53 protein-coding genes and 3 tRNA genes (2 of these 56 cut by a window edge) are annotated in these 56,102 nt (G+C 70.1%); 28 read left to right on the top strand and 28 right to left on the bottom strand.

The features are described from left to right. The 4 genes from paaC to ACZ7L0_RS15590 form a co-directional block, all read left to right on the top strand. Positions 1-580, top strand: partial view of a 1,2-phenylacetyl-CoA epoxidase subunit PaaC gene (gene paaC, locus ACZ7L0_RS15605; RefSeq protein WP_471242980.1) — the 3' portion only. Its footprint begins 143 nt before the window's first position; only the last 580 of its 723 coding nucleotides appear in the window; its start codon lies beyond the left edge, outside the window; it ends in the stop codon at positions 578-580. Then, positions 574-1,110 (top strand): 1,2-phenylacetyl-CoA epoxidase subunit PaaD, encoded by a 537-nt coding sequence (paaD, locus tag ACZ7L0_RS15600; RefSeq protein ID WP_471242979.1) that lies wholly within the window; start codon positions 574-576, stop codon positions 1,108-1,110. Before paaC ends, paaD begins: the two co-directional genes overlap by 7 nt. After that, positions 1,110-2,174 carry a 2Fe-2S iron-sulfur cluster-binding protein gene (locus tag ACZ7L0_RS15595; RefSeq protein ID WP_471242978.1) on the top strand — a complete coding sequence of 355 codons (1,065 nt, stop codon included), beginning with the start codon at positions 1,110-1,112 and terminating at the stop codon, positions 2,172-2,174. The genes paaD and ACZ7L0_RS15595 overlap by 1 nt, the downstream gene beginning before the upstream one ends. Positions 2,175-2,293: 119 nt before the next feature. Next, positions 2,294-3,427: an acyl-CoA dehydrogenase family protein gene (locus ACZ7L0_RS15590; RefSeq protein ID WP_471242977.1), complete on the top strand. Its 1,134-nt coding sequence runs from the start codon at positions 2,294-2,296 to the stop codon at positions 3,425-3,427. A 30-nt stretch (positions 3,428-3,457) separates the two neighbouring features. Here the strand turns inward: ACZ7L0_RS15590 and ACZ7L0_RS15585 are convergent, their stop codons facing one another. From ACZ7L0_RS15585 to ACZ7L0_RS15560, 6 genes are all read right to left on the bottom strand, one after another. Next, complete coding sequence (locus ACZ7L0_RS15585; protein ID WP_471243221.1) at positions 3,458-3,787, bottom strand: rhodanese-like domain-containing protein; 330 nt, start codon at positions 3,785-3,787, stop codon at positions 3,458-3,460. Positions 3,788-3,846: 59 nt separating this feature from the next. Then, on the bottom strand, positions 3,847-4,659 hold the full coding sequence (locus ACZ7L0_RS15580) for a hypothetical protein (RefSeq protein WP_471242976.1): 813 nt from the start codon (positions 4,657-4,659) through the stop codon (positions 3,847-3,849). Positions 4,660-4,705: 46 nt separating this feature from the next. Next, entirely contained in the window at positions 4,706-5,236 is a 531-nt protein-coding gene (locus tag ACZ7L0_RS15575; RefSeq protein WP_471242975.1) for a hypothetical protein, read from the bottom strand. Further along, a complete protein-coding gene (locus ACZ7L0_RS15570) occupies positions 5,233-6,663 on the bottom strand; it encodes a DUF2252 domain-containing protein (protein ID WP_471242974.1) in 1,431 nt (476 codons plus the stop codon). Before ACZ7L0_RS15570 ends, ACZ7L0_RS15575 begins: the two co-directional genes overlap by 4 nt. A gap of 139 nt (positions 6,664-6,802) precedes the next feature. Next, complete coding sequence (locus tag ACZ7L0_RS15565; protein WP_471242973.1) at positions 6,803-7,435, bottom strand: response regulator; 633 nt, start codon at positions 7,433-7,435, stop codon at positions 6,803-6,805. After that, positions 7,435-8,712, bottom strand: a complete 1,278-nt coding sequence (locus ACZ7L0_RS15560; protein WP_471243220.1) for a sensor histidine kinase — start codon at positions 8,710-8,712, stop codon at positions 7,435-7,437. Before ACZ7L0_RS15560 ends, ACZ7L0_RS15565 begins: the two co-directional genes overlap by 1 nt. 204 nt (positions 8,713-8,916) lie before the next feature. Between ACZ7L0_RS15560 and ACZ7L0_RS15555 the strand changes: the two genes are divergently transcribed. Further along, on the top strand, positions 8,917-9,654 hold the full coding sequence (locus ACZ7L0_RS15555) for an ABC transporter ATP-binding protein (RefSeq protein WP_471242972.1): 738 nt from the start codon (positions 8,917-8,919) through the stop codon (positions 9,652-9,654). Beyond that, complete coding sequence (locus ACZ7L0_RS15550) at positions 9,648-12,080, top strand: FtsX-like permease family protein (protein WP_471242971.1); 2,433 nt, start codon at positions 9,648-9,650, stop codon at positions 12,078-12,080. The genes ACZ7L0_RS15555 and ACZ7L0_RS15550 overlap by 7 nt, the downstream gene beginning before the upstream one ends. Positions 12,081-12,156: 76 nt before the next feature. Here the strand turns inward: ACZ7L0_RS15550 and ACZ7L0_RS15545 are convergent. Further along, positions 12,157-12,240, bottom strand: a tRNA-Leu gene (locus ACZ7L0_RS15545). A gap of 383 nt (positions 12,241-12,623) precedes the next feature. On the opposite strand from ACZ7L0_RS15545, the gene ACZ7L0_RS15540 reads away from it, so the two are divergent. The 7 genes from ACZ7L0_RS15540 (at position 12,624) to ACZ7L0_RS15510 (ending at position 22,021) form a co-directional block, all read left to right on the top strand. Continuing rightward, positions 12,624-13,484 carry an FhaA domain-containing protein gene (locus tag ACZ7L0_RS15540; protein WP_471242970.1) on the top strand — a complete coding sequence of 287 codons (861 nt, stop codon included), beginning with the start codon at positions 12,624-12,626 and terminating at the stop codon, positions 13,482-13,484. Positions 13,485-13,494: 10 nt separating this feature from the next. Next, on the top strand, positions 13,495-14,016 hold the full coding sequence (locus ACZ7L0_RS15535; protein WP_471242969.1) for an FHA domain-containing protein FhaB/FipA: 522 nt from the start codon (positions 13,495-13,497) through the stop codon (positions 14,014-14,016). Between the two features lie 132 nt (positions 14,017-14,148). After that, a complete protein-coding gene (locus ACZ7L0_RS15530) occupies positions 14,149-15,687 on the top strand; it encodes a Stp1/IreP family PP2C-type Ser/Thr phosphatase (RefSeq protein WP_471242968.1) in 1,539 nt (512 codons plus the stop codon). Between the two features lie 27 nt (positions 15,688-15,714). After that, positions 15,715-17,157, top strand: coding sequence for an FtsW/RodA/SpoVE family cell cycle protein (locus ACZ7L0_RS15525; protein ID WP_471242967.1), 1,443 nt, complete (start codon positions 15,715-15,717; stop codon positions 17,155-17,157). Continuing rightward, complete coding sequence (locus ACZ7L0_RS15520) at positions 17,154-18,629, top strand: peptidoglycan D,D-transpeptidase FtsI family protein (RefSeq protein WP_471242966.1); 1,476 nt, start codon at positions 17,154-17,156, stop codon at positions 18,627-18,629. The genes ACZ7L0_RS15525 and ACZ7L0_RS15520 overlap by 4 nt, the downstream gene beginning before the upstream one ends. Before the next feature lie 171 nt (positions 18,630-18,800). Next, a complete protein-coding gene (gene pknB, locus ACZ7L0_RS15515) occupies positions 18,801-20,798 on the top strand; it encodes a Stk1 family PASTA domain-containing Ser/Thr kinase (protein WP_471242965.1) in 1,998 nt (665 codons plus the stop codon). Positions 20,799-20,989: 191 nt separating this feature from the next. After that, positions 20,990-22,021, top strand: coding sequence for a restriction endonuclease (locus tag ACZ7L0_RS15510; protein ID WP_471242964.1), 1,032 nt, complete (start codon positions 20,990-20,992; stop codon positions 22,019-22,021). A gap of 3 nt (positions 22,022-22,024) precedes the next feature. Here the strand turns inward: ACZ7L0_RS15510 and ACZ7L0_RS15505 are convergent, their stop codons facing one another. From ACZ7L0_RS15505 to ACZ7L0_RS15480, 6 genes are read right to left on the bottom strand one after another with little or no spacing between them, the layout of a single operon-like run. Then, positions 22,025-22,774 (bottom strand): class E sortase, encoded by a 750-nt coding sequence (locus ACZ7L0_RS15505; RefSeq protein WP_471242963.1) that lies wholly within the window; start codon positions 22,772-22,774, stop codon positions 22,025-22,027. 13 nt (positions 22,775-22,787) lie between these two features. Continuing rightward, positions 22,788-23,798, bottom strand: coding sequence for a class E sortase (locus ACZ7L0_RS15500; RefSeq protein WP_471242962.1), 1,011 nt, complete (start codon positions 23,796-23,798; stop codon positions 22,788-22,790). After that, positions 23,795-24,433 carry an aminodeoxychorismate/anthranilate synthase component II gene (locus ACZ7L0_RS15495; protein ID WP_471242961.1) on the bottom strand — a complete coding sequence of 213 codons (639 nt, stop codon included), beginning with the start codon at positions 24,431-24,433 and terminating at the stop codon, positions 23,795-23,797. Before ACZ7L0_RS15495 ends, ACZ7L0_RS15500 begins: the two co-directional genes overlap by 4 nt. Further along, positions 24,430-24,627, bottom strand: a complete 198-nt coding sequence (locus tag ACZ7L0_RS15490; RefSeq protein WP_471243234.1) for a hypothetical protein — start codon at positions 24,625-24,627, stop codon at positions 24,430-24,432. Before ACZ7L0_RS15490 ends, ACZ7L0_RS15495 begins: the two co-directional genes overlap by 4 nt. A 16-nt stretch (positions 24,628-24,643) precedes the next feature. Next, positions 24,644-25,324 (bottom strand): class E sortase, encoded by a 681-nt coding sequence (locus ACZ7L0_RS15485; RefSeq protein ID WP_471242960.1) that lies wholly within the window; start codon positions 25,322-25,324, stop codon positions 24,644-24,646. 22 nt (positions 25,325-25,346) lie between these two features. Beyond that, on the bottom strand, positions 25,347-26,135 hold the full coding sequence (locus ACZ7L0_RS15480; RefSeq protein ID WP_471242959.1) for a DUF881 domain-containing protein: 789 nt from the start codon (positions 26,133-26,135) through the stop codon (positions 25,347-25,349). 141 nt (positions 26,136-26,276) lie between these two features. Between ACZ7L0_RS15480 and crgA the strand changes: the two genes are divergently transcribed. Beyond that, positions 26,277-26,531 carry a cell division protein CrgA gene (gene crgA / locus ACZ7L0_RS15475; protein ID WP_471242958.1) on the top strand — a complete coding sequence of 85 codons (255 nt, stop codon included), beginning with the start codon at positions 26,277-26,279 and terminating at the stop codon, positions 26,529-26,531. A gap of 263 nt (positions 26,532-26,794) precedes the next feature. Here the strand turns inward: crgA and ACZ7L0_RS15470 are convergent, their stop codons facing one another. Together ACZ7L0_RS15470 and ACZ7L0_RS15465 are read right to left on the bottom strand one after the other, a co-directional pair. Beyond that, positions 26,795-27,685: a rhomboid family intramembrane serine protease gene (locus tag ACZ7L0_RS15470; RefSeq protein ID WP_471242957.1), complete on the bottom strand. Its 891-nt coding sequence runs from the start codon at positions 27,683-27,685 to the stop codon at positions 26,795-26,797. A 106-nt stretch (positions 27,686-27,791) separates the two neighbouring features. Beyond that, entirely contained in the window at positions 27,792-28,325 is a 534-nt protein-coding gene (locus ACZ7L0_RS15465; protein ID WP_471242956.1) for a peptidylprolyl isomerase, read from the bottom strand. Between the two features lie 312 nt (positions 28,326-28,637). Here ACZ7L0_RS15465 and ACZ7L0_RS15460 point away from each other — a divergent pair, with 312 nt between their 5' ends. After that, positions 28,638-29,351 (top strand): DUF5324 family protein, encoded by a 714-nt coding sequence (locus ACZ7L0_RS15460; RefSeq protein ID WP_471242955.1) that lies wholly within the window; start codon positions 28,638-28,640, stop codon positions 29,349-29,351. A 104-nt stretch (positions 29,352-29,455) separates the two neighbouring features. Here the strand turns inward: ACZ7L0_RS15460 and ACZ7L0_RS15455 are convergent. Next, a tRNA-Ala gene (locus tag ACZ7L0_RS15455) sits at positions 29,456-29,528 on the bottom strand. A gap of 182 nt (positions 29,529-29,710) precedes the next feature. Between ACZ7L0_RS15455 and ACZ7L0_RS15450 the strand changes: the two genes are divergently transcribed. After that, positions 29,711-30,259 carry a helix-turn-helix domain-containing protein gene (locus ACZ7L0_RS15450; protein WP_471242954.1) on the top strand — a complete coding sequence of 183 codons (549 nt, stop codon included), beginning with the start codon at positions 29,711-29,713 and terminating at the stop codon, positions 30,257-30,259. Positions 30,260-30,361: 102 nt separating this feature from the next. Further along, on the top strand, positions 30,362-31,747 hold the full coding sequence (locus ACZ7L0_RS15445) for a serine/threonine-protein kinase (RefSeq protein WP_471242953.1): 1,386 nt from the start codon (positions 30,362-30,364) through the stop codon (positions 31,745-31,747). Here the strand turns inward: ACZ7L0_RS15445 and ACZ7L0_RS15440 are convergent. Further along, the gene (locus ACZ7L0_RS15440; RefSeq protein ID WP_471242952.1) at positions 31,711-33,045 is read right to left on the bottom strand and encodes a hypothetical protein; all 1,335 of its coding nucleotides are present in this window, start codon (positions 33,043-33,045) and stop codon (positions 31,711-31,713) included. The two genes, ACZ7L0_RS15445 and ACZ7L0_RS15440, sit on opposite strands and share 37 nt — an antisense overlap. A gap of 112 nt (positions 33,046-33,157) precedes the next feature. Next, positions 33,158-33,286: a DLW-39 family protein gene (locus ACZ7L0_RS15435; RefSeq protein ID WP_003999697.1), complete on the bottom strand. Its 129-nt coding sequence runs from the start codon at positions 33,284-33,286 to the stop codon at positions 33,158-33,160. 311 nt (positions 33,287-33,597) lie between these two features. On the opposite strand from ACZ7L0_RS15435, the gene ACZ7L0_RS15430 reads away from it, so the two are divergent. Both ACZ7L0_RS15430 and ACZ7L0_RS15425 read left to right on the top strand, forming a co-directional pair. Beyond that, entirely contained in the window at positions 33,598-33,921 is a 324-nt protein-coding gene (locus ACZ7L0_RS15430; protein WP_471242951.1) for a DUF6344 domain-containing protein, read from the top strand. Between the two features lie 624 nt (positions 33,922-34,545). Then, positions 34,546-34,956 carry a DUF5959 family protein gene (locus ACZ7L0_RS15425; protein WP_471242950.1) on the top strand — a complete coding sequence of 137 codons (411 nt, stop codon included), beginning with the start codon at positions 34,546-34,548 and terminating at the stop codon, positions 34,954-34,956. A gap of 148 nt (positions 34,957-35,104) precedes the next feature. On the opposite strand, the gene ACZ7L0_RS15420 is transcribed toward ACZ7L0_RS15425, so the two are convergent. The 9 genes from ACZ7L0_RS15420 to dnaA form a co-directional block, all read right to left on the bottom strand. Next, positions 35,105-35,178 (bottom strand) — tRNA-Ile (locus tag ACZ7L0_RS15420). 90 nt (positions 35,179-35,268) lie between these two features. Continuing rightward, on the bottom strand, positions 35,269-36,003 hold the full coding sequence (locus ACZ7L0_RS15415) for a DUF3566 domain-containing protein (protein ID WP_471242949.1): 735 nt from the start codon (positions 36,001-36,003) through the stop codon (positions 35,269-35,271). Positions 36,004-36,021: 18 nt separating this feature from the next. Further along, the gene (gene gyrA / locus ACZ7L0_RS15410; RefSeq protein ID WP_471242948.1) at positions 36,022-38,616 is read right to left on the bottom strand and encodes a DNA gyrase subunit A; all 2,595 of its coding nucleotides are present in this window, start codon (positions 38,614-38,616) and stop codon (positions 36,022-36,024) included. Positions 38,617-38,658: 42 nt separating this feature from the next. Further along, a complete protein-coding gene (gene gyrB, locus ACZ7L0_RS15405; protein WP_471242947.1) occupies positions 38,659-40,743 on the bottom strand; it encodes a DNA topoisomerase (ATP-hydrolyzing) subunit B in 2,085 nt (694 codons plus the stop codon). A gap of 374 nt (positions 40,744-41,117) precedes the next feature. Continuing rightward, on the bottom strand, positions 41,118-41,645 hold the full coding sequence (locus ACZ7L0_RS15400) for a DciA family protein (RefSeq protein ID WP_471242946.1): 528 nt from the start codon (positions 41,643-41,645) through the stop codon (positions 41,118-41,120). Next, positions 41,642-42,763, bottom strand: coding sequence for a DNA replication/repair protein RecF (gene recF / locus ACZ7L0_RS15395; protein WP_471242945.1), 1,122 nt, complete (start codon positions 42,761-42,763; stop codon positions 41,642-41,644). Before recF ends, ACZ7L0_RS15400 begins: the two co-directional genes overlap by 4 nt. 52 nt (positions 42,764-42,815) lie before the next feature. Beyond that, complete coding sequence (gene gnd / locus ACZ7L0_RS15390; protein WP_471242944.1) at positions 42,816-43,691, bottom strand: phosphogluconate dehydrogenase (NAD(+)-dependent, decarboxylating); 876 nt, start codon at positions 43,689-43,691, stop codon at positions 42,816-42,818. Between the two features lie 140 nt (positions 43,692-43,831). Next, positions 43,832-44,962 (bottom strand): DNA polymerase III subunit beta, encoded by a 1,131-nt coding sequence (gene dnaN, locus ACZ7L0_RS15385; protein WP_471242943.1) that lies wholly within the window; start codon positions 44,960-44,962, stop codon positions 43,832-43,834. A gap of 1,631 nt (positions 44,963-46,593) precedes the next feature. Further along, entirely contained in the window at positions 46,594-48,507 is a 1,914-nt protein-coding gene (gene dnaA / locus ACZ7L0_RS15380; protein ID WP_471242942.1) for a chromosomal replication initiator protein DnaA, read from the bottom strand. 374 nt (positions 48,508-48,881) lie between these two features. Between dnaA and rpmH the strand changes: the two genes are divergently transcribed. The 9 genes from rpmH (at position 48,882) to ACZ7L0_RS15335 (ending at position 55,812) form a co-directional block, all read left to right on the top strand. After that, entirely contained in the window at positions 48,882-49,019 is a 138-nt protein-coding gene (gene rpmH, locus ACZ7L0_RS15375; protein WP_005482975.1) for a 50S ribosomal protein L34, read from the top strand. 20 nt (positions 49,020-49,039) lie between these two features. Continuing rightward, entirely contained in the window at positions 49,040-49,411 is a 372-nt protein-coding gene (rnpA, locus tag ACZ7L0_RS15370; RefSeq protein ID WP_471242941.1) for a ribonuclease P protein component, read from the top strand. Further along, positions 49,408-49,773, top strand: a complete 366-nt coding sequence (gene yidD, locus ACZ7L0_RS15365; RefSeq protein WP_471242940.1) for a membrane protein insertion efficiency factor YidD — start codon at positions 49,408-49,410, stop codon at positions 49,771-49,773. The genes rnpA and yidD overlap by 4 nt, the downstream gene beginning before the upstream one ends. A 3-nt stretch (positions 49,774-49,776) precedes the next feature. Then, the gene (gene yidC / locus ACZ7L0_RS15360) at positions 49,777-51,054 is read left to right on the top strand and encodes a membrane protein insertase YidC (RefSeq protein WP_471242939.1); all 1,278 of its coding nucleotides are present in this window, start codon (positions 49,777-49,779) and stop codon (positions 51,052-51,054) included. A 15-nt stretch (positions 51,055-51,069) separates the two neighbouring features. Then, on the top strand, positions 51,070-51,582 hold the full coding sequence (locus tag ACZ7L0_RS15355; protein ID WP_471242938.1) for a Jag family protein: 513 nt from the start codon (positions 51,070-51,072) through the stop codon (positions 51,580-51,582). A 118-nt stretch (positions 51,583-51,700) separates the two neighbouring features. Next, complete coding sequence (gene rsmG, locus ACZ7L0_RS15350; protein ID WP_471242937.1) at positions 51,701-52,417, top strand: 16S rRNA (guanine(527)-N(7))-methyltransferase RsmG; 717 nt, start codon at positions 51,701-51,703, stop codon at positions 52,415-52,417. Between the two features lie 302 nt (positions 52,418-52,719). After that, entirely contained in the window at positions 52,720-53,793 is a 1,074-nt protein-coding gene (locus ACZ7L0_RS15345; protein ID WP_471243219.1) for a ParA family protein, read from the top strand. Further along, positions 53,790-54,890: a ParB/RepB/Spo0J family partition protein gene (locus ACZ7L0_RS15340; RefSeq protein ID WP_471242936.1), complete on the top strand. Its 1,101-nt coding sequence runs from the start codon at positions 53,790-53,792 to the stop codon at positions 54,888-54,890. The genes ACZ7L0_RS15345 and ACZ7L0_RS15340 overlap by 4 nt, the downstream gene beginning before the upstream one ends. A 304-nt stretch (positions 54,891-55,194) precedes the next feature. After that, positions 55,195-55,812, top strand: coding sequence for a GNAT family N-acetyltransferase (locus ACZ7L0_RS15335; protein ID WP_471242935.1), 618 nt, complete (start codon positions 55,195-55,197; stop codon positions 55,810-55,812). Between the two features lie 75 nt (positions 55,813-55,887). On the opposite strand, the gene trxA is transcribed toward ACZ7L0_RS15335, so the two are convergent. Then, on the bottom strand, positions 55,888-56,102 hold the 3' portion of the coding sequence (trxA, locus tag ACZ7L0_RS15330) for a thioredoxin (RefSeq protein WP_471242934.1). Its footprint extends 115 nt past the window's final position; the window shows 215 of its 330 coding nt (coding positions 116-330); its start codon lies off the right edge, out of view; the stop codon is at positions 55,888-55,890.

The raw sequence follows: 56,102 nt of genomic DNA, 5'->3' as shown, positions 1-56,102 counted from the left end.
GCTCGGACAGGCCCGGGTCCTGCTGTCGATGGCCGGCGACGAGGACGAACTGGCGTATCTGCGCGAGGAGCGCGCCTTCACCAACCTCCAGCTCGTGGAACAGCCCAACGGCGACTTCGCGCACACCATCGCCCGCCAGCTGTACTTCTCCACCTACCAGCACCTGCTCTACGCCGAACTGGCCGCCGGTCAGGGCTCGTTCGCCCCGCTCGCGGCCAAGGCCGTCAAGGAGGTCGCCTACCACCGCGACCACGCCGAGCAGTGGACCCTGCGGCTCGGCGACGGCACGGAGGCCAGCCACGAGCGGATGGAGCGGGCCTGCGCGGCGCTGTGGCGGTTCACCGGGGAGATGTTCCAGCCGGTGGAGGGCCTGGACACCGAGTGGGCGGCCCTGGAGACGGCCTGGCTGGAGTCCGTCGGGGACGTGCTGCGCCGGGCCACCCTGACGGTCCCCGAGGGATCGCGGACCGGGGCGTGGTCGGCGGGCGCCGGCCGCCAGGGCCTGCACACCGAGCCGTTCGGGCGGATGCTCGCCGAGATGCAGCACCTGCACCGCAGCCATCCGGGGGCGTCATGGTGACGACCACCGCGGTGGAGGCGGAACTCCTCGAACTCGCCGGTTCGGTGCCCGACCCCGAACTGCCCGTGCTCACCCTGCGCGAACTGGGCGTACTGCGCGCCGTGCACGTCCGGGGCACGGACGCCGTCGAGGTGGAGCTGACCCCGACGTACACCGGGTGCCCGGCGATCGAGGCGATGTCCCTGGACATAGAGCGGGTGCTGCGCGGGCACGGCATGCGGGAGGTCACCGTCCGCACGGTGCTCGCGCCCGCCTGGTCGACCGACGACATCACCGACGAAGGGCGGCGCAAGCTGCGGGAGTTCGGGATCGCGCCGCCGCGGGTGCGACGGGACGGCGGCCCGGTGGCCCTGGAGCTGGGGCGGACCCGCACCCTCGCCGACGAGACCGGCGGAGCCGAGCCCGTCGGCTGCCCGCACTGCGGATCCGCCGACACCGAGCTGCTGAGCCGGTTCTCCTCCACCGCCTGCAAGGCGCTGCGGCGCTGCCTCGCCTGCCGGGAACCGTTCGACCACTTCAAGGAGTTGTGATGGCCCGCTTCCACCCGCTCCCGGTGGCCGCGGTCGACCGGCTCACCGACGACTCCGTGGCCCTCACCCTCGCCGTCCCACCGGAGCTGCGCGAGGAGTACCGGCACGCGCCGGGCCAGCACCTCGCGCTGCGGCGCCGGGCCGACGGGGTGGAGATACGGCGGACGTACTCGATCTGCTCCCCGGCGCCCGAGCCCGGCGGCGAGGGACCGCACACGCTGCGGGTCGGGGTGCGGCTGGTCGACGGCGGGGCGTTCTCGACGTACGCGCTGAAGGAGATCGGCGTCGGGGACGAGCTGGAGGTGATGACCCCGGCCGGGCGCTTCACCCTGGAGCCCGCGCCCGGGATGTACGCCGCGATCGTCGGCGGCAGTGGGATCACCCCGGTGCTGTCGATCGTCTCCACGCTGCTGGCGCGCGAGCCCGGCGCCCGGTTCTGCCTGATACGCAGTGACCGTACGGCCGCCTCGACGATGTTCCTGGAGGAGGTCGCCGACCTGAAGGACCGCTATCCGCAGCGGCTGCAGCTGGTGACCGTGCTGTCCCGGGAGGAGCAGCAGGCGGGACTTCCGTCCGGGCGGCTGGACCGGGAGCGGCTGACGGGACTGCTGCCCGCGCTGCTGCCGGTGGGCGACGTGGCGGGATGGTTCCTGTGCGGGCCCTACGGCCTGGTGCAGGGCGCGGAGCGGGCGCTGCGGGAACTCGGGGTGGACCGGGGCCGGATCCATGAGGAGATCTTCCACGTGGACGCCGGTGCGACGCCGGCGACGGTCGTCGTGTCCCCCGCGCACAGCACCGTGACCGCACGGCTCGACGGACGCGGCGGGACCTGGCCGGTCCAGGACGGCGAGTCTTTGCTGGAGACGGTGCTGCGCAACCGGCCCGACGCGCCCTACGCCTGCAAGGGCGGGGTGTGCGGGACCTGCCGGGCCTTCCTGGTGTCGGGCGAGGTGCGGATGGACCGCAACTTCGCGCTGGAGGCGGAGGAGACGGAGGCCGGGTATGTGCTGGCCTGCCAGTCCCATCCGGTGACGGAGAGGGTGGAGCTGGACTTCGACCGCTGAGGGCATGTGCCGGCACCCCGGTGGTGCCACCCCGTTCCCTTCTTCTAGAACCTGTTCTATCTTGACGGACCGTCAGATCAGCACCGCCGGACGGGCGGATCCGCCGGGAGGACGGGATCGTGGACTTCACCTTCACCGAGGAGCAGCTGGCGGCGGCCGAGGCGGCCGAAGGGGTGTTCGCCGGGGTGGCGCCGGACTCGGTGCCGAGCCCCGCGCTCACCACGGGCGCCGTGGCCGACGACTTCGACCGGCCGCTGTGGTCCAGGCTCGCCGAAGCGGACCTGCTGAGCCTGCTGCTCGACGAGGAGTACGGCGGCGCGGGCCTGGACGCCATCGCCCTGTGCCTGGTGCTGCGGGAGTCCGCGAAGGTCCTGGCGCGGGTGCCGCTGCTGGAGAGCAGCGCGGCCCTGGCGGTCGTACAGGCCTACGGCGGCAAGGAGTTGCGGGACGGCCTGCTGGCACGTGCCGGGCGGGGCGAGCTGGTGCTCACCGTCGCCGCGCACGGCCGCACCGGCCACGACCCGGCCGAACTCGCCGTGACCGCACGGCGGGACGGCGAGAGCTGGGTACTGGACGGGGTGCAGACGGGGGTGCCGTGGGCATACGGCGCCGATCTCATCGTCGTACCGGCGCACACCGAAGCCGACCGGAGCGTCCTCGCCCTGGTGCCCCGGGTCCACGACGGCGTCGTGCTCGCCGAGCAGATCTCCACCACCGGGGAACGGCTGGGCGAGCTGCGCATGGAGTCCGCGCGGATCGCGGCCGGGGACGTCATCGACACCGACGGCGCCTGGGAGTGGCTGCGCGCGCTGCTGACCACCGGGACGTGCGCTCTCGCGCTCGGGCTGGGCGAGCGTGTGCTCAGGATGACCAGCGACTACACCGCCAAGCGGGAGCAGTTCGGCCACCCGGTCGCGACCTTCCAGGCCGTCGCCGTGCAGGCCGCCGACCGGTACATCGACCTGCGGGCCATGGAGGCCACGCTGTGGCAGGCGGCATGGCGGATCGCCTCGGGGGCGCCGGGCGCGCTGCCCGCCGCCGGGGATGTCGCCGTGGCGAAGATCTGGGCCGCGGACGGGGTACGGCGGGTCGTGCAGACCGCCCAGCACCTGCACGGCGGGTTCGGCGCCGACACCGACTACCCCCTGCACCGGTACCACGCCTGGGCCAAGCAGCTGGAACTGTCGCTCGGCCCGGCGGCGGCGTACGAGGAGGCGCTGGGGGACCTGCTGGCCGCCCATCCCCTGGGCTGACCGGCCCGGCCCCACCAGGCCGGACAGGCCCTAGAGGACGTGCCCCGGCTGTCCCGCGTCGGTGACCACGGGACGGCCCGCGGCCGACCAGCTCTGCATGCCGCCGTCCACGTTGACCGCTTCGATGCCCTGCTGGACCAGGTACATCGTGACCTGGGCCGAACGGCCGCCGGAGCGGCAGATCACGTGGACCCGGCCGTCCTGTGGGGCCGCCTCGGTCAGCTCGCCGTAGCGCGCCACGAAGTCGCTGAGGGGAATGTGCAGCGCCCCTTCGGCATGGCCCGCCTGCCATTCGTCGTCCTCGCGGACGTCCAGCAGGAAGTCGCCGTCCTTGAGGTCCGTGACCTCGACCGTGGGCACACCAGCTCCGAAACTCATGCGTCCGACGCTACCCGAAGGGATCCGGGAGACCAGCCGGGCTACCCCTGCTCCAGCAGCGCCGCCAGCTCCGCCTCGCGCTCCACCACGTCCCTGGCCAGCCTCTCGGCGATCTCGTCCAGAAGGGCGTCGGGGTCGTCGGGGGCCAGGCGCAGCATCGAGGCGATCGCGCTGTCCTCCAGTTCGCGGGCGACCAGGGTGAGCAGTTCCTTGCGCTGGGCGAGCCACTCCAGGCGGGCGTAGAGCTCCTCGGCGCGGCTCGGAAGCCGCTCGGCGAGGACCGGGCCCGCGGCCCACTCCTCGGCCAGCTCCCGCAGCAGCGTCTCGTCGCCACGGGCGTAGGCGGCGTTGACGCGGGTGATGAACTCCTCGCGCCGCGCCCGCTCGGCCTCCTCCTGCGCCAGGTCCGGGTGGGCCTTGCGGGCGAGCTCGCGGTACAGCTTGCGGGCCTCCTCGCTGGGCCGGACCCGCTGCGGGGGCCGTACCTCCTGCCCGGTGAGCATCGCGGCGGCCTCCGGGAACAGGCCCTGGCCGTCCATCCAGCCGTGCAGCAGTTCCTCGACGCCGGGGAGGGGCAGCCCCCGGGCCCGGGCCTCCTCGGCCCGGCGGATGTCCTCGGGATCGCCGGTGCGGGCGGCTCTGGCCTCGGCGATCCGTACGTCCAGCTCCTCGAGGCGGGCGTACACGGGGCCGAGCCGCTGTTCGTGCAGCCGGGAGAAGTTCTCGACCTCGACGCGGAAGGTCTCCACCGCGATCTCGTACTCGATCAGGGCCTGCTCGGCGGCCCGCACGGCCCGCTCCAGCCGCTCCTCGGGCCGGGGCGGCTGGGACTGCTCAGCTTCCGGGGTCGTCACCCGACCAGCGTAGGCCACGCCGGGAACGGCCACGGCGACTCGGCGCTCAGCTCGCCCCGGAGGGGTTCGCGGCCCGCGGGCAGTCCGCCGCCACCCATCGGGCCTCCAGGTCCCGGCAGGCGACCACGAGGGTGCCGGGGCGGCAGGACAGCTCGTGGGTGCAGCCGTCGGGGTGCGGGAGGATCTCGTCGATGACCACCTCGCCGAGGGAGGCGGGGTCGCAGGAGTCCAGGACGTCCGACTGGAAGCGCGAGACGCCCGCGTAGCGGATGACCAGGTCCTCGTCACACCCCGCGCGGTTGAGCGGGAGGCGGTTGTGCGCGAGGCGGTTGTGCCGGTAGCAGTCGTGCCGGAAGCGGATCTCCAGGGTGCCGTCGGCCGTGCGGCGCACCCGCGACGGCTGGAGGCCCCGCACGCAGCGTCCGCCGTCGAAGGCGTAGTGCCCGGGGTCGGTGGCGAACGCCCGTGCCCCCGGCGGCAGGCTCTCCGCGAGGCCGGGCAGCCGCTCCAGATAGGGGCCGGGGTCGATGGACACCACGCCCCCGCCCTCGCCGCCGCTCAGGTGTACGTACCTCACACGCCCAGCTCCGCCGCGATCCGCCCCGACCGCACCGCCGCCACCAGGTCCGCGTGGTCCGCCTCCGTGCGGTCGGCGTAGGCGACGGCGAACTCGGCCATCGCCTCGTCCAGTTCCTCGTTCTTGCCGCAGTAGCCGGCGATTCTGCGCGGATCGGTGCTGTGGGAGTGGGCGCGGGCCAGCAGGGCGCCGGTCATACGGCCGTAGTCGTCGACCTGGTCGGCGGCGAGCGCGGCGGGGTCGACGCTGCCCTTGCGGTTGCGGAACTGCCGTACCTGGAAGGGACGTCCGTCGACCGTCGTCCAGCCCAGCAGGATGTCGCTGACGACCTGCATGCGCTTCTGGCCCAGGACCACCCGGCGGCCCTCGTGGTCGACGGCGGACGGCTCGAACCCGGCGGTCGCCAGGTGCGGGACCAGGGCCGAGGGGCGGGCCTCCTTCACTTGCAGGACCAGCGGCTCACCGCGGTGGTCCAGGAGCAGCACGACGTACGACCGGGTGCCCACGCTGCCCGTGCCGACGACCCGGAACGCCACGTCGTGCACCGCGTGCCGGGAAAGCAGCGGGAGGCGGTCCTCGGAGAGGGTGGAGACATAGTCCTCCAGGGACGCGGCCACCGCCGCGGCCTCCGCGTCGGGGACCCGGCGCAGCACCGGCGGGGCGGCGACGAAACGGCGTCCGCCGCCCTCGACGGCTTCGGTCGACTTGGCCGCGAACCGCCCGCTGGTGTTCGCCCGCGCCTTCTCCGAGACCCGCTCCAGCGTGCCGAGCAGGTCGTGCGCGTCGGTGTGCGAGACCAGTTCCTCGTCCGCGATGGCGTTCCAGGCGTCCAGCACCGGGAGCTTGGCGAGCAGCCGCATGGTGCGCCGGTAGGCGCCCACCGCGCCGTGCGCCGCCTGGCGGCAGAGGTCCTCGTCGGCGCCCGCCTCCCGTCCTGCCAGCACCAGCGAGGTGGCGAGCCGCTTGAGGTCCCACTCCCAGGGGCCGTGCACCGTCTCGTCGAAGTCGTTGAGGTCGATCACCAGGCCGCCGCGCGCGTCGCCGTACAGACCGAAATTGGCCGCGTGCGCGTCACCGCAGATCTGGGTGCCTATGCGGGTCATGGGCGTGCGGGCGAGGTCGTACGCCATGAGGCCCGCCGAGCCGCGCAGGAAGGCGAACGGCGTCGCCGCCATCCGGCCCACCCGGATCGGCGTGAGCGCCGGAATGCGGCCCCGGTTGGACTCCTCGACGGCGCTCACCGCGTCCGGGCGGGAGCCGTCGAGGTCGAGGGAGCTGTGCGCGCTGCGCGGTACCCCCTCCCGCAGCGCCTTGCCCTCCGCCTTGGGCGAACCCTGCGCCGGCCAGTCGGCGAACCCGCGCACCCGGGGCAGCCGACGCGCCCCGCCGGTCTCCGTCCCCGCCGCTCCAGCCACGATCCCGGTCATCGCGACCGCCTCCCCCGCACCCACTCGTACGAACATCAATGCGTGCCGACCGTACAGCCAGTGGCCGAAACGCGTCAGACCCTGTGGACAACTCCCCGGCTGTGGAAAACCGCGGGGCGCGCCCGCGTGAGCTCCGAGGTCATCCCCGCAGGTACGCCAGCACCGCCAGCACCCTCCGGTGCGTCTCCTCGGCGGGCGGTAGGTCCAGCTTGGTGAGGATGCCGCCGATGTGCTTGCCGACGGCCGCCTCGGAGACCACCAGGTGCCGGGCGATCGAGCTGTTGGACCTGCCCTCGGCGATCAGGGCGAGCACCTCCCGCTCGCGCGGGGTGAGGCGGCGCAGCGGATCGCGGCGCCGGCGCAGCAGCTGTCGTACGACCTCGGGGTCGACGACCGTGCCGCCGGACGCGACGTCCTCCAGCGCGGCCACGAACTCCTCGACGTGTCCGACGCGGTCCTTGAGCAGGTAGCCGACACCGGTTCCGTCGCCGGAGTCGAGCAGTTCGGAGGCGTACGCCCGCTGCACGTACTGGCTGAGCACCAGGACGGGCAGCGCGGGCCGCCGCTCGCGCAGCCGCACCGCCGCCCGCAGCCCCTCGTCCTGGAAGCCGGGCGGCATGCGGACGTCCGTGACGACGATGTCCGGGGTGTGCTCCGCCTCGGCGGCGAGAAGCGCCTCCGCGTCGCCGACGGCCGCGGCGACCTCGTGGCCGAAGCGGGCGAGCAGCCCGGTCAGTCCCTCCCGCAGCAGCACACTGTCCTCGGCCAGCACTACGCGCAGCGCTCGGCCTGATCCCGGGGGCGGGGCAGGCAGGGTTCGCAAGGGATCTCCACATGCAGCAGGGTCGGCCCGCCCACGGGGCTGGACAGGGAGAGTGTGCCATCCAGGACCGACACCCGGTCCGCGAGTCCGGTGAGCCCGCTGCCCTGCCCGGCCTCGGCGCCGCCCCGGCCGTCGTCGCGCACCCGCAGGACCAGCCGTCCGGCGCGGTGGCCGCCGCTCACGCGCGCGTGGGTGGCCCCGCTGTGCCGGTCGACGTTGGCGAGGGCCTCGCAGACCACGAAGTAGGCGGCGGCCTCGACCGATTGGGGCAGCCGTCCGGGCAGCTCCAGGTCGACGTCCACGGAGATCGCGCACCGGTCCGCCGCGTCGGCGACGGCGGCTTCGAGGCCGTAGTCCGCGAGGACCTTGGGGTGGATGCCGTGGATCAGGTCGCGGAGTTCGGCCAGTGCGGTGCCCGCCTCCTCGTGGGCCTTGGCGAGTTGGTCGGCGAGCGGCCCGGGCGGGGCGTCCAGACGGGCCAGGCCGAGGGTCATCGTCAGGGCCACCAGGCGCTGTTGGGCGCCGTCGTGCAGATCGCGCTCGATGCGCCGCCGTTCGGCCTCGAAGGCGTCCACCAACCGCGCGCGTGAGCGGGTGAGTTCGGTCACCGTCTCGCCCTGCTCCGGCGCCAGCAGCAGCCGGGCCAGCGCGGCCCGGGCGCCCGCCGTCGCGCCCAGCAGGTAGGCGCCGGCGGCCAGCAGGACGAGCCCGAGCAGGGCCACCGCGAACGCCTCCGGACGGCCGGTCACCGTCCACTCCTTGAGCACCTTCGCCTCGCGGCCCTCACCCACTGTGGCCATCAGCAGCGGGGTGGCGACCAGGGAGAGCGGGGCGCCCAGGGCGAGGGTGACCGCGAGCGCGTCGACCGGCCACAGCAGTCCCGCGAACAGCAGGGCGTAGCCGAGCTCCCGCCAGGTGGCCCGCTCCCGCAGCCGGGTCGCGAGCCAGGCCCGCAACCCGGTCGCGGCGGGCGGCCGGTGCGGATCCGCGGCGGGGGCGAGGCCGACCAGCCGCAGCCGGCGCCGTTCCACCGCCGCCACCGGGATCCCGGCGAGCGCGGCGGCGAGCAGCAGCGGCAGCCCCACGAGGACGACGGCCAGGACACCGCCGGACACCACCGTGACCGTGAGCACCACGAGGGTGACGGCGCCGGTCAGCGCGCCGGAGAGCAGATATCCGGCCGAGCGCCACGGCCACGCCGACAGCGGGAAGCCGGGGCGGGACATGGCCTGCCACACGTTCCGAGGGGGCTGCATGCGGATCACCGTAGGGGCCGCTGCGGGCCCGGACCATCCGGCCAGGGAGGGGGGCCGGGGTATGCCTGGCCCTACCCCGGGTCTCGGTCCTGCCGCACTGCGCCGAGGGGTCCGCCGACGGTTTCGTTGGACCACCGCTCAGTGACCGAGCGGCCATGACCAGCAGGGGGAGCGATGAGCACCGACGCGATCAGGATGCGCGCAGTCAGCAGGCGTTACGGGACGGGCGAGGGGGCGGTGACCGCGCTCGACCGGGTCTCCCTCGGCTTCCCGCGCGGCAGCTTCACGGCCGTCATGGGCCCCTCCGGCTCGGGCAAGTCCACGCTGCTGCAGTGCGCGGCGGGCCTGGACCGGCCCACCTCCGGGTCGGTGACGGTGGGCGGGACCGAGCTGACGGGTCTGAGCGAGAGACGGCTGACCCTGCTGCGGCGCGACCGTATCGGGTTCGTCTTCCAGGCGTTCAACCTGCTGCCGTCCCTGACCGCCGAGCAGAACGTGGCCCTCCCCCTGCGCCTGGCCGGCCGCCGCCCCTCCCGCGCGCGGGTGCGTGAGGTCCTCGGCCAGGTGGGCCTCGCCGACCGCGCCCGGCACCGGCCGGCGGAGCTGTCCGGCGGCCAGCAGCAGAGGGTGGCCCTGGCCCGTGCGCTGATCACCCGCCCCGAGGTGCTCTTCGGTGACGAACCGACCGGCGCCCTCGACACCCGCACCGGCCGCGAGGTGCTGGAGCTGCTGCGCGGCATGGCCGACCGGGAGGGCCAGACCGTGATCATGGTCACTCACGACCCGGTGGCCGCCTCCCGCGCGGACCGCGTGGTCTTCCTGGTCGACGGCCGCCTCACCGGGGAGCTGGCCGGGGCGGACGCGGGCCGGATCGCCGCGCACATGACCGGACTGGAGGGCGTCGCGTGCTGATCCTCGCCCTGAACGCCCTGCGCGCCCGCTGGACCGCCTTCACCGGCAGCTTCGTCGCGCTCTTCCTCGGCGTCGCCCTGCTCACCGTGACGGGCCTGGCCCTCGCCGCGTCCCTGGACGCGCCGCACCGCGCCCCCGAACGGTTCGCCGCCGCGCCGGTCGTGGTCAGGGGAGCCGACACCCTCCGCGTGGCCACCCCGGCCGGCGAGCGGACCCGGAAGCTCGACCGGCCGCGCCCGGTCCCCGCGCCGGTCGTCGCCGGACTCCGCGAGCTGGGAACCGTCGTCGAGGACCGCTCGTTCCCCCTGCGAGCGGCCGGCGGACCCGGCGACCTGGTCGGCCACCCCTGGTCCATCACCGCGTTCGCTCCGTACGCCCTCGACGCGGGCCGCCCGCCCCGTACCGCGGACGAGGTCGTCATCAGCGGCGCCTGGGCGCGGCCGGGCGAGCGCGTCCACACCGACCACGGCACCGTCCGGATCGTCGGCACCGTCACCGCGCGCCACGACTTCGAGCACGCCGTCTTCTACACCGACGACCGAGCCGCCCGGCTCTCCCCGACCAGCACCCAGCTGACCGTCGACGCCGACCCGGCAGCCGTACGGGCGGTGGTACGAAACACAGAGGCGACCGGCGTCCAGGTCCTCACCGGCGACGCCCGCCGCCTCGCCGACCCCGGCCTCGACCGGGACCGTGAGGCCCTCACCGCGCTGAACGCCCTGTTCGGCACGGCAGGCGGGGTCACCGCCTTCGTGTCGGTGTTCGTCGTGGCGTCCACCTTCGCCTTCTCCGTCGCCCAGCGGCGGCGGGAGTTCGGGCTGCTGCGTGCCGCCGGGGCGACCCCCGGGCAGATCCGCCGGACGGTGCTCGCCGAGGCCCTGGCGGTCGGCGTGCTCGCCTCGGCGACCGGCTGCGCGGCGGGCGCGTACGGGGCACCGCGGCTCGCCGGACGGGTCGTCGACGAGGGCCTCGCCCCCCGCTGGTTCACCATCGGCGACAGCGTCTGGCCGTACCACCTGGCCTTCTGGACGGGTCTGCTGGTCGCGGTGTGCGGGGCGCTGGCCGCGTCCCTGCGGGCCGGGCGCACCGGGCCGCTCCAGGCGCTGCGCGAGGCGTCCGTGGACGGCCGGGCGATGACCCCGGGCCGATGGCTGAGCGCCGCGGCGCTATTGCTGACGGCCGCCGTCACGCTGGGGATGACCCTGGCCGGGGACCCGGGCGACCTGCTGCACCGCAAGTCGTACGTGAGCCGCCCCATGCTCCTGATCACCGCGGTCGCGCTGCTCGCGCCGGCCGTGGTGCGGCCCCTGGTCCGCGCCCTGGTCCGGCTGCCCGGCGTCACCGGCCTGCTGGTGCGCGAGAGCGCGGCGGCCGGTGTGCGGCGCACCGCCGCCGTCGCCGCGCCCGTGCTGGTCACCGTCGCCCTCGCGGGCTCACTGCTGGGCGCCACCGCGACGCTGAACGAGGCCAGGGCCGCCGAGACCCGCGCCCGGACCACCGCCGAGTTCGTGGTCACCCCGGCCGACGACACGGGCTTCGACGCGGCGACCCTGCGCCGGCTGCGCGCGGTGCCCGGCGCCCTGGTGTCGCCGACCGCCTCGAGCGCGGTGTACGTCGTCGAGGACGGCACGGCCCTGATCAGGTCCGAGGCCCGAGCCGCCGAACCGGCGCCGCTGGCGGCCACCACCCGGCTCCCGCTGGCCGCCGGACGCCTCGCCGGGCTCGACGACGGCTCGATCATCGTCAACCGGGAGTGGCAACGGCACACCGTCGGGCAGTACGTACGGATCCGGCTCGGCGACGGCACGCCGAGGACCCTGCGGATCGCCGCCGTCATGACCACCGGCACCGGCGACAACGGCGTCTACGTCACCCCGCGCAACGCGCCCGGCGCGGCGGTCGACCGGGTCGACGTCGCCCTCGCGCGGGGCGCCGACGCGCGCGCCGTGGCCGCGGAGCTGCGCGCGGCCGTACACGGGTCGGGCGGGCGGGTGCTGACCAGGGAGCAGTGGCTGCGGGCGACGTACCCGGGCACCGACCGCACCACCCGCCTCGGGCTTCTGCTGGTCCTGGGCATCGCCCTGCTCTACACCGGCGTCTCGGTGGCCAACACCGCCGTGATGGCGACCTCGGACCGGCTGCGTGACCTGGCCGTCCTGCGCCTGACCGGGGCGACCCGGGCCCAGGCGCTGCGGCTGGTGGCGGCGGAAGCGCTGACGGTGGTCGCGGTCGGCGGTCTGCTCGGTCTGCTGGTCACGGCCGTCAACCTGCTCGGCCTCGGCACCGCCCTGCACCTGCTGTCGGCACCGGCCGCCGTCCGCCTGCCCTGGACCGCCCTCGGCACCACCGTGGGCGCCTGCGCGCTGCTCGCGGTGACGGCCTCCGTCGTACCGGCCACACGCGCACTGCGCCGCCCGGCGACCTGAGAGACTCGTCACACCAGGTGGTGTTCCCCAGAAAACGCCAACGGGCCCATCGATCACGATGGGCCCGTTGCCTCTGTGCGCGAGGGGGGAGTTGAACCCCCACGCCCTTGCGGGCACTGGAACCTGAATCCAGCGCGTCTGCCTATTCCGCCACCCGCGCATTGGGTGTGTCTTCCGGTTCCGGCCCTGCTGGGCTGGCCCCTTCCGACACCCAGAACATTAGCACGGCCGCCAGGGTGGATTCACCTCGCTTATCCGGGGCCCGGGCCCCGGCGGCCCGCACGTATCAAGGAGTACTTGTTCACGTATCAACCTCGTACCGGTCCCGGTCATCTCTCCAGGAGGCGGACCGGGTCCACAGTCAGGTGCGGGACACTGGTCTTCAAGCCCCTCTACGATCCTTGACAAGAGGAGTTCGAAGGGGAGCCGCTGGGGGAACCGGCTGTTTGCCGGGCGCGTGGATACGATCAGTAAGCAGTACCAGGCAAGGCAGCACGGCAAGACAGCGGCAAGGCAGGACGACAGCGAAGGAGGAGGTGCCCCATGGGAGTCCTGAAGAAGTTCGAGCAGCGTCTCGAAGGTCTGGTCAACGGCACCTTCGCCAAGGTGTTCAAGTCCGAGGTCCAGCCCGTGGAGATCGCCGGAGCGCTCCAGCGGGAGTGCGACAACAACGCCACCATCTGGAACCGCGACCGGACCGTCGTACCCAACGACTTCATCGTGGAGCTGAGCGCGCCGGACTACGAGCGCCTCAGCCCCTACTCCGGCCAGCTCGGCGACGAGCTCGCCGGCATGGTGCGCGACTACGCCAAGCAGCAGCGCTACACCTTCATGGGCCCGATCAAGGTCAACCTGGAGAAGGCCGACGACCTCGACACCGGCCTGTACCGGGTGCGCAGCCGCACACTCGCCTCCACCGGCAACCAGCAGGCGCCCTCGGCGCCCTCCTCGGCGCCGCCCAGCGGGCGGCCCGCCCCCGGCGGATACGGCTACCCGCCGCCCGCCTCGCCCGCCGGAGCCCCGCCCATGCCGGCCGCGCCGCCTCCCGGCGCCCGCCCGGGCGGATACGGCTACCCGCAGCCCGCCACCCAGCGGCCCGCGGCCGCCCCGATGAGCGGCGGGCGCACCCGCTACTGGATCGAGATCAACGGCACCCGCCATCAGATCTCCCGCCCGACGCTGGTGCTGGGCCGCAGCACCGAAGCCGACGTGCGGATCGACGACCCCGGCGTCTCGCGCCGGCACTGTGAGATCCGGACCGGAACGCCCTCGACGATCCAGGATCTCGGGTCCACCAACGGCATCGTGGTGGACGGGCAGCACACCACCCGCGCTACGCTCCGCGACGGCTCGCGGATCGTCGTGGGCAGTACCACCATCATTTACCGGCAAGCCGAAGGGTGAAGCGGGGGCAATGTCAGAGCTGACCCTCACGGTCATGCGGCTGGGTTTCCTGGCCGTACTGTGGCTGTTCGTGATCGTGGCCGTGCAGGTCATCCGCAGCGACCTGTTCGGTACGCGCGTCACCCAGCGCGGATCGCGTAGGGAGGCCGCGCGCCCGCAGCAGGCGGCCGCCCGGCAGCAGCAGGCCGCGCCCCCGCCCCAGCGCGGCCAGCAGGGCGGCGGCCGGCAGCGCCGCAACGCCCCCACCAAGCTGGTCGTGACCGAAGGCACCCTGACCGGCACCACCGTCGCGCTCCAGGGCCAGACCATCACCCTGGGCCGCGCCCACGACTCCACGATCGTGCTGGACGACGACTACGCCTCCAGCCGCCATGCCAGGATCTACCCGGACCGCGACGGCCAGTGGATCGTCGAGGACCTCGGCTCCACCAACGGCACGTACCTGGACCGGTCCCGGCTGACGACACCCACACCGATCGCACCGGGCGCGCCGATCCGCATCGGCAAGACCGTCATCGAGCTGCGGAAGTAGTACGACAATGAGCGAGCGGAGCGAGCACGCAACGGCGGACCGCACCCCGGACCCCGGCGCGCTCCCGACCGGAGGGTGGGCAGTGTGGCTCGACACGACCGGCTGTACCCGGAGCCGACTGGCGAGGTGCGCATGAGTCTGTCACTGCGCTTCGCCGCCGGATCGCACAAGGGCATGATCCGGGAGGGCAACGAGGACTCCGGTTACGCCGGTCCGCGCCTGCTCGCCATCGCCGACGGCATGGGCGGCCAGGCGGCCGGCGAGGTCGCCTCCTCCGAGGTCATCTCCACGCTGGTCACGCTCGACGACGACGTGCCCGGCTCCGACATCCTCACCTCCCTCGGCCACGCCGTGCAGCGCGCCAACGACCAGCTGCGCTCCATGGTCGAGGAGGACCCGCAGCTGGAGGGCATGGGCACCACCCTCACCGCCCTGCTGTGGACCGGACAGCGGCTCGGCCTCGTCCACGTCGGCGACTCCCGCGCCTACCTGCTGCGCGACGGCGTCCTCACCCAGATCACCCAGGACCACACCTGGGTCCAGCGGCTCGTCGACGAGGGCCGGATCACCGAGGAAGAGGCGACCACCCACCCGCAGCGGTCGCTGCTCATGCGCGCCCTCGGCAGCGGCGACCACGTCGAACCCGACCTGTCGATCCGCGAGGTCCGGGCCGGCGACCGCTACCTGATCTGCTCCGACGGCCTCTCCGGCGTCGTCTCCCACCAGACGATGGAGGAGACCCTCGCCAGCTACCAGGGCCCGCAGGAGACCGTGCAGGAACTCATCCAGCTCGCGCTGCGCGGCGGCGGCCCCGACAACATCACCGTGATCGTCGCCGACGTCCTCGACCTCGACACCGGCGACACCCTCGCCGGGCAGCTGTCCGACACCCCCGTCGTGGTCGGCGCCGTCGCCGAGAACCAGCACCACCTGCACGACAACGGCATCATGCAGACCCCGGCCGGCCGCGCCTCCGGGCTCGGCCGCCAGGGCCACGGCCAGGGCGGCGGCGAGTTCGGCCCGCCCGGCAGCGGCGACACCACCGGCTACGTCCCCGGCGGCAGCTTCGGCGACTACAGCGACGACGACTTCGACAAACCGCGCTCGGGCCGCAAGTGGCTGAAGCGCTCCCTCTACGGCACCCTCGCCCTCGCCGTCATCGGCGGCGGTCTGTACGGCGGCTACCGCTGGACCCAGACCCAGTACTACGTCGGCACCAAGGGCGAGCACGTGGCGCTGTACCGGGGCATCAGCCAGGACCTGGCCTGGGTGTCGCTGTCGAACGTGGAGAAGGACCACCCCGAGATCGAACTCAAGTACCTGCCGCCCTACCAGCAGAAGCAGGTCAAGAACACGATCGCGGAGGGCGGCCTGAAGGACGCCCAGACGAAGATCGACGAACTGGCCGTGCAGGCCTCCGCCTGCAAGAAGGAGTCCGAGCGCCAGACCGCCGGCAGCAAGAACGACTCCAAGGGCCAGGGCGGGGCGAAGAACGCCACGGGAACCACGAGCACCTCCCTCACGTCCAAGGCCTCGCCGACCCCGAACCCGTCGGACTCGGCGACTTCACCCCCGAAGTCCCCGTCCCCCACAGCGACCGCGACTCCCAGCGCCGGCCCCACTCTCTCGGAGGATGAGCAGAAGGTCGTCTCGCAGTGCAGTAAGCAGTAGGCAAGCCGTGAGAGGCCCCGTCACACGATGAGCAGTACAACCAACCCGTCGACGCACCACACGTCCACGATCGGCGCGATCGGCGCGCCGAGCCGGCGCAACACCGAGCTCGCGCTGCTGGTGTTCGCCGTCGCCATCCCGGTGTTCGCCTACGCCAACGTGGGCCTGGCCATCAACGACCAGGTACCGGCCGGTTTGCTCAGCTACGGCCTGGGCCTCGGTCTACTGGCCGGCGTCGCCCATCTCGGCGTACGGAAGTTCGCTCCGTACGCCGACCCGCTGCTGCTGCCGCTGGCCACGCTGCTCAACGGCCTCGGGCTCGTCGTCATCTGGCGGCTGGACCAGTCGAAACTGCTCCAGTCGCTGCCCAACTTCGTCACCGCGGCGCCCCGCCAGCTGCTGTACACGGCGATGGGCATCGCCCTCTTCGTCGTCGTACTGATCTTCCTGAAGGACCACCGCGTCCTGCAGCGCTACACCTACATCTCCATGTTCGGCGCCCTGGTCCTGCTCGTGCTGCCGCTGGTGCCCGGCCTCGGGGCCAACATCTACGGCGCCAAGATCTGGATCAGGGTCCCCGGCCTGGGCTCCCTCCAGCCCGGCGAGTTCGCGAAGATCGCCCTCGCCGTCTTCTTCGCCGGATACCTGATGGTGAAGCGTGACGCCCTGGCCCTCGCCAGCCGCCGCTTCATGGGGCTGTACCTGCCGCGCGGCCGCGACCTCGGCCCGATCCTGGTCGTCTGGGCGATCTCGATCCTCATCCTGGTCTTCGAGACCGACCTCGGCACCTCGCTGCTGTTCTTCGGAATGTTCGTCATCATGCTGTACGTCGCCACCGAGCGGACCAGCTGGATCGTCTTCGGTCTGCTGATGTCCGCGGCCGGCGCCGTCGGCGTGGCCAGCTTCGAAACGCACGTCCAGCAGCGTGTCCAGGCCTGGCTCGACCCGATGAAGGAGTACACGCTCAGCCAGAAGGGCTTGATCGGCCACTCCGAGCAGTCGATGCAGGCCCTGTGGGCGTTCGGCTCCGGCGGCACCCTCGGCAGCGGCCTCGGCCAGGGCCACTCCGACCTCATCCGGTTCGCCGCCAACTCCGACTTCATCCTCGCCACCTTCGGTGAGGAACTGGGCCTGGCCGGCATCATGGCGATCCTGCTGATCTACGGCCTGATCGTGGAACGCGGCGTCCGCACCGCCCTCGCCGCCCGCGACCCCTTCGGCAAGCTGCTCGCCATCGGCCTCTCCGGCGCCTTCGCCCTCCAGGTCTTCGTCGTGGCCGGCGGTGTCATGGGGCTCATCCCGCTGACCGGCATGACCATGCCGTTCTTGGCGTACGGCGGTTCCTCCGTGCTGGCCAACTGGGCGCTGATCGGCATCCTCATCCGCATCAGCGACACCGCGCGCCGGCCGGCGCCCACTCCCGCCAGCAACCCCGACGCCGAGATGACCCAGGTGGTCCGCCCGTCATGAACAAGCCCCTGCGCCGAATCGCGATCTTCTGCGGCCTCCTTGTCCTGACCCTGCTCCTGCGGGACAACTGGCTCCAGTACGTCAAGGCCGACACCCTGAAGGAAGACCCCAAGAACCGCCGGGTCACCATCGCCCGCTACGCCACCCCGCGCGGCGACATAATCGTCGACGGCGACCCGATCACCGGGTCCGTGGAGACGAAGAACAACGACCTGAAGTACAAGCGCACCTACAAGAACGGCCCCATGTGGGCACCGGTCACCGGCTACGCCTCGCAGGCCTTCGGCGCCAACCAGCTGGAGTCCCTCGAGGACGGCATCCTCACCGGCAACGACGACCGGCTCTTCTTCCGCAAGACCCTCGACATGATCACGGGGAAGCCGCAGCAGGGCGGCAACGTCGTCACCACCCTCAACGCCGCCGCGCAGAAGGCCGCGTACGACGGCCTGGCGAAGCGCGGCAAGGGCGCCGTGGTGGCCCTGGAGCCGTCCACCGGCAAGATCCTGGCGCTGGCGTCCTACCCGTCGTACGACCCCTCGTCCTTCGCCGGCAACTCCACCTCCACGGACGCCAAGGCCTGGAAGAAGCTGCAGAAGAAGTACAACCCCGACGACCCGATGCTCAACCGCGCGCTGCGCGAGGTGTACCCGCCCGGCTCCACCTTCAAGGTGGTCACCGCCGCGGCCGCGCTGGAGAACGGCAAGTACACCTCGGCCGACCAGCCGACCGACTCGCCGCTGCCGTGGGTCATGCCGGGCACCCGGACCGAGCTGAAGAACGAGGGCAGCATCCCCTGCAAGAACGCGACCATGCGGATCGCGCTGCGCTACTCCTGCAACACCGTCTTCGGCAAGATCGGCTCGGACCTCGGCAACGACAAGATGCTGGCCGAGGCGAAGAAGTTCGGCTTCGACGCCGAGCAGTTCACGCCCATCCGCTCCAGCGCCTCGGTGTTCTCCGACGACATGAACCAGTCGCAGACCGCGCTGTCCTCCATCGGCCAGTACAACACCGCCGCCACCCCGCTCCAGATGGCCATGGTCGCCTCGGCCGTCGCCAACGACGGCAAGCTGATGAAGCCGTACATGGTCGACGAGCTGCAGTCCTCCAACCTCGACCCGGTCACCAAGACCGACCCGGAGGAGATGAGCCGGCCGCTGTCCGCGGAGAACGCCCAGATCCTCCAGGAGATGATGGAGACGGTCGTCAAGGACGGCACCGGTAAGAACGCCCAGATCAACGGCGTGACCGTGGGCGGCAAGACCGGTACCGCCCAGCACGGTGTCGCCAACAGCAAGAACCCGTACGCCTGGTTCATCTCGTACGCCAAGCTCAGCGACAACAGCTCGCCGGTCGCCGTCGCCGTGGTGGTCGAGGACGACAACGCCAACCGCGACGACATCTCCGGTGGCGGTCTCGCGGCGCCCATCGCCAAGAGCGTGATGGAGGCGGTCATCAACTCCAAGAAGTGACCCCGATCACGTCCCCTTCACATCGGTGCACGTTGCGATACCGGTCCTGTATCGGGTGACGGGCTTGGCCAGGTCACACAAAGCGATCCGGGTACGGTAGGCCCGGACGGCAGCCTCCGGCCGCACACACCTGTGACGGCCGGGACCGACGGAGAGGGCTGGTAGGGAACTATGGAAGAGCCGCGTCGCCTCGGCGGCCGGTACGAGCTGGGCCAGGTGCTCGGCCGTGGTGGCATGGCGGAGGTCTACCTCGCGCATGACACCCGCCTCGGCCGCACCGTGGCGGTGAAGACGCTGCGCGCGGACCTCGCACGCGACCCTTCATTCCAGGCCCGGTTCCGCCGGGAGGCCCAGTCGGCCGCCTCGCTCAACCATCCCGCGATCGTCGCGGTCTACGACACGGGCGAGGACTACATCGACGGGGTCTCGATCCCGTACATCGTGATGGAGTACGTCGACGGCTCCACGCTCCGTGAGCTTCTTCACAGCGGCCGCAAGCTCCTCCCGGAGCGCTCGATGGAGATGACCATCGGCATCCTCCAGGGCCTGGAGTACGCCCACCGCAACGGCATCGTCCACCGCGACATCAAGCCGGCCAACGTCATGCTGACCCGCAACGGCCAGGTCAAGGTGATGGACTTCGGCATCGCCCGCGCCATGGGCGACTCCGGCATGACGATGACGCAGACGGCGGCGGTCATCGGCACCGCGCAGTACCTGTCGCCGGAGCAGGCGAAGGGCGAGCAGGTCGACGCCCGCTCGGACCTGTACTCGACCGGGTGCCTGCTCTACGAGCTGCTGACCGTACGGCCCCCCTTCGTCGGCGACTCCCCCGTCGCGGTCGCGTACCAGCACGTCCGCGAGGAGCCGCAGCCGCCGAGCGTCTTCGACCCCGAGATCACGCCCGAGATGGACGCCATCGTCCTCAAGGCACTGGTCAAGGACCCCGACTACCGCTACCAGTCCGCCGACGAGATGCGCGCCGACATCGAGGCGTGCCTCGACGGCCAGCCGGTCGCGGCGACGGCGGCCATGGGCTCGGTCGGCTACGGCGGCTACCCGGACGACGCCCCGACGACCGCGCTCCGCTCGGACGCGGGCGCCGGCGCGACGACGATGCTGCCGCCCATGAACCCGGACGACGGCGGCTACGGCTACGACGACCGCCCCGACCGGCGCCGCCAGCCGAAGAAGTCCAACACCTCCACGATCCTGCTCATCGTGGCCGGGCTTTTGGTGCTGGTGGGCGCGATCCTGATCGGGAAGTGGGCGTTCCCCGGGGACGACAAGGCGGACGAACCCTTCGCCGCGCCGAACTTCGTCAACCACACACAGGCCGAGGCCGAGCAGATGGCCGAGAACGTCGATCTGTCCGTCAAGATCACCAAGAAGGCCTGCGACAAGCCGAAGAAAACGGTCTGCGACCAGGACCCGGCCGAGGGTACGGACATGAAGAAGGGTGACACCGTCACCCTGACCGTCTCGACGGGTGCGCCCAAGGTGTCCGTCCCGGACGTCACGGGCCTGACCTACGACAAGGCGGAGTCCCAGCTCGAGGAAAAGGGCTTCAAGGTCGAGCAGAAGACCGAGGTGTCCGACCGGACTCCGGGCGTCGTCATCAGCCAGGACCCGACCGGCGACAAGGAGGTCGCTAAGGGCTCGGTGATCACCCTGACCGTCGCCAAGGCCGCCGAGAAGGCCACCGTCCCCGACGTCCTCGGCAAATCCTGCGACGAGGCCAAGGCCCAGATGACGGCCAACGACCTGGTCGGCACCTGCACCGAGGTGGAGACCGACGACGCCTCCCAGGTCGGCAAGGTCATCTCGACCTCCCCGCAGGCCAACAGCCAGCTGGACAAGAACTCCACGGTGACGATCAACATCGGCAAGGCCAAGCAGCAGACCCAGGTCCCGAGCGTCGTCGGCCAGACCCTGAAGCAGGCCAGGGAGTCCCTGCAGAAGGCCGGGTTCACCAACATCCAGTTCGCCAACGGCAGTGACCAGAGCGACACCGCGATCGTCACCGGCCAGGACCCCCAGCCGAACACCGGGGTCGACGACCCCGGCAGCACGACGATCACCCTGACGACCGTCGGCTTCGGCAACGGCAACAACAACGGCGGCAACAACAACGGCGGCACCAACATCTTCGGTGGCGTCGGCGGCTGACCAACCGTCCGTGACGACAGATCCCCGGCACCCTTCCACCAAGGGTGCCGGGGATCTGTCGTGCGGGCATCCCCACCCGCTCACTCGTGCGCACATCGTTCGTGTCTTCATATGTCAGGACGCGTTGTACGAATGAATCGGGGAGGACTGTCTCGGCCTCTATGGCCATGACAAGAACAGAAGGGCAGCACGTGATCAACGAATCGGCGCTCTTGGAATCGAGGACCCTGCGCGACGGCGTGCTGGACCGAACCGACGTGCTCGACAGGGTGAAGGCCCTGTCGCTGCTGCCGGACGGGATGCATGTGACGACGGCGATGGTGGCGGCGTACTTCGGTGTCGGCCTCGAAGCCATCAAGTCACTCGTCAAGGACCACCGAGCGGAACTGGAAGCAAACGGCTACCGACTGCTGTCGGGCGAAGAACTGAGGTCCTTCAAGAACCTCAGTGGCATCCAGTCACGCACACGGTCCCTGGCCCTCTTCTCCCGTCGAGCCGTCCTCAACGTGGCCATGCTCCTCCGCGACAGCGAAGTCGCACGTCAGGTGCGTGTGTATCTCCTGGACATGGAGCACCTGGCCCGCACACAGCCTGTGGACAACCCGGTCCGCACAGACACCACCAGCCTCGACGACCGCATCGACCAGCGCATCACCCACATCCTCGACAAGACGGTCGTACCGATGTTCAACGCCCTGATCGAGACCTCCGGCGAACACCGCAGGGAGCTGATCGCTCTGCGAACGGGTGTCCAGCACATCGAGCGGCGGCTGCGGCAGCACAACGCCCGACTGCAGAGGCTGGAAAGCCCACGGGAGGACCGCCCCCTCGCCGGCGTCATGGCATCGATGGACGCCATGAACGGCCGGGAATTCGAGCAGCACATCGCCGGACTGCTGCGCCGCGACGGTTGCACCCGCGTCACCGTACAAGGAGGCCACGGAGACCGAGGCGTCGACATCACCGCGCTCACACGCGACGGAAGGCGTCTCGTCGCCCAATGCAAGAGGTTCGCGCCCTACCTCTCCGTCACCAGCCCCGAGGTCCAGAAATTCGTCGGCGCCGCCAAGGTTCTCCACACCTCGGACGTGGCGCTTTTCGTGGCGACGTGCCCCTTCACCGCTGACGCGCTGAGCATCGCCGCCGACGGCGGAATCACCGCCGTGCAGCGGGGGCTGTTGGAAGAATGGAGCGCGGGGGAAACGCTCAAGATCCTGGAGTAGCAGTCACCGCAGTTCCTTCGGCGGTGTCCGCTCGCTGTCCACCTTGTCCACGCGGACCAGCTCGCCCCACACCACATAGCGGTAGCGGGAGGTGAAGACCGGGGTGCAGGTCGTCAGGGTGATGTAGTGGCCCGGCTTCTTCTTGCCGGACTCCTTGGGGACCTGGGTCAGGACCTTCACGTTGAACTTCGAGGTCTCCGGCAGGACGGCGTAGGCCTTGTAGACGTACCACTTGTCCTTCGTCTCGAAGACGATCGCGTCGCCCTTCTTCACCTTGTCGATGTTGTGGAACTTCGCGCCGTGGCCGTCGCGGTGCGCGGCGAGGGTGAAGTTGCCCTTCTTGCCGGAGGTCGGGAGGGCGGCCTTGACGGGGTCGGTGTAGTAGCCGGCCACACCGTCGTTCAGGACCTTCGTGGACGTGCCCTTCTCGACCAGGACCTCGCCGTTCTTCATCGCGGGGACGTGCAGGAAGCCGATGCCGTCCTTGGTGTCCAGCGCGCCGGGGCCGCCGGCGCCGTGCGCCCAGCTGTCGCGGACCTTGTCCGCCTGTTTGTGCGCCGTACGGTCGGCGATGACGTTCGTCCACCACAGGGAGTACACGACGAAGAGGCCGAGCACTAGGCCCGCCGTGATCAGGAGTTCACCGAAGACGCTGACCGCCATGGCGATCCGGCCGGCGCCCCGGCGCCGCGGTGGGGGCGCCGCCTCGGGCGCACCCGTGTGCTCTTCGGTGTCGTCGGCGGTCGCTGCCACTGTTCATCTGCCCTTACTCGACGAGCGCATCCGGCTTGCCCTTGCTGCGCGGGCGTTCCTCGACCATCTTGCCCCAGACGATCAGCCGGTACTTGCTGGTGAACTCCGGAGTGCACGTGGTGAGGGTGATGTAGCGGCCCGGCTTGGTGAATCCGGACCCCTTCGGTATGGGGTCCAGCACGCTCGTGTTCGAGGGCGCCGTCACCGGCAGGATGGAGGTCATCTTGTAGACGTAGTACGTGTCCTGCGTCTCCACGACGACCGCGTCACCCGGCTTGAGCCGGTTGATGTACCGGAAGGGCTCGCCGTGCGTGTTGCGGTGTGCGGCCAGGCCGAAGTTGCCCGTCTTCGCACTGGGCATCGCGGTCTTCAGCGCGCCCTCGCCGTAGTGGCCGATCATCCCCTTGTCGAGCACCTTCTTGTTGCTGACGCCCTCCGCGATCGGCGCCACCACGTCCAGCTCGGGGATGTGCAGGATGGCGAAGCCCTGCCCCGGCTGGAAGGTCCCCGGGGCGCGCTTGCCGCTGGCCCAGTCCTGCTGCAGGGTGTCGGTCTCCTTGCCGGCCTGCGCGTGCGCCCGGACGTTCGTCCACCACAGCTGGTAGGTGACGAACAGCAGCATCAGCACGCCGGTGGTGATGAACACCTCGCCGATCGCCCGGCTCACGACGACCCCCGGGCCCGGCTTGCGCGCCCGTTCCTGACGGCGGGCCTCGACACGGGACAGCGGCGCCCTGGGTCCCGGACCCTCCGACGACTCCCGCGGCGGCTCCTGCGCGGTGTCCCGGGAGCCGCCATGACGGCCGTGACGGCGCTTGGCGGCCTTTCTGCGGGCCGCCCGGCCGCCGGGTGTGGAAGATGTGGCGGAGGAGCCTGAAGAGGCCTCAGAGGCCGGTATCGGCGGCTCCGGTATCCGCAGCGCCACCGTCTCCTCGTCGATGGGCGGATCGTACGGCGGCACGCCGTAGGACTCGTACGACGCGCCGCCGTACGAGTCCTCGCGCTCGGGGCGCAGCGCGGTCACGCCGTGGCCCTGCCCACCACCGGGGCGAGCCCCGCCGACCTCGCCACGGCACCCTGGTCGCCGCACTCCACCAGCCAGTTGGCCAGCATCCGGTGCCCGTGCTCGGTCAGCACCGACTCCGGGTGGAACTGCACGCCCTCCACGGGGAGTTCACGGTGGCGCAGGCCCATGATGATGCCGTCGTGCGTGCGGGCGGTCACCTCGAGCTCGGCCGGCACCGTCGCCGGCTCGGCCGCCAGCGAGTGGTAGCGGGTCGCCGTGAAGGGGGAGGGCAGGCCCGCGAAGACCCCCTTGCCCTCGTGCTCCACCAGCGAGGTCTTGCCGTGCAGCAGCTCCGGCGCGCGGTCCACCACACCGCCGTACGCCACCTGCATCGACTGCATGCCCAGGCAGACGCCGAAGACGGGGACCCCGGTCGACGCGCAGTGCCGGACCATGTCCACGCACACGCCAGCCTCCTCCGGAGTGCCCGGACCGGGCGAGAGCAGCACCCCGTCGAAACCGTCCTGGGCGTGCGCCGTCGAGACCTCGTCGTTGCGCAGCACCTCGCACTCGGCGCCCAGCTGGTACAGGTACTGGACCAGGTTGAAGACGAAGCTGTCGTAGTTGTCGACGACGAGAATCCGCGCGCTCACTGGTTGTCCACCGTCACATCGTTGAAGGGCAGCAGTGGTTCGGCCCAGGGGAAGATGTACTGGAAGAGGACGTAGACCACGGCCAGCACCAGCAGGAGTGAGATCAGCGCCTTCACCCACACGTTTCCCGGCAGATGCCGCCAGATCCAGCCGTACATGCCGTCCCTTCCGTTCCACCACGGCACCAGACTCACGCCGTACGTCACCAGACTAACGGCGCAGAGCCTTCGGTTCGCCTGCCTCCACGGGCTGTGTGGAGTCCAGGTGCGCCCAGACGATCAGGCGGTGACTGTGCCCCCATTCGGGATCGCACGTGGTCAGCGTCAGATAACGGCCCGGACGTGTGTACCCCGACTTACGTGGCACAGCGTCGATCACTTCAACGTCACCCGGAACCGTTTTGTAAGGCCCTTTGTCGATCCGATACGTGAACCAGGTGGTCCCGTCCGTCAGCACCACCGCGTCACCCGGCCGCAGCTCGGGGAAGTCCTTGAAGGGGTCGCCGTACGTGCGCCGGTGACCGGCGACGGCGAAGTTGCCCTCCTGGCCCAGCCGGGCGGTGCGGGCGTAGTGGGCGAGTCCCTTCTTCAGCACGTCGGTGCCGGTGCCCTCCAGCACGGGCTTGTTCCACGTGAAACCGAGCCGCGGGATGTACATGATCGCGAAGGGCTTGCCGTACCTGTACGGCGCTGGCTTCGCGGAAGCCCGGGAGGCGGCCGACGTGGTGTGCGCGGCCCCCTTCGACCACTGCTGGTGCAGCTGGTCGATCTGGTGGTTCATCTCACTGTCGGCCTTGACCCCGGTCCAGAACAGCACATAGACGACGAACAGCACGATCAGGGTGCCGACGGTGATGCAGAGCTCGCTGACGGTCCTGACGATCACGCGCACCGGCGGCTCCTGGTGAGGGCACCTACTTCACGGGCTTCGCGTACTGCAGGTCCACTGTGCCGGAGTAGCCCGGCAGAGTCACCGTCCCGTCCTCGGTGACTTTCCAGCCGAGGCCGTAGACGTTGACGTACACCATGTAGGTCTGGATCGCCTGGGAGTCCGCGAGTGCCTGCTGCATCTTCGCCGGGTCCCCGACCGCCGTGATCTTGTACGGCGGCGAGTAGACGCGGCCCTGGAGGATCAGGGTGTTGCCCACGCAGCGCACGGCGCTGGTGGAGATCAGCCGCTGGTCCATGACCTTGATGCCCTTGGCGCCGCCCTGCCACAGGGCGTTCACCACGGCTTGCAGGTCCTGCTGGTGGATGACCAGGTAGTCGGGCTGCGGGTCGGGGTAGCCGGGGAGCTTGGCGGTGGCGTTGGGCGGGGCGTCGTTGAGCGTGACGGTGATCGCCTTGCCCTTGAGCTTCTGCGTCCCCGCGTTCTTCTCCAGCCCGGAGATCTTCCGGTCCTGGGCCTCGGTGCTGCCGTCGTCGCGCTCGGCCAGCCCCTCGACGTCGTCGCGCAGGGACGCGTTGGACTCGTCGAGCTCCTTGTTCTTGCGGCTGCGCTCCTGGATGAGGTCGGACAGCTTCAGCAGCGAGGAGTCCGTACGGATGTCCGTGCCCTTGGCCGTGTCGAAACTGGTGAAGAAGATCAGCCCGGCGAGGGCGAAGACGGCCGCCGTGAGGACCCGCACCGGCCTGAAACGCGGTCCGCGGTCCGGGCCGGAGCCCATTGCTCCCGTCCCGGGGGAGTCGGCAGAATTGCTCAACGTACCCTTATCTCCTTCGGCGCCGCGGAAGCACTACGCTAACGGACGCCCGGGGGAGCGCTCAGTGTCCCCTTGTACGCTGCCCGGAGCCCGACCCAGTTACCTGCGCGGCCACGCAGCGCATCGACAGGAGAGACCCTCGTGCCGAAGTCACGTATCCGCAAGAAGGCCGACTACACGCCGCCGCCGTCGAAGCAGGCCGCGGCCATCAAGCTGAACAATCGCGCCTGGGTCGCGCCGGTGATGCTGGCCATGTTCCTCATCGGCCTGGCCTGGATCGTCGTCTTCTACGTGACCGACGGTTCGCTGCCGATCGACAAGCTCGACAACTGGAACATCGTGGTGGGCTTCGGCTTCATCGCCGCGGGCTTCGGCGTCTCCACCCAGTGGAAGTAGGGCAGGGCGAGCAGCTCTGCCCGGCAGCTCTGCCCAGGGCTATCCACTGAGTTATCCACAGAGGTTTTCCACACGTGGGGAAAAGAAAGACGATCTGTGGATAACTCATCGAGCGTTGACGCCGGTGTGACTGGCCTACCGGTTCCCGCAAGTACGTTCGCCCCCTGTCTGACCAGGTAAAACACACCTGAGCGACGGGGGGCGCAGCTGTTGGCGCACAGTGTGCACAAGATCGGGCACCCTCTGTGGACAACGGTTCGGTATCAGGTGAGCTGAGCGGTCCTGACCAGCGTCATGACCACGACCACGGCCAGTACCAGGGCACAGCTGCCGTACTGGATCAGGACGCGCCGCCGACGCGGGGCGTGGACCATCGCGTAGCCGACGGCGCCACCGGCGACGAGGCCGCCGATGTGCGCCTGCCAGGCGATGTTCATCCCCGGGTTGAAGGTGAAGATGAGGTTGATCACCAGGAGGGCGATGATCGGCCGCATGTCGTAGTTGCGCTCGCGCATCAGTACGGCGGTCGCGCCGAAGAGGCCGAAGATCGCGCCGGAGGCGCCGAGCGAGGGCGCGTTGGGGGCGGCGATCAGATAGCTGAGCGCGCTGCCGGCCAGACCGGAGGCGAAGTAGAGCGCGAGGTAGCGGGCGCGGCCGAGGGCGGCTTCCAGGGGGGCGCCGATCCACCACAGGCTGAGCATGTTGAACAGGATGTGGACATAGCCGCCGTGCAGGAACATCGCGGTGACCAGCCGGTAGTACTGGCCCTCGGCGATGCCCTCGACCCCGAGCGAGGGCACGTAGGCCTGCCCGATGAGTTCGAAGCGGACGTCGAAACGGTTGCCGAGGGCCAGCTGCACCAGGAAGACGGCCAGGTTGATGCCGATCAGCAGCTTGGTGACCAGCCGTTGGTCCTCGGCGACCGTGCCTCCCGTGACCGTACGCGGCCGGGTGGCGGCCGGTGCGGGTCCGCTGCCGGAGGTGCCCCGTACGCACTCGGGGCACTGGAAGCCCACCGAGGCGCTGACCATGCACTCGGGGCAGATGGGGCGTTCGCAGCGGGTGCAGCGGACACCGGTCTCGCGGTCCGGGTGCCGATAGCACACGGGCACGCTTCCGGCGTCCTGCGCGCTGCCTGCGGCCTCCTGGTCCATGCGGGCTCACCTCGGTCGTCTCGTGGGGCACTACGCCACCCCGCTCATCCTTACGGGCGAGCGGGGCGATTGGTTCCCTCCGGGAGATACCGGGAAACCGCCGGGTTCAGCTCTTGCGGTGCTCGATGACGACCGACTCGATGACCACGTCGTTGACCGGCCGGTCGTTGGGCTTGGTGGTCGGCACGGCGGCGATGGCGTCCACGACCTTCTGGCCGGCCGGGTCGGTGACCTCGCCGAAGATGGTGTGCTTGCGGTTGAGCCAGGTCGTCGGGGAGACGGTGATGAAGAACTGCGAGCCGTTGGTGCCGGGGCCGGCGTTGGCCATGGCGAGCAGGTAGGGCTTGTTGAAGGACAGGTCGGGGTGGAACTCGTCCTCGAACTCGTATCCCGGGCCGCCGATGCCGCTGCCGAGCGGGTCGCCGCCCTGGATCATGAAGCCGCTGATCACCCGGTGGAAGACCGTGCCGTCGTAGAGCTTGTCCGTGCTCGTCACGCCGGTGGCCGGGTGCTTCCACTCACGCTCGCCCTGAGCGAGCTCGACGAAGTTCCGGACCGTCTTCGGCGCGTGGTTCGGGAAGAGCCGGACCTCGATGTCGCCGTGGTTGGTCTTCAGGGTGGCGTAGAGCTGCTCGGCCACGATCTGCCTTCCGTTGTCTTCCTGTGATCCCTCGATCCTCGCACGCTCCGGGCCGCCCGTCGCCCGTCGGCCACTAGTGGCGCGAATCCCCCGGGACGGGCGCGCGTGGCGGCGATCCGTGGCATTGTCGGCATTGTCGACGACAAGCTCCCGTTGCCCCGTATTCACCCGCTATCGAAGTGCATGGCGAGGCTGACGGGACCGGTCGGCACCCGTATGCCCGTCCTCGCATGCCCCATGTCCCGTTGACAGGCATGATCCGTAAAAGGGTGGAAAGTCGAAATACCGTACGCCACCGAGGAGGAGGAACCCGTGACCCGCATCGACAGCGTGCGCGCCGCGACTGGCTCGGCGAAGGACAGCGTGCTGCACGCCGCGGAAGTGGTGGCGCCCTACGCCGACACGGCCAAGGAGCGTGCCGCGCACTACGCGCAGGAGGCACGCGTACGGCTCGCGCCCAAGGTGTCGCTGGCCGCCGAACAGGCCCGCGTCCAGTACGACGCCCGTCTCGCGCCTCGTCTGGACCAGGCCCGTACTCAGGCGCTGGCCCATGTGCCGCCGAAGGTCGACCAGGCCGCCCACGAGGCCGCCGTCCGTACCCGCAAGGCCGCCCGGCAGGCCGCCGACTACTCCCGGCCGAGGATCGAGCAGGCGGTGGCCGCCGCCGGGCCGGTACGTGACGAGGCCGCGGCGCGGGGTGCCGCCGCACTGGCCGCACTGCGCGGCCAGGTCTCGCCCAAGGAGATCCAGAAGCTGGCCCGCAAGCACCGGCGCCGGGCCAGGGCCGGCCGTCTCGCCAAGGCACTGGCCGTGCTGAGCCTGGCGGCGGGCGGCGCCTTCGCCGCCTGGAAGTGGTGGGACAAGCAGGCCAATCCCGACTGGCTGGTGGAACCGCCCGCCGCGACGGAGGTCCCCGAGTCCGGCCGTCTGGCCTCGGTCGACGGCACGGCCCCGTCCCCGCTCGACCCCGAGGTCCAGGCCAAGGAGGCCGAGGAGGAGGCGGCGGACCGGGACGACCGTCAGTGAGCCGGTGACCCTCCGGCACGGCTGAACCGGCGGGCGGCACACGAGAAGAGCACACGAAAAAGCCCCTCTGATCTGCGTTTACGCAGGCCAGAGGGGCTTTGCCGTGGAGCCTAGGGGAGTCGAACCCCTGACATCTGCCATGCAAAGACAGCGCTCTACCAACTGAGCTAAGGCCCCGGGGCGCACGTATCCGCCGGAAGAGTCACACACACCGGAGGGCGCCGCAGACCAGAGTACCGGGTCACCCCCGGGATCTCGCAAAAAAGTTGGGGTCCCCGCGGGCGACCACGCTCCGTAAGATGCCCCTCGTGGTTCGCTACAGCGAACCCACGTTTTAGGGGAAGCGATGGGGAGACGCAATGGACGCCGCACAGCAGGAAGCCACCGCAAGAGCGCGGGAGCTGCAGCGGAACTGGTACGGGGAGCCGTTGGGGGCGCTCTTCCGTAAGCTCATCGACGATCTTGGGCTCAACCAGGCTCGTCTCGCGGCGGTCCTGGGACTGTCCGCGCCGATGCTGTCGCAGCTGATGAGCGGTCAGCGCGCGAAGATCGGCAATCCCGCGGTCGTCCAGCGGGTACAGCTGCTGCAGGACCTGGCGGGGCAGGTCGCGGACGGCAGCGTCAGCGCGGCCGAGGCGACCGAGCGGATGGACGAGATCAAGAAGTCGCAGGGGGGCTCGGTGCTCAGCAACACCACGCATACGACGAACAGTTCGGGGGCGCCCACGGTCAAGCGGGTGGTCCGCGAGATCCAGTCGCTGCTGCGCTCGGTGGCCGCCGCCGGCGACATCATCGAGGCCGCCGAAACCCTCGCCCCGACCCACCCGGAACTGGCGGAGTTCCTGCGCGTGTACGGCGCCGGCCGCACCTCCGACGCGGTCGCGCACTACCAGTCCCACCAGAGCTGAGCCCGCGGCCCGGGGAGGGGTCGTAACTCTCATCACGGGGGAAGCAACAAAAGGGGTACGGGGGTATCCGCAGGTCCGCAGGGGGAGGAGCGACGGACAGTCATGGGTGAGGTCTTCGCCGGGCGGTACGAACTGGTCGATCCGATCGGCCGGGGCGGGGTGGGCGCGGTGTGGCGCGCCTGGGACCACCGCCGACGCCGTTACGTGGCCGCCAAGGTGCTGCAGCAGCGCGACGCCCACTCCCTCCTGCGCTTCGTACGGGAACAGGCCCTGCGGATCGACCATCCCCACGTACTCGCACCGGCCAGCTGGGCCGCCGACGACGACAAGGTCCTGTTCACCATGGACCTGGTCGCCGGCGGCTCACTGGTCCACCTGATAGGGGACTACGGCCCCCTGCCGCCCACGTTCGTCTGCACGCTCCTCGACCAACTCCTGGCCGGGCTCGCGGCGGTGCACGCCGAAGGGGTCGTCCACCGGGACATCAAGCCCGCCAACATCCTGCTGGAGGCCACCGGTACCGGTCGCCCCCGGCTGCGCCTGTCCGACTTCGGTATCGCGATGCGGCTGGGCGAGCCGCGCCTGACGGAGACCAACCTCGTGGTGGGGACGCCCGGTTACCTGGCGCCGGAACAGATGCTGGGCGCCGAACCGGACTTCCCCGCCGACCTGTTCGCGGTGGGCCTGGTCGCGCTGTACCTGCTCCAGGGCGCCAAGCCGGACGCCAAGGCGCTCGTCCAGTACTTCGCCGAACACGGGACGCCCGGTGCGCCCAAGGGTGTCCCCGAGCCGCTGTGGCAGGTCGTGGCCGCCCTGCTGCAACCGGACCCGCAGGCCCGCTTCCGCACCGCCACGGGGGCGCGCAAGGCACTCGCCGCGGCCGTCGAACTCCTGCCGGAGCCCGGCCCGGACGAGGAACTGGTCGAGATCTTCGACCAACTCGGCCCGCTGCCCCCGGGGTTCGGGCCCGAGGGACCGCTGACGCCCGGCTCCGGGGCTGAGGCGGGGGCGGGGGCGAGGACGGATGAGGGCTCGTACAACGCCTCGTACGACGGCTCGTACGAGAGCTCGTACGACGGCCCGTACGACGGCTCGTCCGTGCCGGACAGCGGTTCGGGTACGAGCACGGGGACGGGCCCGGGGCCGGCCACCGGAGCCGCTCCGGCGCGGGCCGACTCCGAGCGCTCCCCGTCGGAGACCGGGAGCTTCCGCCTGCCGCCCCCGCAGCACCCCCCGACGCCCACGACGCAGAGCCATGGCCACAGCCCCGTGTACGCCTCCCCGTACGCCGTCGCGTCCGCCCCCTACGCCCCGCCGCACCCCCACACCCCCACCGCCCCGTACACCGCGCAGGCCCCCAGGGCCACGCACGCGGCGCATGCCGCGCCCCCGCGCCGCACCGGTCCCCCGCGCAAGGTGGTGATCCCGGTGCTGCTGCTGGCGCTGGCCTGCTACGCGGTCGGGTTCTGGGCGCTGGCCCGGGTCTGAGCCGCGGTCCTGCGCCGGGCCGTCAGCGTCCACAGGCCGAGCGCCAGGAGCAGGGCGCTGCCCGTGCCGATCCCGCCGACGGCGAGGGCCCTCATCGCGGTGTCGCCGCCGGGGGCGGCGCCCGTCACCGCCGCCTCCCGGTCGCCGTCGGTGACCTCGAAGAGGCCGCCGGGGACGGACTGCCCGGTGTACCCGGGGCCGGTGTGCGGGGTGCCCTTGATACGGACGCGCAGCGTCAGCCCGAACGGCCCGTCGCCGAAGGTGTCGGCCACCTTCCGGCCGAGGTGGACGGCGAGGTAGTAGCCGCCGGCGAAGCGCATGGCGCTCACCTGCCGGCTCACGGCGTACCGGTTGGTGTACTCGACGGGCGGCAGCGGGGCGAGGGTGGCCGTCGTCTGGTCGCCGCTGTAGCCGCGGGCCGTGTCGGTCACCTCGCCGCGGACGGGGTTGTACAGCGACAGGTCGAGGGCGCCCGTCACATAGCCGCGAGCGCCGGTGGAGTTGGCCAGTTCGGCGGTGGCGTACAGCTGCTGGCCCCAGTCGACCGGGACCCGGTAGAAGAGGGTCTGGCCGGGCCGGACGCGGGTCTGCCAGACGCCCTGTCCCAGGGTCCGCTCGGTGGCGAAGCCGGCGCCGCCGGTGCGGTGGCCTGGCTCTCCGCCGAGCGGCTCGGGGGAGGAGGAGTCCCAGGCCTCCGGCGCGGTGGTACCGGCGGCCCTGCTCCGGGGCGGCTCGGTGACCGGGGCGAGCTCGAGGCCCCAGGCCTGTGGCGAGGACGCGGCGCCGGAACCGGTCGCTTCGAGGCGCTCGACGACCACGTAGTACGTGCCCGTCCCCTGGCACAACGCCTTCCCGGCCTCGCGCATCCCCAGGGCGGTGACGGGGTGCGGGCTCTGGGCGGCGCCGAAGCCCGCGGAGGCGTTGGAGCAGGCGCCGCCGTCGGCGTCCTGCACGGACACGCGGATGCCGTCGCCGGCGGAGACCGTGGCGTCGGGCGGGGGTACGGCGGTGACGGGGACGTACGCGGTCACCGGGGCGGTGAGTTCGATGCGGTAGTAGAGCTTGGCGTTCTTCGCCAGGGAGCTGCGGTAGGTCTCGCCGGGCTCCAGTCGTTCGGCGTCCGTGGTGCTCGCGGTCCCCCGCACGGTCCGGGCCCCGTCGGCGAAGGCGTAGCCGCCCGGTGCCCCGGCCGGGGTGCCGTCGGCCTCCGCGACCCCGCCCGGCAGGGCGAGTACCGCACACAGCAGGGCTCCCGCCGCCGTCAGCCCCCGTACCCTGCGCCACCGCGCCGTCCCCATCCCGCACCGCCCCCTCGCGCTCGTACCGGACCGCCGCCCATCCTGCAACACGAAACCCCGACCGCGAGGCGGTCGGGGCTTGCTCAGATTCCGGTGTTTCCGATGTCGGTACTCACGAACCCGTGGGCACGGAGTCAGTCGCCTCCGTCCACAGATCCTGCTCGGCGCGATCCGCCTGGATCTGGCGGTACACGAGGAGCCCGCCGATGGCGGCCAGTGCGACCAGGAGAAGCTTCTTCACCGCGCGACCTCGTCTTTCGTTGACGTAGGGGACCTCTGGCGCCCGACTATACACACCGACCGATATCGATCGGTGACCTGCGTGGGGACCCTCAACTGCCGCCCGCGTGAGCGCAGTAGAAGCGGCGGAAGCCGAACGGCGCCCGTCCCGCTCCCCCATTTTTAGGATAATTCCTCCCCTTTACGCCCATCCGAGTGGTGTTCATCGGAACATCGCCGCGCCACGGGCGTCGGTCCACCACTTCGCAGCCCCCATACACATCATGAGCAAAGTACGCAAATCGCCCGACCCGAAAGTGAAAGTGAGGGGCCATGGCCCAGAACAAGGTCATGAAGCTGTGGACCGCCATCGTCACCGCCTTCCTCGCGCTGTGCACGGCGCTCGGCCTCGCCACGGCGCCCACCGCCGCGGCGGTACCGCAGACCGAGACCACGCGCAACAGCGCCGCTCCCCACACCGCGGCGCCGGCGATGCCCACCAGGGCCCGGTCTCATGCCAGGTCCCTGCCCCCCACGATGAAACAGCGCATCCACGCCGAGGCCCACGGAAAGACGCCCCGCTGCCGCCGCCACCGCCCCCTCACCGACCCGGCCCTCTGCACCGCCTCCGAGCCCACGGCGCCCCTGCAGACGTGACGGCCTGAGCAGCACCAACGACGCGAAGACGTATCGGCGAGCTTGCGTACAGCCCCGACACAGCGAAGGCCTCCCCCGACCGGACCGGTCGGGGGCTCAGCCATGCCCGGCCTCCGGCGTCACACGCACCGCGTGCGGGTAGGCGCTGGCGAGGCCGTGGGGGCGAGACTGTCCGAATGGACTGAACCCTTACGTATCGTTCGGGCAGGACCGCTTCCGCGTGAACAACATGTTCACGCACTACCTTGTCCCGTACCACCTGATCACGGCGCTGGAGGGGCGGACTGCCCTCACCCTTGTCGTGTCGCTCCTCTGACGGGCAAGGCCAAGCGGGACGCCGTCGCCCAGGAGCTGTCGCGCCGCCGCGACGCCGCCGTGCCAAGGGCCGGAGTGGCTGGGACCTGTCACTTCCCTCGCGTTCTTCCTTGTGGGCGGCTTCGCGTCGGTCTTCGGATAACGCGGTCCGCGTTCTGGGGCCGCTACAGGCGACGCCTGTCAGCCTCGGCCAGCTCACAGACGGCCCCGTCAGAGGCAGGATGCCCACGATGTCCGCGTCACTCCTGTCGGACACTGCCCGTATCGTGCACGCAAGCTCTGGATGCACGACCGACAAAGGGGAGTGGGATGGACGAGTGGGTCCCTGTTGACTTGATACATCTGTCCGACGGACGAGGCGTCTCCCTCGTCCTGCGTGCAGTTGAGCCCCACGAAGCCCGGCACGCCCTGGTTCAAGCCGAGTGCCTTATAACTACGGATTTCGTAAATGCCCGCTTGAAGACCAACATCTGGCTTGATCACCTCGAAGACTGGGAGGAAGCACTGAGACGCCTCAGTGCTGGTGAAGACGCCAGCTGGCCGCGAGGAAGCCGAGGGCTGGAGCTGTACTTTCACCCACACGAAAACGGCTGGCTCTCCATCTCGGTCCACGATCCCGACAGGTTGACGGTGGCCCTGGGACTCGAACCAACGCCTGAGTGGCTTGATGAGCATGAGGCAAACCTTCGACGTCTACGTGACGCCTGCGGCGAGTCCTGAAGACAGACAAGACACGGGTGGGTGCTGGCGAGGGCCGTGTCCGGATCCGGCGACAGCGAGCGCGCTCATCGGCTGACCGTCGCTGATGGTGTCAACCATGGGTGTCAAAAGACCCCCGGCCCTAGTGGACCGGGGGTCTTCTCGCATGTGGGGCTAACAGGATTTGAACCTGTGGCCTCATCCTTATCAGGGATGCGCTCTAACCAACTGAGCTATAGCCCCGCCGCGCTCCTGCGGTGTATGTCCCGCGCGCTGACTCCTGAAGATTAGCGCACGACCGGGGCAGTCCCAAAATCGGTTGTCGGGGGACTGTCACTCGTCCTCGGCGAGCGTCAGCTCGATGCCGCCGACGAAGCCCGCGGAGAGGTTGTAGATGAACGCGCCGAGGGTGGCCAGGGCCGTGGCGAGGACGACGTCGATGACCGCGATGATGGTGGCGAACATCAGGACATGCGGAAGCGACAGGAAGGCCTGCAGGTCGAAGCCGTTCGACTCGGTCGATCCCGTGGCCTCCGAGATCTGGCCGCCCACGGTCGAGAAGACGCCCATCGCGTCCAGGACCATCCACAGCACGGCAGACGCCACGACCGTGCAGATGCCGATCGCGATGGAGAGCAGGAAACTGACCTTCATCACCGACCACGGGTCGGCCTTGGCCACCCGCAGCCGCGCCTTGCGGGTGCGGGGCGCCGTGGGGCGCGCGCCGGTGCGCGGACGGCGTACGGGGCTGCCGGGGCCCTGCGCCGGGTAGGCCTGCGGCGGGTGGTAGGGGCCGGAGGCCTGCTGCGACTGCCGTTCACCGGGCAGCGGCGAGGCCGCCTCGGGCGCGGGCTGGGGCTGCGAGCCTCTGCTGTCCGTCACAGGTCCCCCCTGGGATCCATGAGTGTCGGGCGAGGGCGAGTCCGTCGCCGACGACTTGACCGCTTTCAGATTGGTCGTGTGCGGATCTGTCGTCTGCGCGGCGCTCGTGGCGGAGCCACGGCCGCCGCCGTCCGTTTCCGTACCCCTGGAGGTACCGGCCGACCCGGCGCCCGTGGCTCCGCTCACGATGACTCTCTCCTCGTGCTACTCGGCCGAGGGCGCCTCGCCCTCGTCCGTGCCGGTGGTCGCGGCACCCTCGGCGGGCTCGTCGACGGCCACGTCGCCGTCGACCTCCTCCGCCTCGCGCCCCGCCTCGGCGTTACGAGCGATACCGACGACGGCATCGCGCTTGCCCAGGTTGATCAGTTGGACGCCCATGGTGTCACGGCCCGTCTCCCTGATCTCGTTGACTCGCGTACGAATCACACCGCCGGAGAGGGTGATGGCGAGGATCTCGTCGTTCTCCTCGACCACCAGCGCGCCCACGAGCGATCCGCGGTCCTCCACGATCTTGGCGGCCTTGATCCCCAGGCCGCCGCGACCCTGGACGCGGTACTCGTCGACGCGGGTGCGCTTCGCGTACCCGCCGTCTGTGGCAGTGAACACGAACGTACCGGGTCGAACAACATTCATCGAGAGAAGCTCGTCGCCCTCGCGGAAACTCATGCCCTTGACGCCCGAGGTGGCGCGGCCCATCGGGCGGAGAGTTTCGTCCGAAGCGGTGAACCTGATCGACTGCGCCTTCTTGCTGATCAGCAGCAGATCGTCGTCGGCCGAGACGAGCTCGGCTCCGATCAGCTCGTCGTCGGAACCGTCCTCGCGCTCCCGGAGGTTGATCGCGATGACACCGCCGGAGCGGGGCGAATCGTAATCCTTCAGAGGCGTCTTCTTGACCAGGCCGGCCTTGGTGGCCAGCACCAGGTACGGCGCCGCCTCGTAGTCCCGGATCGCGAGGATCTCGGCGATCGCCTCGTCCGGCTGGAAGGCGAGCAGGTTGGCGACGTGCTGGCCGCGCGCGTCCCGGCCGGCGTCCGGAAGCTCGTACGCCTTCGCCCGGTACACCCGTCCCTTGTTGGTGAAGAACAGCAGCCAGTGGTGGGTGGTGGAGACGAAGAAGTGGTCGACGATGTCGTCTTCCTTCAGCTTCGTGCCGCGCACGCCCTTGCCGCCGCGCTTCTGCGCGCGGTAGTCGTCCGTCTTCGTCCGCTTGACGTAGCCGCCGCGCGAGACGGTGACGACGATGTCCTCCTCGGCGATCAGGTCCTCGATGGACATGTCACCGTCGTAGGGCACCAGCATGGTCTTGCGGTCGTCGCCGTACTTCTCGACGATCGCGGCCAGTTCCTCGCTGACGATGCCGCGCTGGCGGAGCGGGGAGGCCAGGATCTCGTTGTACTCGGTGATCTTCGCCTGGAGCTCGTCGTGCTCCTGGACGATCTTCTGGCGCTCCAGGGCGGCCAGCCGGCGCAGCTGCATCTCGAGGATGGCGTTGGCCTGGATCTCGTCGATCTCCAGGAGCTCCATCAGGCCCCCGCGCGCGATCTCGACGGTGTCACTGCGCCGGATCAGCGCGATGACCTCGTCGATGGCGTCCAGCGCCTTCAGCAGACCGCGCAGGATGTGCGCCCGCTCCTCGGCCTTGCGCAGCCTGAAACGCGTACGGCGGACGATGACCTCGATCTGGTGGGTCACCCAGTGGCGGATGAACGCGTCCAGGGACAGCGTGCGCGGGACGCCGTCGACCAGCGCCAGCATGTTGGCGCCGAAGTTGGTCTGCAGGTCGGTGTGCTTGTAGAGGTTGTTCAGGACGACCTTGGCGACCGCGTCCCGCTTGAGGACGATGACCAGCCGCTGGCCGGTACGGGACGAGGTCTCGTCGCGGACGTCCGCGATGCCGCCGACCTTGCCGTCCTTCACCAGGTCGGCGATCTTCTGCGCCAGGTTGTCCGGGTTCACCTGGTACGGCAGTTCCGTCACCACCAGGCACTGGCGGTTCTGGATCTCCTCGACCTCGACGACCGCGCGCATGGTGATCGAGCCGCGGCCCGTGCGGTAGGCCTCCTCGATGCCCTTGCGGCCGACGACCAGCGCGCCGGTCGGGAAGTCGGGGCCCTTGATGCGCTCGATCAGCGCGTCCAGGAGCTCCTCGTGCGAGGCCTCCGGGTTCTCCAGGTACCACTGGGCGCCGGCCGCGACCTCACGCAGGTTGTGCGGCGGGATGTTGGTCGCCATACCGACCGCGATACCGGCCGAGCCGTTGATCAGCAGGTTCGGGAAGCGGGCCGGCAGAACGGTCGGCTCCTGGGAGCGGCCGTCGTAGTTGTCCGTGAAGTCGACGGTCTCCTCGTCGATGTCACGGACCATCTCCATCGACAGCGGCGCCATCTTGCACTCGGTGTAGCGCATGGCCGCCGCCGGGTCGTTGCCCGGGGAGCCGAAGTTGCCGTTGGAGTCCACCAGCGGCATCCGCATCGACCACGGCTGGGCGAGGCGCACCAGGGCGTCGTAGATCGAGGAGTCGCCGTGGGGGTGGTAGTTGCCCATGACGTCGCCGACCACGCGCGCGCACTTGTAGAAGCCGCGCTCGGGGCGGTAGCCGCCGTCGTACATGGCGTACAGCACGCGGCGGTGGACGGGCTTGAGGCCGTCACGGACGTCGGGCAGCGCACGGGACACGATGACGGACATCGCGTAGTCCAGGTACGAGCGCTGCATCTCCGTTTCGAGCCCGACGGGCTCGACGCGCATCGCGACTTCGCCGCCCTCTTCAGGGGTGACGGGGGTGTTCTCGTCGGCCATTGCTGGTGAAGATCCTTCCTGGTGCGGTCAGCTGAGACCGACTCAGATGTCGAGGAAGCGGACGTCCTTGGCGTTGCGCTGGATGAACTGGCGCCGGGCCTCCACGTCCTCGCCCATGAGGACCGAGAACAGGTCGTCGGCCTGGGCGGCGTCGTCGAGGGTGACCTGGCCGAGGACCCGGTGCTCCTGGTCCATGGTGGTAACGCGCAGCTCCTCGGCGTTCATCTCGCCGAGACCCTTGAAGCGCTGGATCGAGTCCTCGCGGATGCGCTTGCCGCGCTGCCGGCCCATCTCGATCAGCGCGTCGCGCTCGCGGTCCGAGTAGGCGTACTCGATGTCGTCCCGGCCCCACTTGATCTTGTAGAGCGGGGGACGGGAGAGGTACACGTGCCCGGCCTCGACCAGCGGACGCATGAAGCGGAACAGGAAGGTCAGCAGCAGGGTGCTGATGTGCTGGCCGTCGACGTCGGCGTCCGCCATCAGGATGATCTTGTGATAGCGGAGCTTCTCGATGTCGAAGTCCTCGTGCACGCCCGTGCCGAACGCGGAGATCAGCGCCTGGATCTCCTGGTTCTGCAGGATCTTGTCGATCCGGGCCTTCTCCACGTTGAGGATCTTGCCGCGGATCGGGAGGATCGCCTGGTACTCCGGGTTACGGCCGGACTTGGCCGAGCCGCCGGCGGAGTCACCCTCGACGATGAAGATCTCGCACTTGATGGGGTCGTTGGACTGGCAGTCGGAGAGCTTGCCCGGCAGGGAGGCCGACTCCAGCAGGCCCTTGCGGCGGGTGAGGTCGCGGGCCTTGCGGGCCGCCACGCGCGCGGTGGCCGCCTGGATGCCCTTGCGGACGATGTCCGCGGCCTCGACCGGGTTGCGGTCGAGCCAGTCGTTGAGGTGCTCGTAGACCGCGCGCTGCACGAAGGTCTTCGCCTCCGTGTTGCCCAGCTTGGTCTTCGTCTGGCCCTCGAACTGCGGCTCGCTCAGCTTCACCGAGATGATCGCGGTCAGACCCTCGCGGATGTCGTCGCCCGTGAGGTTGTCGTCCTTCTCGCGCAGCAGCTTCTTGTCGCGCGCGTACTTGTTGATCAGCGAGGTCAGGGCCGCGCGGAAGCCCTCCTCGTGGGTGCCGCCCTCGTGGGTGTGGATGATGTTGGCGAAGGAGTACACACCCTCGCTGTAGCCGCTGTTCCACTGCATCGCGACCTCGAGGGACAGACTCTTGTCCTTGTCCTCGGCCTCGAGGTCGATCACGGTGGGGTGGACCGCCTCTCCCTTGCGGGAGTTGAGGTACTTCACGAAGTCGACGATGCCGCCCTCGTAGTGGTACGTGACGGTCTTGACCTCGTCCTTCTCGTCCGCACCCGCCTCGTCCGCCCCGGCGGTGGCCTTCGCCGACTCGCGCTCGTCAGTGAGTTTGATCGTCAAACCCTTGTTGAGGAACGCCATCTCCTGGAAGCGCCGCGAGAGCGTCTCGAAGGAGTACTCGGTGGTCTCGAAGATGTCCGCGTCGGCCCAGAAGGTGACCGAGGTGCCGGTCTTCTCGATGGCCTCGTGCTGGGCGAGCGGGGCCGTGGGGACGCCCATCTTGTAGTCCTGCGTCCAGCGGTGGCCGTCGGTCCTGACCTCGACGGAGACCTTGGACGACAGGGCGTTCACCACGGAGACACCGACGCCGTGCAGACCACCGGAGACCGCGTAGCCGCCGCCGCCGAACTTGCCGCCCGCGTGCAGCACGGTCAGCACGACCTCGACGGCCGGCTTCCCCTCGGAGGGCACGATGCCCACCGGGATGCCTCGGCCGTTGTCGACGACGCGTACGCCGCCGTCGGCGAGGATCGTCACGTCGATGGTGTCCGCGTGCCCGGCCAGCGCCTCGTCGACGGAGTTGTCGACGACCTCGTACACGAGGTGGTGCAGACCGCGCTCACCGGTCGAGCCGATGTACATACCGGGTCGCTTGCGGACCGCGTCCAGACCCTCGAGGACGGTGATGGCGCTGGCGTCGTACGAGGCCGTGACCTCCCCGTTCGAGGAGGTCGCCGGGCCGTTCGCGCCCGCGTCGGTGGACGGGATGTTCTCGTTGGGGTTGCCGGAATCGGCCACGAAGCGCCCTTTCTGGCACAGCACGAGCCGGGCTCGTCGGCGGGTTGCCGGAGCGGCTGCGGCATGTTGCGTTGGTAAGCCTTGATCAGCGTTGCTCAGCTTTTCCCGGACGGTCCCCACGTTTGGGGCGGGATTGCCTTCCAGTCTACCGGTAGCGCCGACAGTGATGGGGGTTTGCCGGTACCTGAGTCCGCATGTGCCGCCCTGAACCGGTCTCGGCCGGGTACCGATATGTGGAAGGGGGCTCCGAGAGGCTCACAGCGGCACTCAGCGCTTCGAGGTGTCAACCCTTGGCTACTCCGGGGCCAGGTCGGGATTCGCAAGAGCGTGCGGTTGCACGACCGACCGCCGTGACGGGCCCTCGCCCGGCCCCCGTCACGTTTTTTGTGTGATGTCTGTCACCCGTATGTGTCGCCGGGTCCCGTGCTGCCCGGGGCGCGCAACGGGCCGTAGCGACGGGCGGAACCACCCGGTCCGTACACCTTGATCATCTGCACCGCGCCGTGGCCCAGGTCCTCGTTGAGACGGGCCACCAGCGTCGGCGCGAGCAGACGCAGGTTCGTCGCCCAGGCCGTGGAGTCGCAGCGCACGATCAGTACCCGCTCGTCCTCGTCGTACTTCTCCGGGACGCAGTGCTTGGCCACGTCCTCGCCGACGATCTGCGGCCAGCGGCCCATCACACCGCCCACCGCGGCCGGGGCCTCCCAGCCGCGCTCGGTGATCAGCCGGTTGATCGCGGCGCCGAGCGCCATCGGGTCGCGGCCGTCGGCACGGGCACCGGAGCGCAGACCACCGCGCCGCGCCTGCCTCTTCTGCTGGGCCGCGTCCCCACGCGCGCGTGCCTGCTCCTTCGCCGCCCTCAGCGCCACGCGCGCGAGGTCGACGCCGGAGGGTGCGGGATCCTTCTTCGGCTCCTGCGCGGTCATACGCGTTCCACCACCCCGTCGGACACGGCGAACCGCGCCCCCGCGAGGACGTGCGGTACGTCGTCGTCGACCGCGGCCGTCACCAGCACCTGCTCACCGGGCGCGACCAGCTCGGCGAGACGCTCGCGGCGCCGGGCGTCCAGCTCGGCGAAGACGTCGTCCAGGATCAGCACCGGCTCGTTGCCCTCCGCGCGCAGCAGGTCGTACGACGCCAGGCGCAGCGCCAGCGCGTAGGACCAGGACTCGCCGTGGGAGGCGTACCCCTTGGCGGGCAGCTGACCGAGTTTGAGGACCAGATCGTCCCGGTGCGGGCCCACGAGGGTGACGCCCCGCTCGATCTCCTGCTTGCGGGCCTCGGCCAGGGCCGCCATCAGCTGGGCGTGGAGATCCTCGCGGGTGTGCGCGTCGCCGGGCGCGGACGGCCTGTACTCCAGGGCGAGGGGGCCGCCGCCGGGGGCCAGCTGCTCGTACGCCTTGTCCGCCAGCGGCTGGATCGCGGCGATCAGGTCGAGCCGCTGGGCGAGCAGCTCGGCGCCCGCGCGCGCGAGGTGCTGGTCCCAGACGTCGAGCGTGGACAGGTCCATGGAGCGTCCGCCGTGCCGCCGGGCCAGCGCCGCCGACTTGAGAAGGGTGTTGCGCTGCTTGAGGACCCGCTCGTAGTCGGAGCGCACGCCCGCCATGCGCGGGGAGCGCGCGGTGACCATCTCGTCGAGGAAGCGGCGCCGCTCCCCGGGGTCGCCCTTGACCAGCGCGAGGTCCTCGGGGGCGAACAGCACGGTCCGTACGATCCCCAGCACGTCCCGGGGCCGGACCTGCGAGGACCGGTTGATGCGGGCGCGGTTGGCCCTGCCGGGGTTCAGCTCCAGCTCGACCAGTTGCTGCCGCTCGCCCTGTCTGACCTGCGCCCGGATGATCGCGCGGTCGGCGCCCATGCGGACCAGCGGGGCGTCGGAGGCGACGCGGTGGCTGCCGAGGGTGGCGAGGTAGCCGATGGCCTCGACCAGGTTCGTCTTGCCCTGTCCGTTCGGGCCGACGAAGGCCGTGACGCCCGGGTCCAGCGGGACCTCGACCCGGGCGTACGAGCGGAAGTCGGCCAGCGACAGATGCGTGACGTGCATGGTCGTTCGCCGACCTCCCCCAGGGTTGTGGATCGCCGGGCGACCCTGTGGATTACTTCTTCTCTACGGCGTGGCCGCCGAACTGGTTGCGCAGCGCGGCGATCATCTTCATCTGCGGCGAGTCCTCCTGCCGGGAGGAGAACCGCGCGAACAGCGACGCGGTGATCGCCGGCAGCGGCACCGCGTTGTCGATGGCGGCCTCCACGGTCCAGCGGCCCTCGCCGGAGTCCTGTGCGTAGCCCCGCAGCCCGGCCAGGTGCTCGTCCTCGTCGAGAGCGTTCACCGCGAGGTCGAGCAGCCAGGAACGGATGACCGTGCCCTCCTGCCAGGAGCGGAAGACCTCGCGGACGTTCTCCACGGAGTCGACCTTCTCCAGGAGCTCCCAGCCCTCGGCGTAGGCCTGCATCATCGCGTACTCGATGCCGTTGTGGACCATCTTCGCGAAGTGGCCCGCGCCGACCTTGCCGGCGTGCACGGCGCCGAGGTCGCCCTCGGGCTTGAGCGCGTCGAAGATCGGCTGCACCTTGGCGACGTTCTCGGCGTCGCCGCCGTACATCAGCGCGTAGCCGTTCTCCAGGCCCCAGACGCCGCCGGAGACTCCGCAGTCGACGAAGCCTATGCCCTTGGCGGCCAGTTCCTCGGCGTGCTTCTCGTCGTCGGTCCAGCGCGAGTTGCCGCCGTCCACGACCACGTCACCGGGCTCGAGGAGCTCGGCGAGCTCGTCGATCGTGGCCTGGGTGGGCTCGCCGGCCGGGACCATCACCCAGACCACGCGGGGGCCCGGGAGCTTGCCCACAAGCTCTTCCAGGCTGTGGACATCCGCGAGGTCAGCGTTGCGGTCGTATCCGATGACGGTGTGGCCGGCGCGGCGGATCCGCTCGCGCATGTTGCCGCCCATCTTGCCGAGGCCGACGAGACCGAGCTCCATCAGTTGTTCCTTAGGTTGCGGTGTGGCATGGGGGAACTTTCGTACCCGCGTCCGAGCCTAAACCCGGACGCTCACGCACACCTGTGGGCATACGCGCTCATGCGTACGCCCTCACCTGGGGCTTTGCTGGGGGAGTGAGCTCAGCCGCTCAGCCGCACCGGCATGATCAGGTACTTGTAGGCCTCGTCCGCCTCGGCGTCCACCGCGGGCTTGCCGCTGAGCAGCGCGGGCTTGGTGGACGTCGTGAACGACAGCTGGGCCACCGGGGAGTCGATCGCGCTCAGGCCGTCCAGCAGGAAGGTCGGGTTGAAGGCGATCGAGATGTCGTCGCCGTCGAGCTGGGCGTCCACCCTTTCCACAGCCTGTGCGTCGTCGCTGGAGCCCGCCTCCAGGATGAGCACGCCCTGCTCGAAGCTGAGCCGCACCGGGGTGTTCCGCTCGGCGACCAGGGCCACGCGCTTGACGGCCTCCACGAAGGGGGCGGTCTCGATCACGGCGACGGAGTTGAACTCGGTCGGGAACAGCGTGCGGTACTTCGGGAGGTCGCCCTCCAGCAGCCGCGTGGTCGTCCGCCGTCCGGCGCCCTCGAAACCGATCAGGCCCTCGCCCTTGCCCGAGCCGGACAGCGCCAGGATGACGCTGTCGCCGCTGGTCAGCGCCTTGGCGGTGTCCTGGAGCGTCTTGGCGGGGACCAGGGCGACCGCGGAGACGTCCGGGTTCTCCGGCTTCCACAGGAACTCGCGGACCGCGAAGCGGTAGCGGTCGGTGGAGGCCAGGGTGACGGTGTCGCCCTCGATCTCGATGCGCACACCGGTGAGGACGGGCAGCGTGTCGTCACGGCCGGCCGCGATGGCGACCTGCTGGACGGCGGAGGCGAAGACCTCGCCGGGGACGGTGCCCGTCGCGTTCGGCATCTGCGGCAGTGCCGGGTACTCCTCCACAGGCAGTGTGTGGAGGGTGAACCGCGAGGAGCCGCAGACCACGGTCGCCCGTACACCGTCTGTGGAAATCTCCACCGGGCGGTTGGGGAGAGCGCGGGAGATGTCGGCGAGCAGGCGGCCGGAGACGAGGACCGTGCCCTCCTCCTCGACCTCCGCCTCGACGGACACGCGTGCGGAGACCTCGTAGTCGAAGCTGGACAGGCTCAGCTGGCCGTCCTCCGCCTTCAGCAGCAGGCCGGCGAGGACAGGCGCCGGCGGACGGGCCGGGAGGCTGCGTGCCGCCCAGGCCACTGCCTCCGCGAGTACGTCGCGTTCCACCCGGATCTTCACCGTAAGCCGCCTCCTGCTTGTTGCTACTGAGTCCTCCGACTCGGTGTCACCGCCCACTGCGACGGGCAGGACACCGGGGACCAGTCTGACGCACCGCACTGACAGTAGGTGCCTGTCGGGGTCAAGTCGCTCCGAGGGGCAGCCGGGCTCGAGACGGCGAGTTGTGCACAGGCCCCGCTTCGAAACGGATTTCCCGCTCTCTCTAGTCGGGAGTAGTAGTAGGGCCTGTGGATACCGTGGATAACCACGTTTGCCCAGCTCAGAGCGGAGATTTTGTCCACTGGTCCTGTGGGCGAAGGCGGTGGACAACTCAGCGGTTCTGTGGAGAACGGAAAGTTCTGCACACTCCGCCCACAGCCCGAGGGCAGTTCTCCCCAGCTGCGTCCCCAGATTTACCCACGTTTCCCACAGCCCAATCCGGCACCTTGGTGTGACGGCTTTCACTCAGGCCGGTGATCGGGTGCGTCGCGTTGCCGAACAGTGGACAGCGGTGTGGAGAACCTGGGGATCGCTGGGGACAACCGGCCCCAGCCTGTGGGTTGCCGGTGGACAACTCCGTGCACAGCCTGTGGATCTCCGCTTCGTCCACAGTCTGTGGAGATCCTTCGTCCACCAATCCACAGGCACATGAGCTGGGCTGATGGTCTTTCAACAGCACAGCCTGTGGACGGTTTCGGGACAACTCCACAGTCCCCAGGGTGTGGACGCGAAAAAGTCCCCGAATCTGTGGAGGGCGGCCGTAACCCGGCGCCTATTCGAACACCGGGTCTCTGACGCTGGTCGCGAAGAGCACGACCCAGTCGGCGATCCATCCTCGCCGGGGCCCGGCACCCGGGGCCACGGCATGCGCTCATCCGCCGCCCACAGCGAGAGCCACCACGCCCCGGCACGCCGGACGCGCCTGCCGGATGGCCTGCTGATGCCGGGGAGGCCTAGATCTCTCCGGTGGCTCGGTGACTCGGTGGGCCCGGCAGCCCAGTGCCCCGGCGGCTCAGCGGCCGGTCAGCCGAGAGCCCCGGCCTGGCGGCCGAGGGCCGACGGCCCGATGCTGCGGCAACCCAGAGCCAGGGCAGCCGACAGCCCAGTGCCCCGGTAGCCCAGAGCCCGGGCGGCTCGCGTCGCGGCGGGTCGCTGACCCTGCGGCCCGAGCAGCCCAGAGCCCAGGCAGCCCAGAGCCCTGGTGGGCCGGTGGTCCCGGCGTCCCAGTGGCTGGCTGCTCTTGCGGCTTGGCGGCCGGGGCCGACGGCCCGATGCTGCGGCAGCCCAGAGCCAGGGCAGCCGACAGCCCGGGTGGCTCACCCCTGCGGCCCGAGCGGCTCAGCGGCCGGTCAGCCGAGAGCCCGGGCGGCTCAGCGCCCCAGTGGGCCGGTGGTCCCGGCGCCCGGTGGCTCGCTGCCCCCGCAGCCGGGGCCGACAGCCCAGTGCCCCGGCAGCCGACAGCCCGGAGGGCGGGCGGCTCCGGCGCGGTGGCTCGCTGACCCTGCGGCCCTGCGGCCCTGCGACCCAGCGCCCCAGCAGCCCAGCGCCGCGCCCCCGCCCCAGGGCGACCTGGCTCCGCCGCGCCTGGCCCCATGGGAAAGGGCGCCCCGGATGTCCCCAGGGGCGCCCTCCATGCGCTGCGGTTGGTGGTGTCAGCCGTTCTTGATGCGGTTGGTCAGTTCGGTGACCTGGTTGTAGATGGAGCGGCGCTCGGCCATCAGCGCGCGGATCTTGCGGTCGGCGTGCATCACGGTCGTGTGGTCGCGGTTGCCGAACTGGGCGCCGATCTTGGGCAGCGACAGGTCGGTGAGCTCGCGGCACAGGTACATGGCGATCTGCCGCGCGGTCACCAGGGCGCGGCCGCGCGAGGTGCCGCACAGGTCCTCGACCGTGAGGCCGAAGTAGTCGGCGGTCGCGGCCATGATCGCGGTCGCGGTGATCTCGGGGGCCGCGTTCTCGCCGCCGGGGATCAGGTCCTTCAGGACGATCTCGGTCAGGCCCAGGTCCACCGGCTGCCGGTTGAGCGAGGCGAACGCCGTCACTCGGATCAGCGCGCCCTCCAGCTCGCGGATGTTGCGCGAGATCCGGGAGGCGATGAACTCCAGCACCTCCGGCGGGGCGTTGAGCTGCTCCTGCACCGCCTTCTTGCGGAGGATCGCGATACGCGTCTCCAGCTCCGGCGGCTGGACGTCGGTGATCAGACCCCACTCGAAACGGTTCCGCAGCCGGTCCTCCAGCGTCACCAGCTGCTTGGGCGGCCGGTCGGAGGACAGCACGATCTGCTTGTTGGCGTTGTGGAGTGTGTTGAAGGTGTGGAAGAACTCCTCCTGCGTCGACTCCTTGTCCGCCAGGAACTGGATGTCGTCGACGAGCAGGATGTCCATCTCGCGGTAGCGCTTGCGGAAGCTGTCGCCCTTGCCGTCGCGGATGGAGTTGATGAACTCGTTGGTGAACTCCTCGGAGCTCACGTACCGCACCCGCGTGCCCGGGTAGAGGCTGCGCGCGTAGTGCCCGATCGCATGCAGCAGGTGCGTCTTGCCGAGCCCGGACTCCCCGTAGATGAACAGGGGGTTGTACGCCTTCGCGGGCGCCTCGGCGACGGCGACCGCGGCCGCGTGCGCGAAGCGGTTGGAGGCGCCGATGACGAACGTGTCGAAGAGGTACTTCGGGTTCAGCCGCGCGGTCGGCTCACCGGGCCCGGTGGCCGGCGCGGGCTGCGCGGCCAGCGGGCCGGGGGCGCCGGTCGTGGGCAGGTTCGGGCCCACCGGTCCGCCGCGGTGCACATGGCCGGCGCCGGACGGCGGCTCGGGACGCTCGCGGCGGCCCGGGTCGCGCTGGTCGTAGTCGGCGCGGGACGGTTCGTAGTCGGACCGCGGCTGACCGTGGTCGTGGCGGGGCTGCTCGTAGTCGGAGCGCGGCTTGTCGTACGACTGCTCGTACTGCTGCTCGTAGGACGGGCGGTCCATCGACTGCGGGCGGTAGTCCTGCGGCGCGGAGCCGTAGGAGTCGCGGCGCTGCTCACCGTAGGAGTCCTGGGACGGGGACGCGTAAGGGTCCCGCTCCGGGAAGCCCAGGCGCTGCTGCTGCCACCCGTAGTCGTCCTGGGACGGGCGCGGCCAGCCGCCGGGCTCGGGGCGCTGGTACTCGGAAGGGTAGGCGGGCCGGGCCGTGGGGAGCTGGTCGTCGGCGCGGTGCCGGCCGTACCCCTCGTACTGCCCGGTGGGGAGCTCGGGCTCCTCGTAGCGCGGCTGCGGCTTGGCCGGCGGCGCGGGCGGGGCCGGGGGCTCTCCCGCGGAGTCGTCGACGGTGATCGCGATGCGGATCGGCCGGCCGCACTCGCGGCTCAGGGTCTCGCTGACGATCGGGGCGAGTCGGCCCTCCAGTACGCCCTTCGCGAACTCGTTGGGTACGGCGAGCAGGGCGGTGTCCGCGACCAGCGCCAGCGGCTGGCAGCGCCGGATCCAGTGCTCGTCCTTCACCTCGACACCCTGACCGCGGCCCTCCCCGAGGAGCTGCTCCAGTACTCGTGGCCACACTGCGGCAAGATCGGCAGGTACGTCAGCCACAGGGCACGCTCTCTCACAGGTCCCTCGAACGTGTGGTTCGGGGACGGGTCGGGATGTGAATCGGATGGGTCGGGGATAAAGGAACGAATCAGAGTCCAGTCACGGTAGTCAGGGCGGCGGGTACGGTTCAAGTTGTTGTCCCCAGCCTGTGGATAGTGTCTCTCCGTGACCCTCGGTTTGACCGAATGGCGTAGCCCCGCGTACCGTAACCAGGTCGAGTTGTCGATGGCTGCTGCCGCCTGCCTCCGATGGGCACAGATCGCTGAAGGTGATCGGGAAGCGGTGCACTCGGGCGTGACGCGAGCTACTCGTGGGCGCACGGTGACAGCCAGGGCGGCACCCCGCCACTACCGATTTATTTCTGGAGCCCCCGAGTGAGCAAGCGCACCTTCCAGCCGAACAACCGTCGCCGCGCGAAGACCCACGGCTTCCGCCTGCGGATGCGTACCCGTGCCGGCCGCGCGATTCTCGCGAACCGTCGCAGCAAGGGTCGCGCCAGCCTGTCCGCCTGATCCGATCAGGTCATGACGTCGTGCTGCCTACCGAGCATCGGCTGAGGCGGCGCGAGGACTTCGCGACCGCGGTACGACGGGGTCGTCGGGCAGGCCGCCCGCTCCTCGTCGTCCACCTTCGTAGCGGTGCCACGGACCCGCACGCGCCTGGGGAGAGCGCTCCCCCGACGCGTGCGGGTTTCGTCGTGAGCAAGGCCGTGGGTGGCGCGGTCGTGCGCAACACAGTGAAGCGCAGACTTCGCCATCTGATGCGTGACCGAGTCGCCCTGCTGCCCCCCGGTAGCCTGGTAGTCGTACGAGCGCTGCCCGGAGCGGGCGACGCAGACCACGCACAGCTGGCCCGAGACCTGGATGCCGCCCTACAGCGGCTACTGGGAGGGGGCGCGCGATGAAGTACCCGCTGCTGGCTCTGATCAAGCTGTACCAGTGGACGATCAGTCCGCTGCTGGGGCCGGTGTGCAAGTACTACCCGTCGTGCTCCCATTACGGCTACACGGCCATCGACCGGCACGGTGCGATCAAGGGAACGGCACTCACGGCCTGGCGCATCCTCCGGTGCAATCCGTGGTCGCTCGGCGGTGTGGACCATGTTCCGCCGCGCAAGCGTCCGCGGTGGCACGAAATGCTGCGCGGCGCCTGGCGCGCACGCAAGGGCGGGCCCTCCGCCGCCGAACCGGCCCTCGAGGGGACGGCTCCTTCCGAGCCTCCTTCGAGCCCGGCCGCAGAGACCTCGTCCCATGCCCAAGGAGCATGATTAGTGGACACGATTGCCAGCCTCTTCAGCTTCATCACGACACCGGTTTCCTGGGTCATCGTCCAGTTCCACACGGTGTACGGCGCCATCTTCGGCGCTGACACGGGCTGGGCCTGGGGCCTGTCCATCGTGTCCCTGGTGATCCTGATCCGCATCTGCCTGATCCCGCTCTTCGTGAAGCAGATCAAGGCGACCCGGGCCATGCAGACGCTGCAGCCCGAGATGAAGAAGATCCAGGAGCGCTACAAGAACGACAAGCAGCGTCAGTCCGAAGAGATGATGAAGCTGTACAAGGAGTCGGGTACCAACCCGCTCTCCTCGTGCCTTCCCATCCTGGCGCAGTCCCCGTTCTTCTTCGCTCTGTACCACGTGCTCAACGGCATCGCGTCGGGCGACACCATCGGTGTCATCAACAAGAGCCTGCTGGAGAGCGCGCAGAAGGCGCACATCTTCGGGGCTCCGCTGGCCGCGAAGTTCCGGGACAGCAAGTCGACCATCGAGGCGCTCGGTGCCTCGGTCACCGACGTCCGCGTCGTGACCGTCGTCATGATCCTCATGATGTCGGCGTCGCAGTTCTACACGCAGCGCCAGCTGATGACGAAGAACGTCGACACGACCGTGAAGACGCCGTTCATGCAGCAGCAGAAGATGCTGATGTACGTCTTCCCCGTCATGTTCGCCGTCTTCGGCATCAACTTCCCGGTCGGTGTCCTCGTCTACTGGCTGACCACCAACGTGTGGACCATGGGCCAGCAGATGTACGTCATCCACAACAACCCGACCCCGGGTTCCAAGGCCCAGGCCTCCTACCTGGAGCGTCTGACCAAGCACGTGACGCACCACGGCAAGACCCGCCGCCGGAGCGAGAAGGCCATCATCAAGGCGATCGTCGCCAAGGGCCGTGACCGCAACGAGTTCGAGCGCAAGTTCATCAACGCCCTGAGCAAGGCGGGCCTCGTGGCCCAGGCCGACGGATCCGTGGTCAAGGGCGAGAGCCAGGCCGCTGTGCAGACCGAGGACGGTGCGACCACCGCTGCCGCCGCCAAGCGGCAGCAGCCCAAGCGCCAGAGCAAGTCCCAGCGCCAGTCCGGCGGGCCCAGGCAGGCGGACGATACCGCGCCGTCCACGTCGCTCGAGAAGTCCGACGAGCCCGAGGACGCCAAGCCCGCCGCCGCCAAGAAGGCCGCAGCCTCGAAGCCCGGCAACGGCACCCGCAGCAAGGCCCAGTCCGGCCAGCGCAAGGGTGGCCCGCAGCGGCCCAAGTCCCCGTCCAAGAAGTAAGAAGGAGCCCATCCCGTGACGGAAGGCACCACCTCCGCCGCCGCCGAGGGTGCAGACACCCTGACCCGCCTGGAGCAGGAGGGCGAGATCGCGGCGGACTACCTCGAGGGTCTGCTGGACATCGCCGACCTCGACGGCGACATCGACATGGATGTCGAGGCCGACCGTGCCTCCGTGTCGATCATCAGCGACACGGGCGGCCGTGACCTGCAGAAGCTGGTCGGCCGGGACGGCGAGGTGCTGGAGGCGTTGCAGGAGCTGACGCGTCTGGCCGTGCACCGGGAGACGGGGGACCGCAGCCGGCTGATGCTGGATATCGCGGGCTACCGCGCCAGGAAGCGCACCGAGCTGTCCGAGCTGGGCGCCAAGGCCGCGGCCGACGCGAAGAACAGCGGCGAGCCGGTGAAGCTGAAGCCGATGACCCCGTTCGAGCGCAAGGTCGTGCACGACGCGGTCAAGGCCGCGGGTCTGCGCAGCGAGTCCGAGGGCGAGGAGCCGCAGCGCTTCGTCGTCGTGCTGCCCAACTGATTCGGTACGTACGTCTCCCCGGCCCCGTCTGTTGCGCAGGCGGGGCCGAATTTTGTCAGCCTGGTAGTTCTGGTGGGTCGGCGCTGGTGCGCTGATGCGGTACGGAAGGACGGTCCCCGTGACGGAGGCAGCGGAACTCCCCCCTGCGCCCGAGCAGGCACGCGAGGTGTTCGGTGATCGCTTCGCCGATGCGGTGCGCTACGCGGAGCTGCTGGCCGAGGCCGGTGTGCAGCGCGGGCTCATCGGCCCACGGGAGGTGCCCCGCCTCTGGGAGCGGCACCTGCTGAACTGCGCGGTGCTCTCGGAGGTGGTCCCCGAGGGCGTCACCGTGTGCGACGTCGGCTCGGGCGCGGGCCTGCCCGGGATTCCCTTGGCGCTCGTCCGGGACGACCTCAAGATCACCCTGCTGGAACCGCTGCTTCGGCGTACCAACTTCCTGACCGAGGTCGTCGAGCTGCTGGGTCTGGACCATGTGACCGTCGTGCGTGGCCGTGCCGAGGAGGTCATGGGCAAGGTCCCGCCGGTTCACGTGGTGACGGCCCGTGCGGTGGCCCCCCTGGACCGCCTTGCCACCTGGGGCATCCCACTGCTGCGGCCGTACGGCGAGATGCTCGCGCTCAAGGGGGACGCCGCGGAGGAGGAGCTGAAGGCCGCGGCCACCGCGCTCAGCAAGCTCGGTGCGGTGTCGACGTCCGTCCTGCAGGTCGGCGAAGGGGTGGTTGACCCCCCGTCCACCGTCGTGCGGGTCGAGGTCGGGGAGAGCCCCGGCGGTGTGCGCTTCGCGGCCAAGCGGGCCAAGGCGGCGCGTACGGGGCGGACGCGCAGGCGTCGGTGACGACGGAAGGACGGAAGGACGGATCAGTGGACGCTGATCCGTCCTGACGACGAGACGTACTCCACACAAGCTGCCAAACCTACGCAGGCCGGAGTGTCGCGACAGTCCGGGCGCGCTTGCTGTGCATCGTGTTTCACGTGAAACGTCGCTCACTGCTGCACGGCATCATCAGTCGCGGCCGCGCTGCGGCCGAACCCCGGGACCGGAAGCCTCTCGGTTCACTCGGAGAGGTAACGGAGTTGTCCACAGAGGTGGATTTCTCCACAGAACACCAGGCCTCACTGGTTCACGACCCCGAAGACATGGGAGGCTCTGTTCATTGCGAGCCTGAAGTCGAGGAGAGTGAATCCTTGCGGTCCGACGCCAACATCGCGGGACCGATGACCGATCCGGTCCCCGGTCCCCGTACCGAATCGATGGGGGTGGATGTTTCACGTGAAACACCGCCCCCGATGGACGACACTCCCATCGGTCGTGCTGCCCAACTGGCGGTGGAGGCTCTGGGTCGCGCAGGCGAAGGCCTGCCACGGCCCGAGCAGACCCGGATCATGGTGGTCGCCAACCAGAAGGGCGGTGTCGGCAAGACGACGACGACCGTCAACCTTGCCGCTTCGCTGGCTCTGCACGGCAGCCGTGTCCTGGTGGTCGATCTCGACCCGCAGGGCAACGCCTCCACCGCCCTGGGCATCGACCACCACGCCGATGTCCCATCCATCTACGACGTTCTGGTCGAGAGCAAGCCCCTGGCGGAGGTCGTCCAGCCGGTCCCCGATGTCGAGGGTCTCTTCTGCGCCCCAGCCACGATCGATCTCGCCGGTGCGGAGATCGAGCTGGTGTCCCTGGTGGCACGGGAGAGCCGGCTGCAGCGGGCGATCCAGGCGTACGAGCAGCCGCTGGACTACATCCTCATCGACTGCCCGCCATCCCTGGGGCTGTTGACGGTCAACGCTCTGGTCGCGGGCGAGGAGGTCCTCATCCCCATCCAGTGCGAGTACTACGCGCTGGAGGGCCTGGGCCAACTGCTGCGCAACGTCGACCTGGTGCGGGGACATCTCAACCCCACCCTGCATGTATCGACCATCCTGCTCACCATGTACGACGGCCGGACGCGTCTTGCGTCCCAGGTCGCCGACGAGGTGCGCAGCCACTTCGGCGACGAGGTGCTGCGTACGAGCATCCCCCGCTCCGTCCGTATCTCCGAGGCGCCGAGCTACGGGCAGACCGTGCTGACGTACGATCCAGGTTCGAGCGGTGCCCTCTCCTACCTTGAGGCCGCACGAGAAATCGCGCTGAAGGGTGTCGGGGTCAGCTACGACCCGACGCATGCTCACATCGGCGCACAGAGCAACCCGAGCATGGTGGAGGGGATCCAGTGAGTGAGCGACGGAGGGGGCTGGGCCGTGGTCTGGGCGCCCTGATCCCTGCTGCCCCGACGGAGCAGAACCCGCCGTCGGCCGCGGTGGGGGGTGCGGCATCCACGTCCCCCGCGGCGGTTCCGGTCCTCATGGCCGACCGCGGAGTGGCCGCCGCCAAGGTGGCCACGCTGCCGGCTGTCTCCCAGGAGACCGAGGAGCCGTCGGTCAACGATGTCGCGGAAGTACCCGCGCCTCCGGTGGGCGCCCACTTCGCCGAGATCCCCATCGACTCCATCACGCCGAACCCTCGCCAGCCCCGTGATGTGTTCGACGAGGACGCGCTGCAGGAACTGGTCACCTCCATCCAGGAGGTCGGCCTTCTCCAGCCCGTCGTGGTCCGGCAGCTGAGCTCCGACCGCTACGAGCTCATCATGGGCGAGCGGCGCTGGCGGGCCTGCCGTGAGGCCGGGCTCGAGGCGATCCCGGCGATCGTGCGGGCCACGGAGGACGAGAAGCTCCTCCTGGACGCGCTGCTGGAGAACCTGCACCGGGCGCAGCTGAACCCGATCGAAGAGGCGGCTGCCTACGACCAGCTGCTGAAGGACTTCAACTGCACGCACGACCAGTTGGCGGACCGTATCGGGCGCTCCCGCCCGCAGGTCTCCAACACCCTGCGTCTGCTGAAGCTCTCCTCGGCCGTGCAGAAGCGGGTGGCCGCCGGGGTGCTCTCCGCCGGGCATGCCCGTGCGCTGCTCTCGGTCGAGGACTCCGAGGAGCAGGACCGGCTGGCTCACCGGATCGTGGCGGAGGGACTCTCGGTCAGGTCCGTCGAGGAGATCGTGACGCTGATGGGCTCGCGGCCCCAGAAGGCTCAGCGTGCCAAGGGCCCGCGGGCCGGTGCTGTGCTCTCCCCGGCCCTGAACGAGCTAGCCACGCGCCTGTCGGATCGCTTCGAGACCCGGGTGAAGGTGGACCTGGGCCAGAAGAAGGGCAAGATCACCGTCGAGTTCGCCTCTCCGGAGGACCTCGATCGGATCCTCAGCGCGCTCGCTCCGGGCGAGAAGCTGGAGCTTCAGAAGAGCCTTCTGGAGGGCGAGGCCGAGGACTCGGAAGGCTGAGCCTTCGGTCGGCCGACGGAGCGGGTCGTGTCCGGTCTGTACCGGAACACGGCTCGCTCTTTGCTTTCAGGCGGTATCGAGTGAATCGCATCCTGGATACGATGCGATCGGGTATGGCGCATCCACCTGGCGGCACCTCTGAGTGGGAGGCGGGGGCCATGCGATCGGTGAGCCGCACCGGACTGGTGAGCGCGGGACTGGGGCTCGGGGCGGTCGGCGGGTTCGTCGGCAGTCTGCTGAGGGAACGGAGCGCTCTGACAGCCGCTCGCGAGGCCGCGGGCGAAGGAAGCGAGGAACAGCCTTCATGGGCCGCCGGCTCGTACCGCTCACACTGGACAACCTTCAGGACCTTCCCAAGCGCTGTCGCTCGTGCGTCTTCTGGGAGCTGGACCCGGTCAGCGGTGAGGCCTCGATAAAGGAGGGCACGGCCGCGCTGGAGAAGGAGGCGTGGATCTCCGCCGTCCTGCTGGACTGGGGCTCCTGCGGCCGTGTCGTCTACGTCGACGACGTACCGGTGGGCTTTGTGCTCTACGCTCCCCCGGCCTATGTCCCCCGCTCCACCGCGTTTCCCACGAGTCCGGTGTCGCCGGACGCGGTGCAGCTGATGACCGGCTTCATCATGCCGGGGTATCAGGGGCAGGGGCTCGGCCGGGTGATGGTCCAGACGGTCGCCAAGGATCTGCTGCGCCGGGGCTTCAAGGCGATCGAGGCGTTCGGTGATGCCCGCTGGAAGGAACCGGCCTGTCTGCTGCCGGCCGACCATCTGCTGGCCGTGGGCTTCAAGACGGTCCGACAGCACCCGACGCATCCGCGGCTTCGGCTGGAGCTGCGCTCGACGCTCTCCTGGAAGGAAGACGTGGAGATGGCGCTCGACCGGCTGCTGGGGGCCGTACAGAAGGAACCGGCGCTGCGACCTCTCTGACGCAGATGGGCCAACCCCGAGGGGTTGGCCCATTCGTGTTTCACGTGAAACGTCATTCGGTTCTCACGTGAGACGTCACTCGGCGATGAAGTCCTCGAGGTCGCGGACGATCGCGGCCTTCGGCTTGGCGCCGACGATGGTCTTGGCGACCTCGCCGTTCTGGTAGACGTTCAGGGTCGGGATCGACATGACGCCGTACTTCGCAGCCGTGCCCGGGTTCTCGTCGATGTTGAGCTTCACGATCTCGATCTTGTCGCCGTACTCGGCGGCGATCGCCTCGAGGGACGGCG

Source organism: Streptomyces sp. NPDC039424, from assembly GCF_055639495.1.
The sequence above is the reverse complement of the archived record's forward strand: the minus strand, read 5'-3'. Positions and strand labels throughout refer to the sequence as shown.

What these genes read in the sequence shown, in the direction of transcription:
- paaD (WP_471242979.1), top strand. Translation starts at nt 574, where the DNA reads ATGGTGACGACCACCGCGGTGGAGGCGGAACTCCTCGAACTCGCCGGT.
- ACZ7L0_RS15595 (WP_471242978.1), top strand. Translation starts at nt 1,110, where the DNA reads ATGGCCCGCTTCCACCCGCTCCCGGTGGCCGCGGTCGACCGGCTCACC.
- ACZ7L0_RS15570 (WP_471242974.1), bottom strand. Translation starts at nt 6,663, where the DNA reads ATGACCGGGATCGTGGCTGGAGCGGCGGGGACGGAGACCGGCGGGGCG.
- ACZ7L0_RS15560 (WP_471243220.1), bottom strand. Translation starts at nt 8,712, where the DNA reads ATGTCCCGCCCCGGCTTCCCGCTGTCGGCGTGGCCGTGGCGCTCGGCC.
- ACZ7L0_RS15555 (WP_471242972.1), top strand. Translation starts at nt 8,917, where the DNA reads ATGAGCACCGACGCGATCAGGATGCGCGCAGTCAGCAGGCGTTACGGG.
- ACZ7L0_RS15540 (WP_471242970.1), top strand. Translation starts at nt 12,624, where the DNA reads ATGGGAGTCCTGAAGAAGTTCGAGCAGCGTCTCGAAGGTCTGGTCAAC.
- ACZ7L0_RS15535 (WP_471242969.1), top strand. Translation starts at nt 13,495, where the DNA reads ATGTCAGAGCTGACCCTCACGGTCATGCGGCTGGGTTTCCTGGCCGTA.
- ACZ7L0_RS15530 (WP_471242968.1), top strand. Translation starts at nt 14,149, where the DNA reads ATGAGTCTGTCACTGCGCTTCGCCGCCGGATCGCACAAGGGCATGATC.
- ACZ7L0_RS15525 (WP_471242967.1), top strand. Translation starts at nt 15,715, where the DNA reads ATGAGCAGTACAACCAACCCGTCGACGCACCACACGTCCACGATCGGC.
- ACZ7L0_RS15520 (WP_471242966.1), top strand. Translation starts at nt 17,154, where the DNA reads ATGAACAAGCCCCTGCGCCGAATCGCGATCTTCTGCGGCCTCCTTGTC.
- pknB (WP_471242965.1), top strand. Translation starts at nt 18,801, where the DNA reads ATGGAAGAGCCGCGTCGCCTCGGCGGCCGGTACGAGCTGGGCCAGGTG.
- ACZ7L0_RS15470 (WP_471242957.1), bottom strand. Translation starts at nt 27,685, where the DNA reads ATGGACCAGGAGGCCGCAGGCAGCGCGCAGGACGCCGGAAGCGTGCCC.
- ACZ7L0_RS15450 (WP_471242954.1), top strand. Translation starts at nt 29,711, where the DNA reads ATGGACGCCGCACAGCAGGAAGCCACCGCAAGAGCGCGGGAGCTGCAG.
- ACZ7L0_RS15445 (WP_471242953.1), top strand. Translation starts at nt 30,362, where the DNA reads ATGGGTGAGGTCTTCGCCGGGCGGTACGAACTGGTCGATCCGATCGGC.
- ACZ7L0_RS15440 (WP_471242952.1), bottom strand. Translation starts at nt 33,045, where the DNA reads ATGGGGACGGCGCGGTGGCGCAGGGTACGGGGGCTGACGGCGGCGGGA.
- ACZ7L0_RS15430 (WP_471242951.1), top strand. Translation starts at nt 33,598, where the DNA reads ATGGCCCAGAACAAGGTCATGAAGCTGTGGACCGCCATCGTCACCGCC.
- ACZ7L0_RS15425 (WP_471242950.1), top strand. Translation starts at nt 34,546, where the DNA reads ATGGACGAGTGGGTCCCTGTTGACTTGATACATCTGTCCGACGGACGA.
- gyrA (WP_471242948.1), bottom strand. Translation starts at nt 38,616, where the DNA reads ATGGCCGACGAGAACACCCCCGTCACCCCTGAAGAGGGCGGCGAAGTC.
- ACZ7L0_RS15400 (WP_471242946.1), bottom strand. Translation starts at nt 41,645, where the DNA reads ATGACCGCGCAGGAGCCGAAGAAGGATCCCGCACCCTCCGGCGTCGAC.
- recF (WP_471242945.1), bottom strand. Translation starts at nt 42,763, where the DNA reads ATGCACGTCACGCATCTGTCGCTGGCCGACTTCCGCTCGTACGCCCGG.
- gnd (WP_471242944.1), bottom strand. Translation starts at nt 43,691, where the DNA reads ATGGAGCTCGGTCTCGTCGGCCTCGGCAAGATGGGCGGCAACATGCGC.
- yidD (WP_471242940.1), top strand. Translation starts at nt 49,408, where the DNA reads ATGAAGTACCCGCTGCTGGCTCTGATCAAGCTGTACCAGTGGACGATC.
- ACZ7L0_RS15345 (WP_471243219.1), top strand. Translation starts at nt 52,720, where the DNA reads ATGGGAGGCTCTGTTCATTGCGAGCCTGAAGTCGAGGAGAGTGAATCC.
- ACZ7L0_RS15335 (WP_471242935.1), top strand. Translation starts at nt 55,195, where the DNA reads ATGGGCCGCCGGCTCGTACCGCTCACACTGGACAACCTTCAGGACCTT.